Raw genomic sequence first — 57,671 nt, 5'->3', positions numbered from 1 at the left:
GGTGATGGACGCACGCGAACGCGGCCTCAACGTCAGCGCTGATGTGGCGATCCACCACCTGCTGTTGACCGATGAGAACGTCAACGGCTTCAACAGCGACTTCCACCTGATCCCGCCCCTGCGCAGTCAGCTGGACCGCGCGGGTCTGCGCCAGGCGTTGATTGCTGACGGCATTCAGGCACTGTGCTCCGACCACCAGCCCCACGAAGCAGCGGCGAAGGATGCACCGTTTGCGGCCACCGAACCGGGCATGACCGGTCTGGAAACCCTGCTGCCACTGTCCCTGATGCTGGTTGATCAAGGCCTGCTGGAACTGCCACAGTTGCTGGAAAAACTGACCAGCCAGCCGGCGAAAATTTTGGGTCTGGACAACGGTACCCTGCAGCCGGGTACGGTGGCGGATGTGTGTATCTTTGATCCTGAGTCCAAGTGGACTCTGACCGAAGACACCAGCTTCTCCAAGGGCAAGAACACCCCGTTTATGGACTTTGAGCTGAAGGGTCAGGTGACCCACACACTGGTTAACGGCACACTGGTGTACAGCCGCGACTAAGCCCGAACCAGACACAAAAAAGGCCGCGTTCTGCGGCCTTTTTTATTTCTCCGGCGAAGCCTGTGGCTTAACCGGCGTCAGGGTTTCTTGCCTACATTTGGCATGATCGGATTACCACCCAGATCGTCGATGTAGTCGTCTTCGCCCTGCAGGGAGAATTCCGCTTCGTCGATCTTCTCCAGCTCCGGATTGGTCTTCGCATCCAGCTTAATCATCAGACGTAGGTCATTGGCGGAGTCCGCATGGGTCAGAGCCACGTCGTAGTCGATTACACCCTCTTTGTAGAGATTAAACAGCGCCTGATCGAAGGTCTGCATACCGAGGTTGGTGGACTTCTTCATCACCTCTTTGATCTCGTGGACGTTGCCCTTGCGGATCAGGTCCTGGATCAGTGGTGTATTGATCAGTACTTCAATCGCCGCACGACGCCCCTTACCGTCTTTGGTTGGCAGCAGCTGCTGCGCCACAATCGCCTTCAGGTTAAGGGAGAGATCCATCCACAACTGGTCATGGTGCTCCGGTGGGAAGAAGCTGATGATGCGGTCCAGCGCCTGGTTGGCGTTGTTGGCGTGCAAGGTCGCCAGACAAAGGTGACCGGTTTCGGCAAAGGTCAGGCCGTATTGCATGGTTTCCTTGGTACGGATCTCACCCATCAGGATCACGTCCGGTGCCTGACGCAGGGTATTCTTCAGCGCCACCTCGAAGGAGTCGGTATCGATCCCCACTTCACGCTGAGTGACGATGCACTGCTTGTGCGGGTGCATGAACTCGATCGGGTCTTCAATGGTGATGATATGGCCGCGGCTGTTGCTGTTGCGGTAATCGATCATCGATGCCAGGGAGGTGGATTTACCGGTGGAGGTACCGCCGACAAACAGGATCAAACCACGCTTGGTCATCGACAGGGTTTTCAGCACTTCCGGCAGGTTCAGCTCGTCAAAGCTTGGGATGTAGTCGTTGATACGACGCAACACCATGCCCGGCACGTCACGCTGATAAAACGCGGACACACGAAAACGCCCCATGGTCGGGATGGAGATGGCGAAGTTGCACTCGCGGGTGCCTTCGAACTCCGACAGCTGCTTGTCGTTCATGGTGCTGAGCACCAGCGCACGCGACTGTTCGCCACTGATCGGCTCACGTGTCAGCGGTTTCAGTGTGCCATCCACCTTGATGGTAGGACGGGCATCGGCGGTTACAAAGAGGTCAGACGCGTCCCTGTCGACCATCACTTTAAGTAGCTGAGTAAAATCCACAGCTTGCTCCTTACAGCATCATTAGAACGCAGTTGGATTCTGCGCTTTCTCTCGAGCAGCTTCACGGCCGATCAGGCCTTTCTGCAACAGTTCACCCAGGCTCTGGTCCAGCGTTTTCATCCCGAACGAGGCACCAGTCTGGATTGCGGAATACATCTGCGCCACCTTGTCTTCCCTGATCAGGTTACGGATCGCAGGCGTGCCGATCATGATCTCATGAGCCGCTACACGACCGCCACCACTCTTCTTCAGCAGCGTCTGGGCGATAACGCCCTGCAGGGATTCCGATAGCATGGAGCGTACCATCGCTTTCTCTGCCGCTGGGAATACGTCGATAATACGGTCGATGGTTTTGGCCGCCGAGGTGGTGTGCAGGGTACCAAACACCAGGTGACCGGTTTCCGCCGCGGTCAGCGCCAGACGGATAGTTTCCAGGTCACGCATCTCACCCACCAGGATGATATCCGGGTCTTCACGCAGGGCCGAGCGCAGGGCGTTGGCAAAGCCGTGGGTGTCGCGGTGCACTTCACGCTGGTTGATCAGCGATTTTTTGCTCTCGTGTACGAATTCGATCGGGTCCTCGATGGTGAGGATATGGTCGGCGCGGGTTTCGTTGATGTAATCGATCATCGCCGCCAGGGTGGTACTTTTACCGGAACCGGTGGGACCGGTCACCAACACCAGGCCGCGGTTCTTTTCGGACAGGTCTCGGAACACCCCCCCCATACCCAGCTCTTCCATGCTCAGCACTTTACTTGGGATGGTACGGAATACCGCAGCGGCACCGCGGTTCTGGTTAAAGGCGTTGACACGGAATCGTGCCAAGCCCGGCACCTCGAAGGAAAAATCCACTTCCAGGTTCTCTTCGTACTCTTTTCGCTGCTTGTCGTTCATAATTTCATAAACAAGCGAGTGCACCTCTTTGTGGTCCATCGCAGGCAGCTTGATGCGGCGAACATCGCCGTCAACACGGATCAGTGGCGGCATCCCAGCCGTCACATGAAGGTCGGATGCATTCTGCTGTACAGCAAAAGCCAAAAGTTCAGTAATATCCATCGTGTGTTGTGTTCCAATACCACTTCAACGTAGTGGTTAGTTCTAGCAGAATAGGCGCTGCAATCCAATCGGATAGGTTATTTACCCCATGCCCTGTATCAACGATAACCTGAATAAGGTTCAGCAGCAGATAGATGAAGCTGCAAAATCGTCCGGCCGTGCAACATCGGACATCACCCTGCTGGCGGTCAGCAAGACCCGCAGTGCGGATGAGTTGCGTCTGGCCTACGACTGCGGTCAACGCCATTTTGGCGAAAACTATCTGCAGGAGAGTCTAGAAAAGATAGACGTTTTATCGGCATTAGACGAACTTTGTTGGCACTTTATTGGCCCGATCCAATCCAACAAAACCCGTCCCATCGCAGAGAGTTTTCACTGGGTGCACAGTGTCGATCGCCTGAAGATTGCCCGCCGTCTTTCGGAACAACGCCCGGAGCATTTGCCACCACTGAACATCTGCCTGCAGGTCAACATCAGCCGCGAAGAGAGCAAGGCAGGTTGCCTGCCGGAAGAGACCGCGGCCCTGGTGGATGAGATCGCAGCGCTGCCCCGTATCCAGCTGCGTGGCTTGATGGCGATCCCAAAGGCCACCGACGATCCGGAAGAGCAACGCGACGCGTTCCACCGCATGCAGCAACTATTCAGCGATCTGCAGCAGAAACATCCATCTCTGGACACCCTGTCGATGGGGATGTCCGGCGACATGGCAATGGCCATCGCCGAAGGCGCCACCATCGTGCGTATCGGTACCGCTATTTTCGGCCCGCGCGATTACAGCAATAAGAATTGAGGACAGAATTTTGAGTAAGCAACCTACCCTGGCATTTATCGGTGCCGGAAACATGGCCCGCGCAATCATTGGCGGCCTGATCAACAACGGCTACCCGGCAGAGCAGATTTGGGCCACCGAACCCAATGAAGCCGCACTGGCGGATCTGGCGATGCAGGGTCTGAAAACCACCAGCGACAACAATGCAGCGGTTAGCCAGGCGGATATCGTGATCCTGGCGGTGAAACCTCAGATCCTGAAAACCGTGTGCGAAGGCATTGTTGATGCCGTGCAGGCACAACAGCCAATGATTGTCTCTATCGCAGCAGGCATCATGTCTCCGACGCTGGACCACTGGTTAGGCACCAACAACGCGATCGTTCGCTGTATGCCGAATACCCCTGCCCTGGTACAGACTGGCGCCAGCGGCTTGTTCGCCAACGGTTTTGTCAGCGACGAACAGCGCCAGCAGGCCGAAGAGATCCTGGCTGCAATTGGTATCGCGGTTTGGGTTGAAGAGGAAACCCAACTGGATGCGGTTACCGCGGTGTCCGGTTCAGGCCCGGCGTATTACTTCCTGATGATGGAAAGCATGATTGAAGCGGGCAAGAAACTGGGGCTGAGCGAAGAGGTCGCTACCCAGCTGACCCTGCAGACCGCGCTGGGCGCCGCTAAAATGGCCAGCAGCAGCGACGTGGACCCGGCTGAACTACGCCGCCGTGTAACCTCACCAAACGGCACCACCGAGCAGGCGATCAAGCGCTTTATCGAAGGCGGCCTGCCGGAGCTGGTCGATACCGCACTGCAGGCATGCAACGACCGCTCTGTCGAGTTGGCAAAAGAGCTGGATCAGTAAAAAACGGGACAGGAAACGCCTTACGCAGCAAGGATAAGAGGAACCGTTGGTTCAACATACCCGCGTAAGGCTCTATACTTCCAGCAATTATGCGTTTAAACCCCATGCAGTAACTGCACTATTGCCGAAACAGGAAAAGAGATGGGACAGGATCCGATAACGCTCATAATCGCCACCGTGGGTGGGCTCTACTTCTTCATCGTGCTGCTGCGCTTCATGCTGCAACTGGCACGAGCCGACTATTACAACCCCATTTCCCAGGCGGTTGTAAAACTGACCAACAAGCCACTGGCACCGTTGCAGAAAGCGATACCACGGGCGGGGCGTTTTGACCTGTCTGCACTGCTGCTGGCCTTTATCGTCAAGCTGGCCACCATCGCTCTGATCATCAATGTGAGCGGCGGTAACCTGCCTATTCCAATGATGCTGATCGTCTCCGCCGTGTCCGTACTGGACAGCATTCTGGCGATCTACTTTTGGGGGGTACTGGCGTCTGTCATCATCAGCTGGATCGCACCAGGCAGCTATCATCCAGGCCCTCAGCTGATCCAGCAGCTGGTTGAGCCGATCATGGAACTGGCACGTAAGGTGATTCCGCCGATTGGTGGCCTCGACCTATCGCCAATCCTGATCTTCCTGATCATTCAGATCATACGGGCACAGCTGGCACCGTTTGCCATGTAATGCACTACCACTGGCAAGGGAAGGATCTACTCCTGAGCTGTCATCTGCAACCCAAGGCGACGAAAGACGAAATCGTTGGCCTGCACGGTGACAGCCTGAAGATCCGCATAATGGCACCCCCTATCGATGGGCGAGCCAATGCCCATCTGATCAAGTTTCTGGCCAAAACCTTTGGTGTCACCAAGCGTGAGATAACCATTCTCAGCGGTGAACTGGGCCGCCAGAAGTGGATCAAAGTAGAACAACCAACAAAGTTTCCGGATATTCTGCAGATAGATCCCGAATCACGCCCTTAACACCGGCATTCGGCTTCCTGCCCTATACTTGATGTAACACGCCCAACATTCACTGCGCACGTTTCACGATATCTGAAGGGCGCTGTAAGAGATGGAAGGTCTAATTCATGGAGTGTGTGGTAGTGAATAGTCAGCTGCACCACGGCAGGATTTTCCAGCGGTGGTAGGGAAGGGGCGGAACCGCAATCTATCGCATACCCCGATATGAGGCTAAGCAGGTTATGAAAACAGGTTACACACTTTTTACTCGCCTACTGAGTACCGCGCTGTTCAGCGTTATGTTCTTTGCACTGCCAGCACAAGCTGCCCAGTTCATCTCTTACGGTGATTACGAAATTCACTACAACGCCTTCAACAGCAGTTTTGTTGAACCCGATGTAGCTAAGACCTATGGCCTGCAACGTGGTAAACGCCGCGCCATGGTAAACATCTCTGTTCTGAAGAAAGGGGAAGATGGTACTAAAAAGCCGATCTCGGCCCTGATCTCCGGTTCTGCCGCCAACCTGCTGCAGCAGACCCAGAACCTGGATTTTAAGAAGATCGATGAAGGTAACGCGGTGTATTACATCGGTCAGTTTGGTTTCAGCGACGATATGCTGATGCGTATCTCCGTCAGTGTGCAGCCGGATCCGAACAAACCCTCTTATGACCTGCAGTTCGAGCAACGTTTCTACGCCGACTGACAGACACACCCCAGTTAACACCATGCGCGCCTACCCTCGCGGTAAGCGCGCATTTTATTTGTAGGACCTTTGCAGATGATCAACAAAATAGTGCTCGCCAGCGGTAACAAAGGCAAACTGCGCGAATTCAACCAGGTACTGGGCGAAATGGATGTGGAGGTGGTTCCGCAGTCCGACTTCAACGTCTGCGACGCTGACGAAACCGGCCTGAGTTTTGTAGAGAACGCCATCATCAAAGCGCGCCACGCAGCCCAGGTCACCGGATTGCCTGCTCTGGCAGATGATTCCGGCCTGGAGGTGGACGCCCTGCAAGGCGCACCGGGTATCTACTCTGCGCGTTTTGCAGGCCCAGGCGCCGAAGACACAGACAACAATGCCAAGCTGCTGGACCTGCTCAAAGACCTGCCGGAAGAGAAGCGTACCGCACGCTTCCGCTGCCTGTTGGTGTTTATGCGTCACGCCGAAGACCCCACCCCACTAATCTGCCAGGGTACCTGGGAAGGCCGCATCCTGCTGGAAGCACGTGGTGACAACGGCTTTGGTTACGACCCGCTGTTCCTGGTGCCAGAGCTGGACAAGGCTTCTGCGGAGCTACCACCGGAGCAGAAAAACAAGCTAAGCCACCGCGGTCAGGCCGTTGCCGAGCTGATCGAACGCATTAAACCTTACCTGCAGGTATAACTCACAGTGACACCCATCGCGCAGCCCCCCCTAAGCCTCTATATCCACATCCCCTGGTGCGTACGTAAGTGCCCGTACTGCGACTTCAACTCGCATGCCGTGCGCGAGGAGATCCCGGAAGAAGCTTATGTGGCCGCGTTGCTGGCCGACCTGGAGCAGGAGATGTCGGGCATTGAGCCACGACCGCTGCAGAGCATCTTTATCGGCGGTGGTACCCCCAGCCTGTTTTCAGCGAGCATGATCAACACCCTGCTGGCTGAGGTGGAGAAGCGGATCAGCTTTGCACCGGCTATCGAGATCACCATGGAAGCCAACCCGGGCACTTTCGAGCAGGAGAAGTTCCGGGGCTACCGCGATGCAGGGGTAAACCGACTCTCTTTGGGTATTCAAAGCTTTGCCGACGAGCAACTCAAAGCGCTGGGACGTATTCATAGCGGCGAGGAGGCGGTGAAAGCGGCTGGTCTAGCACGGAAACTGTTCGACAACATGAATCTGGACCTGATGCACGGCCTGCCGGGTCAGAGCACTGCACAAGCACTGGACGATCTGCGCATCGCAGCCGATCTGAAGCCGGACCATATCTCCTGGTACCAGCTCACCATCGAACCCAACACCGAGTTCCACTCCCGCCCACCATCGCTGCCGGTGGATGAAACCCTGTGGGAGATTCAGGAACAGGGCCAGCAGTTCCTGGCTGAGGCCGGATTCCAGCAATACGAGATCTCCGCCTACGCCCAGCCTGGCAAGCGTGCCCGCCATAACCTCAACTACTGGCAGTTTGGCGACTACATCGGCATCGGCGCGGGCGCCCACGGCAAAATCACGCTGGCAGACGGCACTATCCTGCGCCGCTGGAAGCAGAAGCAGCCCAAGGCCTACATGAACCCAGAAAAACGCCTGGGGGGCAGTGAAGCGATCGAGAAAGACGCGCTGCCGTTCGAATTTATGCTCAATGCACTGCGCCTGACCGATGGGGTCGAAAGCCGTTTGTTTACCGAGCGTACCGGCCTGAACCTAGACGTGATCCAGTCACAGCTGGAGAGGGCACAAAAGATGGGGCTGCTGGACACAGACCCTGAAAAACTGGCACCCACTCAGCAGGGGCGCCTGTTCCTCAACAACCTGTTGGAGATGTTCCTGGAGGAGTAATCCTGAAAGGATTTAGATGGTGGTGCGGTGCTTCGCCAGTTCGGCGATCTCCGCTATCGCAGATGGAATGTCACTGAGGCAGGTCACCATGCGGGTCGCCGCAACCTGCTCGGTTTTCCCTTCCAGATTCACCCAGATCGACCAGATACCCACGTTGTTGGCGCCTTCAACGTCGTGCGCCGGGTTATCACCAATGTGGATAACCTGCTCCGGACGCAGGCCGACATGGTGCAGCATCTGCTCAAACATCAGTGGGTGCGGTTTTTCCTGACCCACCTTGTCGGCGCTGAACTGGAAGTCGAACAGTTCTCCCAGGCCAACTCGCTGGATATCGGCGTTACCGTTACTCAACGCCCCCAGCTTGTAGCCTTGGTTGTGCAGCTCCTTCAGCATGCCCATGGCATGTTCAAAGAACGTTACCTGCTGACGGGCTTCCAGGAACACCTCAAACGCTTTCAGCGCCAGCGCTTCGGTCTCCGCCTCGCTATATCCCGCCGCCTGCAAGCCATGTTCCAGCTGCTTAATACGGATCTGGGTAACGCTGTGTGAGATTTCCGGGTGCTTGGCCAGTACTTCACTGCGCAGGCGAGGGAAATCACGAACGGTATACAGCTGGGTAAACGCTTCCGCGTTCTGCTGCAGCCACTCGTAAAGGGTGTGATTGGCCTGATCCACCACCGGGTTTACGGCCCAGAGGGTATCGTCCAGATCGAAGGTTATGCACTTAATCATCTTTTTTATGGGCTCTGGGATGTGCCTTTTCATACACATCCATCAAATGCTGAAAGTCTAAATGAGTATAGATCTGGGTGGTGGAGATGTCTGAATGCCCCAGCAACTCCTGAACCGCCCGCAGGTCACCGCTGGATTCCAGCATATGACTGGCAAAACTATGACGCAAACGGTGCGGGTACACTTGCCCCTCAACGCCAAGTCGTTTGCCCCAGTACTCCATCCGCTGCTCGACACTGCGTACGCTGATGCGGTTACCCCGGTTACTGACAAATAACGCTGACTCAGTGTAGGGTGCCATCTGGTCACGGTATCGCAGCCAGCGATCAAGTGCTTCCAGCGCTTTACCACCAATCGGCAGCATGCGGCTTTTATTGCCCTTACCGGTCACCACCAGAGAAGCATCATGATAATCCAGATCACTCAGATCGAGACTGACCAGTTCGGAGACACGCAAGCCTGAGGAGTAGATCAACTCCATCATCGCTTTATCCCGGGCCGAGATCGGATCGGTGACCGGAATCTCCAGCAAACCGTCGATCTGATCCACATCCAGGGTTTGCGGCAACTTACGCGGCGACTTGGGCGCCTGTACGCCCAAGGCGGGATTATGTTCCACGCGCTGTTCGCGAGAAAGGAATTTGAAGAAGGAGCGGATGGCGGACAGTGCCCGCTGAATGCTGGCGCCTGACTGCCCCTTGCGGTGCTGGCGCGCGGCAAACTGGCGTACCGCGGCGGCGTCCAATGCACTCCAGGCATGAATATGGCTTTCGGCCATAAACGCCTGCAGGGCATCGAGATCGCGCTGATAGTTTTTTTGGGTATGAACGGAGAGCTGGCGCTCGGTAGCCAGGTAGCGGAAAAAATCTTCCAGCCAGTGGCTTTCAATGTGATTCATCCGCGCTCTCCGTTAGAGACAGGCGTTAAGGCTCGAGGTGGTGCAACACTCGGGACAAAACCCGACTCAAGACCTCACCCACATAGCTCAGGAATACGGTGCCCTGGCCACTGTGAAAGTAACCCGCTTCAAAACTGCCAATGGCCAGCAACCCCAGCGCTTCACCTTTCACCAGCGGTACCACGGCAGCGGACTGCACACGGATCGCCATCTCATCAAAGATGAACGCATTCTGCTCGCGGGTCAGCTGACCACAGCTTGGCAGGTTGCTGTCTACCAGCGGCGTGATCGGACCCAACTGACGTGGGTCGATTACGCGCAGGTTGTTGGTATCCACCGGCTGCTGACTGAACAACAGCAACGCCGTGGTGTCACCGTGGAAGTCATCACACAGGCTTTCTTTGATCGCAATGGCGATCTCGTCCAGTGTCATGCAATCCAATAGTGACAGCACCATACGTTTGGTCTTCTCAAACTGCAGGTCATTGTAACGTGCAGCTTCGATCAGATCAGACAGGTGCTCATTCAGGCGCTCGTTCTTTTCGCGCAGCAGTGAAGTCTGGCGTTCCACCAGCGAGATCGCACGCCCACTTTCGTGGGGTACGTTCAGCTTCGCCAGCAGATTGCTGTGGCGACAGAAAAAGTCCGGGTTATGCGCCAGAAATTCGGCTACATCCGCTTCGCTGAGGGTGTTGCTCATCTCGACTACCGCCTCATCACTCATAGAAAGATCTGACCTTCAAATACGGTGGTGGCAGGACCCGTCATAATGACCGGCGCATCACCACCCGCCCAGTGGATCTCAAGATCGCCACCCGGCAGCCCTACTTTTACCGTATCATTCAGCACACCACGCAGGATACCGGCTACCACCGCTGCACAGGCACCGGTACCGCAGGCTTTGGTTTCACCCGCACCACGTTCGTAGACACGGAGACGCACCTCATCGCGGGAGACAACCTGCATAAAACCGATATTGGCTTTCTGCGGGAAACGCGCGTGAGGCTCCAATTTAGGCCCCAGGGTTTCTACCGGTGCGGTATCCACGTCATCCACCAGCAGTACACCGTGCGGATTACCCATGGACACTGCTGAGATCTGGTACTCATCGCCGTCCACAACGATCGGATAAGTGGCGGCTTGCGTATCCGCTTCGAACGGCACATCCGCCGGATTCAGACGCGGCGCGCCCATATCCACTTCAACCTGGCGATCTTCACGGATTTTCAGTACGGCGCGACCATTGGCAGTCTCGACGGCGATCTCATCTTTACCAGTCAGACGCTTGTCACGCACAAACTTGGCAAAACAACGTGCGCCGTTACCGCAGTTCTCCACTTCAGAGCCGTCTGAATTGTAGATACGGTAGCGGAAATCCACATCCGGTGAACCCGGCGGTTCAACGATCAGCAGCTGATCGAAGCCCACGCCAAAATTACGGTCACCCAGTTTTTTAACGATCTTTGGGGTTAGCTTCACGCGCTGGGTCACCAGATCCAGCACCATGAAATCGTTGCCCAGACCGTGCATTTTGGTAAAACGAACCAACATGACGGTCTCCTCAGCGATGATCGCGTGGAATCAGCTTCTCACCGTGCATCAGGTCCGCCAGGTTTTCGCGCTTGCGGATCACGTGGAACTGATTGTCATCCACCATCACTTCAGCCGCACGTGGACGGCTGTTGTAGTTGGAGGCCATGGTGAAACCATAAGCACCGGCAGAACATACCGCCAGCAGGTCACCCGCTTCGATGTTCAGTTCGCGGTCCTTACCCAGGAAGTCGCCGGTTTCGCACACCGGACCGACGAGATCCCACAATTTCGCTTCACCGTCTTCACGTACCTCAACCGGGATGATCTCCTGGTAGGCGCTGTACAGGGATGGACGGATCAGATCGTTCATCGCCGCATCAATGATGGCAAAGTTCTTGTTCTCGGTTGGTTTCAGGAACTCGACCTCGGTCACCAGGATACCGGCGTTAGCCGCAATAGAGCGGCCCGGTTCGAAGATCAGGCCCAGCTCACGGTCACCCAGACGCTCCAGGATCGCAGCGATGTATTCCTGTGGCTGTGGTGGCTGCTCGTCGGTGTAGCACACACCCAAACCACCACCCAGATCCAGGTGTTTGATCTGAATGCCTTCTTCCGCCAGACGATCCACCTGGACCAGCAGACGGTCCAGCGCATCCAGGAACGGATCGATCTCGGTCAACTGGCTACCGATGTGGCAGTCCATACCAATCACGTGGAGGTTTTCCATAGCATTGGCTTTTTTGTAGATACGCACAGCTTCGTCGATATCTACGCCAAACTTGTTCTCTTTCAGACCAGTGGAGATGTACGGGTGCGTGCCTGCATCCACGTCCGGGTTCACACGCAGGGAGATCGGCGCTACTTTGCCCATCTCAGCCGCAACGGCGTTGATACGATCCAGCTCCGGCTCAGATTCCACGTTGAAGCAGTGAATACCCACTTCCAGTGCACGCTCGATCTCTTCTGGCTTTTTGCCTACACCAGAGAACACGATTTTGCTTGGCTCGCCACCGGCTTTCAGTGCACGCTCCAGTTCACCAATCGATACGATGTCAAAACCGGCACCTGAACGGGCCAGTACATTCAACACACCGATATTGGAGTTGGCTTTTACGGCGTAACACACCAGCGCGTCACGGCCTTCCAGCGCCTGCGCGTAGTCCTGGTATGAACGCTCCAATGCGTCGCGGGAATAGATATAAACCGGAGTACCCAGTTCTTCGGCAATACGGCCTACCTGTACTTCTTCACAGTGCAGGCGACCGTTACGGTATTCAAAGCTGTCCATCTACTGTCTCGTTAATTCTGCTGTGTCTGTTGTGAACCTTCTTCCGGCAGGTACAGAGGGCCTTTCTGCCCACAGCCCGCCAGCAACATCACGCTTACGAAGAATGCAAATCCAATCTTTTTCACGGTTATTTCCACAGCCAGGTCGGCACTCTGTCCGGAATTGTGCAGATATCTGCTTGAAACAGGGCACCATGGTTAGTTAATCGGTCGATTATACCCTTCCACAGGAATGATGAGTACAGGCGTGAAGTCGGATATACTGCGCCGACACCTATCCGGATAACCTGTGGAGTTCACCTGTGACCGAAAGCGAATTTAATGACAAGGTTGATGCGACGCTGGAAGCGATCGAAGAGATGCTGGACGAGGCGGAAACCGATCTGGACTATGTCACCAGTGGCGGTGTCTTGACCGTGATCTGCGAAAACCACACCCAGATCATCTTTACCCGCCAGGCGCCGGTCAAACAACTTTGGGTTGCAACCCGTAGTGGCGGCTTCCACTTTGACTTTGATGAGACTCAGGATACCTGGGTGCTGGACAGCGACCAGACCCCGCTCTCCATCTTCCTGAATCAGGCGTTTGCAGAGCAGGCAGGCGAAACGTTTGAGTTCCAACTCTAATTAAGTCACACAATATTCCTGACACCAGCAATTTTTTACCAGCTAATTCGTCCATGAGCAAGAAATCGGATCTTCCCCTGTATCATCCTCGTTTGTGGCCAACATGGCTCACATTGGCTTTGCTTTGGTGCTGTAGCCAGCTTCCCTTCGACTCGCAACTGTCGATCGGTAAAACACTGGGCTTAGCTCTGACCAAATTAGCAAAGCGCCGGCACAAGATTGCTAAACGCAACCTAGAGCTTTGTTTCCCTAATATGAGTCATGCTGACCGTGAGGAGTTGTTGAAGGAGGTTTTCATTCAGCAGGGCATGGGACTGATCGAAATGGCACAGGTATGGTGGCCACGTCCCAAAGCACTACTGAATCGTTATCATATAGAAGGTCTAGAGCACTATCATCGAGCTAAACAGGCCCATCAGGGCGTATTATTGCTGGGCGGTCATTATTCGGTGCTGGAGCTGGGGGCTTTATTCCTTTCCAACGAAATGACACTGGATGGAATGTATAGAGCAAACAACAACCCGGTGCTCGACCAAATAGGACGTAAAGGAAGGGCTCGCTTCTTTGAGACAGCAATAGAACGCCGTGATATACGTCAGCTTATCAAGAGACTGAAACAGGGAAAGACTGTTTGGTACGCTCCTGATCAGGATTTCGGACGCAAGAATACCGTTTTTGCACCATTTTTCGGCATTTCCGCTGCGACATTGACCGCAACATCTCGCATCGTAAAAATGACCGGAGTTCCTGTTCTATTTATTTCTCAACATCGCAATCCAGACAATACCTACACTATCCGAATAGCACCACCACTTACCGACTTTCCATCCGGGAACGACGCTCAGGATGCTACCCGGCTGAATCTGGAGCTTGAAAAGATCGTCCGTACCAATCCGTCCCAATACATGTGGGTTCACCGGCGTTTCAAAACACAACCTGATGGTAAAAATCTATATCAGTAATCAAATCGGTTTTTAGCCGTCAGACTGATACAGTATTTTATCTCTACTTAGACGAGTTAATTCTCTTTAGGGACGTTACATGTCATACATCGATACACTTCAACGGCACCAATCCCTCTTTGCCAATCTAGGGGAACTGGAAAAGGATGTGACCCTACTCGCCGAGCACATCGAAAACTGCATAAAGTCCGGCGGCAAAATCCTTTTTATGGGCAACGGAGGCAGCGCAGCTGATTGTCAGCATCTGGCGGCAGAGTTTGTGGTGCGCTATAAAGCTGAGAGACAACCGATTGCCGCCATGGCACTGACAGTCGATAGTTCGATATTAACGGCACATGCCAACGACTACGACTTCTCTTCTGTATTCACAAGGCAAGTACAAGCTTTTTGCCAACCAAAAGATCTGGTAATTGGCATCTCCACCTCGGGGAGCAGTGCCAACGTTATTGATGCGATACGGGAAGCGCGCCAGATCGGCGCATGTTGCTGGTCATGGACAGGTGTAAAAAAAGGTCAACTGGACGATCTTTCTGATCATGTGATAAAGGTGCCTTGCGACGAGACCGCGCGGATTCAGGAAGCTCACATTTTCATCGGACACTGGCTTTGCGAAGAAATCGATCGCAGGATTACTGAGTCATGAAACTCGTAATACTCGACCGAGATGGCGTCATCAACGAAGATTCCGACGCATATGTTAAAAGCGTTGATGAATGGATTCCACTACCGGGTAGTGCCGATGCCATCGCCAAGCTGACGCAATCTGGATATACCGTCGCCGTTGCGACAAATCAATCTGGCCTCGCAAGGGGATACTTCTCTCAACACGACTTGGACGCTATGCATGAAAAAATGCTAGCACTGATAAAAGAGAAGGGAGGCAAGATCGCCCACATTGCCTGGTGCCCACACGGCCCGGATGATAACTGCAATTGCCGTAAACCGTTGCCGGGAATGATCAACGAAATCCGCGACACACTGTCTGTACCGGATGATACTATCTGCTGGATGATAGGTGATAGCCTACGCGATCTTCAAGCCGGTGCTGTAGCGAACTGCAGGACCATCCTCGTAAAAACAGGCAAAGGAATGCGAACGCTGGAAGATACCAGCAATGCACTGCCTGTTGGCAGTCATATCTGCATGGACCTGGCTGACGCTGTGAAACTGATTTTAGCGACAGACTAAAGCCATCGATCTACAGTTTTGTACAAACGCTCCAAAGCACCTTTGTTTTCTTCTACAAAGGTGCGCCCCTTTTGTCCCATATCCCTTCGACATTGCTCCTCCTCCAGCAGCTTTTTAATCGTTGCTGCCATAGCGTCTTTGTCCTGAACGATTGAGAGACCTCCCCTTTTTTGCAGGCGTTCGCAGATTTCCTCGAAATTAAAAACATGCGGCCCCATTATCACTGGCTTACCCAGAAATGCGGGCTCCAGCGGATTATGCCCCCCCCTTTCAATCAGAGAACCACCGACCACTGCGATATCTGACGCTGCATACAGTAGCACCAACTCTCCCATGGTATCGCCAAGATATACCTGAGTCGCTGATGTCGGCTCCGTTCCGCTACTGCGACGACAATACTCGAAGTCCGCCGCTTCGATAACGGCTGCTACTTCATCAAAGCGATCTGGATGACGAGGTACAATTACGAGCACAAGGTCTTCACAGGTCTGCAGCAATAATCTGAAAACCTGGAGCAACTGTTCTTCTTCAGGATCGTGTGTGCTGGCAGCTATCAGTACCGGGCGACACTCTCCCCATTGATGTCTCAGATGCCTAGATTCTTCTTCTAAGCCCTGAGGTACTGCCACATCAAATTTAATACTGCCATTTACGAACAAGTTATCCTCAGGCAAACCTAGCGCCACAAATCGATCAGCCCCGGGCTGGTCTTGCGCTACCACGTAACTAAGTTGCTGCAGCATCGGTCTGGTGACACCGGAAAAACGTCTATAACCTCTTGCTGAACGCTCTGACAACCTCGCATTTACCAGTAAAGACGGTACTTTATGTCCATCACAACAGTTAATCAGGTTTGGCCATAGTTCGGTTTCAACGACCATACATACGCGGGGATCAATGCGCTTCAAAAATCGATTCACCGCCCAAGGTACATCATACGGGCAATAGAAATGTTGTACGTCATTCCCAAACGCTGCCCGCACCCGCTCCGCCCCTGTAGGGGTCATCGTCGTCATAATGATCGGGATGTCGGGATGTCGTTGTAACAAAAGTTTAACCAGCGGAACAATGGCCAGGGTCTCGCCAACGGACACAGCATGTATCCATATCGGTTGCGGTCCACTCTGCTCTGGTACGCAACCTAGCCTTTGCCACCACCGCTCACGATAAGCAGGTTGTTTTCTGCCACGCCACCAGAGACGCAGCAGAACCAGGGGCATCATGATATAGAACAAAAAGGTGTACAGCTGCCTCATACAACTTCGACCAGATTCAGACACGGCAACAGCTCCGCCATCTGCACCAGCACCTCATCCACCTGAATTTCATTAATCGGTACACATTTTATGTACCGTTTCTGATTACAGATGGCTCCTACCTCATGATCATCCCCTGTAGAAAACAGCGTTACCAAAGGAACACCTAATGCGCCTGCAATGTGAGCAGGCCCAGTATCATTGCTGACGATCAGATCACAGCAACTGATTGCACCACAAAGCTGCGGTAAGGTAACCGAGCGAACGAGGTGTCCTTTATCAACAAAGGAAGACAAATACTGCTCTTCTGCCGGCCCAGCAAAAATTACCACCTCGGCTTGACCGGATAAACGTTTCGCCAGCTCCGCAAAACGTTCATGATGCCAACGTCGGCTTTCCTGTGTTGAACCTATATTGAGCCCCACAACAGGCAGGTCACGGCTTAGGCCTTGCTTCCATGAAGCGGCATATTTACGCCCGTTTTCAGAGAGACACAACTTCGGCGGATAAATTTGGCGTTCTAACTGGGCAATACGCGCGAATTGCTCAATCCGATGCCCATCGGTTCTGACAGGCACTACAACATCGTAGGGTTTGGCATATTTGTGTTTTTTGGGTGCTCCGATCTTTTTTGCCGCATGCGCCATCCGTGTGATGAATCCGGTTTCACCAAAGTTCTGAAAATCCAAAACCATATCATACTGCTGCTCCCTAACTGCCCTCAACACACGAAAAGCCTCTTTCAAAGCGGGCAATAACCGTCGCTGGCGGAAAGGTTTACGGTTTAGAGTAATCACCTCATCGATTAGACCAGATGTTTCGCTCGCAATCCCCGCATTCACCACATCTGCCAATAACGTAATTCGGCAGCCCGGGTAACGCTGCTTGAGCGCCCCAAATATGCCAGTCAGCATCACAATATCCCCCAAGCCACTGAAGCGGATAGCGAGAATCTGCATCATCCTTGGGCACTCCTGATTATGCTGTGTATCCGAATCGATCGTAGAGAGCACGAATCTCCGGAATATACTGAGAAATACCCTGTTCCAGTGTCAATGAGGGTTTATATCCCAGCACATCAGTACTTAATGAGATATCTGCCTCAGTATGCATTTGGTAGCCAGCATAAGGGTTTGGGAAATAATCGACTGGAAGATCAGTACCCAAGAGTGGCTGAAGCACATCCACAATATCCTTGAAACTACGACACAGCCCTGTGCCAACATTAAAGACACCACTCTGGTCGGACGCCATGGACAGCAGGTTTGCTTCTACCACATCCTGCACATGAATAAAGTCACGACGAATATTGTCAGACCCTTCGAAAAGGCGGGGGGTACGGCCATCCAGCAGTTGCAGTCCCAACTGTAAAACCATCGATGCTGTCTTGCCTTTAAAGTACTCTCCAGGTCCATATACGTTGAAGAAACGCAGGCCTGCGGTTTGCTGTAGCGGATACTGTTTACGGTAAGAGGCTGCCAGATGATCCATCGCCAGCTTGCTGTAGCCATATACATTATCCGGCGACTCAATACCGATCGTCTGCGGCGCTGGCTGAGGGCCATAAGTTGCCGCGCTTGAGGCATAAACCATTCGTGCGCCATCCACACGTGCCAGATCCAACAGATCCCGGAAGGCATTTACATTGGTGCGGACCACCAGATTCTGGTCATCAGCGCGAGTATCGGATATCGCAGCTTGGTGAACGATATAATCGAAACCGTATCCTCGCAAACGGTTCAAATCATCGGCGCTGTTTATATCTCCGCAAATCACCTCTCCGGTGAATTGAAGCAGATTTTCCCAATGTCCCAAACTGATCAGATTGCCGTTTCCAAAGCGGCGGCCATCCTGGAAACGATCAAACACAACTATTTCAGCAAGAGGCCAACGCTCCTGAATTGTAAGAGCCAGGTTACTGCCAATGAAACCGGCACCACCCGTAATCAGAATTTTTTTGCCATTCAAGTCCAGACTCATCTTTACTAACCCTGTTCGGCATCCGCCTTTATCTTGTCAACGATTAACGTAGTGGAACATGCATCAAGAAACGGCATAAGTTCTACACGACCACCATAACTTTGCACGAACTCCGCACCAACCACTGTTTCAACCGTATAGTCACCACCTTTTACCAGTACATCAGGCTTTACTGCCCGAATAATACGTTCAGGCGTATCCTCGTCAAATGGGATCACCCAGTCTACTGCCGCAAGCCCTGCCAATACGGCCATACGTCGTTCAACAGGATTTATCGGACGACCGTCACCTTTAAGGCGCCTGACCGAATCATCGCTGTTCACCGCCAGCACCAAACGATCTCCTTTCGATCGCGCTTCCTCCAGGTAACCAACATGTCCAGCGTGCAGAATATCGAAACAACCGTTAGTGAAAACAATACTCTCACCTTCCGTACGGGCTTCTTCCAGCGCAATCATGAGCTGATCTTCAGCAACCACACCTTGTTCAGCACCTTGCTCAGCCATGACCTTGCGCCTCAATTCAGGCGCACTGATAGCGGCGGTACCCAGTTTTGCAACAACAATACCGGCAGCGATGTTAGCTAAAGCCACCGAAGTTGCCATCGTCTCTCCCGAAGCCAATGCTGCAGCAAGGGTGGAAATAACCGTGTCTCCCGCACCGGTAACGTCATAAACTTCACGTGCGCGCGCAGGATAATGAATCTCTTCCAAACCAGGCCTGATCAGCGTCATACCTTGCTCACTGCGAGTGACCAATAACGCTTCCAGTTGAAGTTTTTCAATCAATGCTTGCCCGCGCTTTACTAGCTCTCGTTCGCAACTGCAGTGACCCACGACAGCTTCAAACTCGCTCAGATTGGGTGTCAACAGTGTCGCACCGGCATAGCGCTGAAAGTCAGTGCCTTTGGGATCGACTAACACCACCTTGCCCGCATTACGCGCTGTGTTGATTAGCTGTTCAACACTGCTCAGAGTACCTTTCGCATAATCCGAGATGATAACCACATCAGTGTGGTTGATCAGATTACTCATTCTCTGAGCAATCGCCTGACTGTGATCACGATGAAAGGCTTCCTCAAAGTCCAAACGGATTAACTGTTGGTGACGACTCAAGACCCTTAGCTTTGTGACGGTTGGCTCATCTTCAGTCACCGCAAAGTCACAGTAAATACCCGCAGAAGACAACTGTTTTTCCAACGCACGCCCTGCATCATCAGCTCCGACCAACCCTATAAGCGATGCTGGCGCCCCTAAAGCCCTGACGTTCAGAGCAACGTTAGCTGCCCCCCCAGGGCGATCTTCCTGGCTTCCGACTTTAACAACCGGGACTGGTGCTTCAGGCGATATACGCGATGTATCACCATGCCAATAACGGTCCAGCATAAGGTCGCCAATAACAAGTACTCGTCCCTGATCAAACCGCGGCATACTCACATTCATTCAGCTCTGCTCCCCGATCCTACTTCTTCATCGGTATCTTTCTGATTAAACTGCATACGATGCAGGGAGGCATAAGCCCCACCGCGTTTCAGTAACTCTTGATGACTTCCACTCTCCACGATTCGGCCATTATCCATGACCAAAATGCGATCCACGTTTTCGATAGTGGAAAGACGGTGAGCGATTACCAGTGTTGTGCGTCCCCGCATTACATTTTCCATCGCAGCTTGGATATGCCTCTCCGATTCGGTATCCAAGGCAGAAGTTGCCTCATCCAAAATCAGAATTGGAGCGTCCTTCAACAGAGCACGGGCGATGGCAATACGTTGACGCTGCCCCCCTGAGAGCATCAGGCCATTTTCACCGATTACCGTGTCCAGCCCGTCAGGCATGCGGACAGCAAACTCCAACACATGAGCAGCCTGGGCAGCAGCTTCAATTTTCTCCCGGCTACTTCCTGCCAGTGCACCATATGCTATATTTTCCGCAATGGTTCCTTCAAATAGCACCACATGCTGGTTAACAAGTGCTATCTGGCTACGCAAGCTGTCCAGCTCGATATCTTCAACAGAAACTCCATCAAGAAGCAATTGCCCCTGACTTAGCTCATAAAAGCGGGGAAGCAGGCTTACTAGTGTTGATTTACCACTACCTGAACGCCCGACCAGCGCAACGGATTCTCCGGGTTGAATGTGCAGATCAATGTTCTTTAAAACTGGCTCTGCATTACAGCTGTAAGCAAAGCTGAGAGCTTTCAATTCGATATCACCCGTCGCTTTAAGTTTATAGCGCCCGGTATCACGTTCACCGTCAGTATCAGTAAACTCAAAAACACTCTCCGCAGCTGCAATCCCACGCTGGATAATGCTATTCACCTCTGTCACTTGCCTCATAGGCTTGGCAATCATACCCGCGGCCGTAATGAACGCAATAAACTCACCCGCGCTCATCTGTGCCATTAAACTGGGATGCATCGCTGTGTACATCAATATTGCAAGCGCACAAGCAACAATCAGTTGCACCAGTGGCGTATTGACCGACTGAGTAACCACCAATTTCATGAATTGCTGACGATTGCGCTCACTTGCTTCCAGAAAACGTGATCGCTCTCGGTCTTTACCGCCAAAAATACGAACAACCTCTATTCCCTTAATCGACTCCGAAGCCACGTGCGCAACATCGCCTACCGAGTCCTGAATTTCGGTACTCAAACGGCGCAACCTTTTAGAAGCGTAACGTACCACAAATGCAATAAGGGGGACTGCGGCAAGAAAAATCAACGTCAACTTCCAGTTGAGGTAAATCAGATATCCAAGTAAGCCAATTATGGTAAGCCCTTCACGCAGAACCACGCGTATCGCGTCAGTTGCGGCTCCCGTCACTTGCTCAACGTTGAAGGTCAGACGAGAAAGAATCTGCCCAGAGCTTTGTGTATCAAAAAAGCCACGAGGCAGATTTAAAAGTTTTTCAAATAAGTCCTGACGAAGTTTATTAATCACTCGGCGAGCTATATATGCCAAGGCATAACTAGCCAGAAAGGTCCCCATTCCGCGTACAAAGAACAATCCAATAACAGAAAGGGCTAGAGCGCCACGCCACTCAAACTCTCCTTTACCAACCGTATCCACAACATACTCAAGCCATTTCGCGAAACCTGTTTGCGTAATGGCATATAATACAAACCCTAGAAACGCTGCCGTAAATACATGCCAATATGGCTTAACATACGCTAGTAAGCGCCGGTATAACATCCAGCCTGATGGTCTGGCTGTTTCAGTGATTGATTTTTGCATCTAGAGGATCGATTCGTTGAGGAAGAATATTGCGGTATGTCAGTAAGATTATAACAGATTCCAATGACCACCTAATGATTCAGGCCAATCGCACAGTACTAGCAGTCAGTTCAGCTCTGCAAGTACCGTACACGCCACCTCTTCCGGGGCAAGTTTCGCCATACATTGCTCGGAAAAATGGTCAACAAAGCACTCAGGGTCAATCTGAAACCAACGTACATGATTACCTAATGGCTTAACTCTCTCGGCACGAGTAGGTCCACAAATCACCCAAATGGGAGTACTTGCCGCAGCCGCAACATGGGCAACCCCCGTATCATTGGAAATGATAGCCTTTGCAGCATCTGCCAGAAGCGGAATTACACACAGCGATGTTTGATTGCATAGGTTAATAGCCTTATCACCGATACCCTCAGTGACCGCACTACACACATTTTGCTCATCACCACTACCAACGATAACGATCTTTTCAACGCCTCCATCCAACAGCTTCTTCCCTAGCTGAATGTAATTTTCCGTCCCCCATCTCTTATCCTTGCCAGCCGCACTGCTACCAGGAACAAGAACAACGTAGTCCTTCTGTACTAGGCAGTTTCTCTCCAAAATTTCTTTCGCCTCATCTGAAGCTTGAGTTGGTAGATAAAATACTGGCCGATCGCTTTTAAGTCCTACTCCAAGCCCCTCCAGGGGCGCTTGATAGCAATTGAAGGCATAGATAAACGGATCAACATACCCACACGGCAGGTTATAAGGAAAGCTAGACTTCATCCCTACACGATACTTGGGAGCAATACCCAAGAAGACTGCCAACGTCAAATACAAACGGCTACGATCATTACTTTGTAAATCAATCACCAGATCATAGCGCTCTTCGCGCAACATTCGCAGCCATGTGCTCGCAGACTCGAGCCTCGCAACCTTTCGCACCCGTTGCACAAACAGTTTCTCAAATCGCGGGTCATTCTCAAACAACTGACACCAGGGCGGCTCTACATTTAGATGTAGTTCTGCATCGGGGTAGTGCCTGTGAATATCTTCAAATAAAGCGCTACACAAGGCTACATCTCCCAGCCCCCCCCAACGCACCAAAAGAATTTTCCTGAAACGTTTATCCGACATTACTCTTTCGACCACCCCATCATGTGTTTAGCTTGCGTTCAAGCTCTGCTTTTGCTTCTAGCACCTCGTCAACGGATATCCCTGTCATACATACATTGTTGACACACTCACTCCTGAAACAAAAGCTGCAAGGCAACACCCGTTCAAGCACAACACTACTAGCAGCTGGCGGATGCCACTTATCGCTAAGATCACGCGTACTAAATAATGACACTAAGGGTGTATGGACCGCGTAGGCTAAGTGCATAGCGCCAGTATCCTGACTGATTGCCAAATCCATCTTCGATAAAATTGCCGCTGTCTCTAGAATACTTGTTTTACCGCATAAATTCCGGACCCCTGAATTAGTACCAGAAATCAAATTACTTTCCTCAACTTCATCAGGGCCACCTATGAGATATACCTCAGCTTCGGTTTGCAAGGCGCGAGATAATTCTTTCCAACGCTCCAGAGGCCATTTTTTAGCCTGAAGCTTTCCACCAATCAGCAATGCTATCCGTTTTTTTTCTGTTGGTGGAATCAGAGCTAGTGCTTTCTGCTTGTGCTTGTTCTTAATTGCCAACGGATATTCACTTTGCCCTTCTATTCCTTCCTTTCGCAAAGCATCCAAAAACCGATCAACTTCACGAGGTACTCTCATGCTTCTCTTCTGAATAGGCAGAAATCGTTTAATTCGCCCTGCATCCCACCCAAAAGCAGAAGGAATACCAGCAACAAAACGAACATAAAGCATATTGCGAACGGATTTTATGAGGTTTAGATTTTGTGGTATTTCAACATACAGGTCATAACCTCCTTCTCGAATGAGTTTCAATGCTTTGTGGCGATCACCTTTAGCGAATATGTAAATATTGTCTACCACATCTCCGCCATCAATCAGGTCACGTATCGTAATTCCGACTGCCTGGGTAGACACGAGGTCAATTCGAGCATTATGAAAAAACCGTCTCAACAGCATGATCGCAGGCAACGCAACAACAGAATCTCCGAAAGCGCCAACACGATGAATAACTATTTTTCGAGGTGAATCCACTTTCCTAAACAGCAAAGACTTTAAGCAAGCAATCACTGCTCGGCGATAACCGTAGGCTGCTTTGAGATAGAAAACTTTCAATATTTCCAACGCCTATCCTCTCTCTGACACTTTGCCAAAACTTTCAGAACACCCACCACTCAATTGTGTGCTCCACAAATAAAAGAGTCCCATTACATAAAAGAGGTAAAAGCGCCCAAAAACGGAATGCATTGCTTTATCAAGAAACAATACAACTACAACCGAGACAAATACGGCTCCCAGTGTAGCTAAAACATGTAAATTTTCGCCTGACACCATGCGATAGCGATTACCAGCCAACACTCCCAAATGCCCAAGCATAAGCAGGAATATAACACCTCCTATGGGGCCTACTTCGAACCACAACTCTAAGAAAGCATTATGAAAATGCCTAACTTTAGGAATAAATTCTGCTCCAACACTGCTGTATACGCCGCTCCCCAGCCAGCTAATGTCTGGAGAATGCTCAACAACCTGATTCCAAATTGCTAATCTCTGACTACTCAAACGATTCAATAATTCGTATGTAGACCCCCCTTCCAAAGCTCTCCCGCTGATAATTGCATCCACGCTAATTGCAAACAGCAACGCCAACGGAAGACTTATTAAAAGCAAGCCTATTCTGCGCTCACGTACTGCAAAATACACCGCAACTGCGGCAAGCACAGATAACACCTCTGTACGGCTATCAGACACCAATAACAATCCGAATATCCCGCTAAGCACCCACCACTTGTATTTAAAACTCGACAACAGCAGCCAAGGTAGTAGAACAGCAGCAACCATGCCATTGACATCATGAGCTGGGGAGAACCCGTCACCCTTCTCAATGGCAGTTGCTATGAATTGCACTACAAAAACCCCACCAGCCGACAAGCCAATCCATCCTGCATTTTGTAAAGTGCGGGCATTGATTGTTAACCTATATACTTGAAGTTGCAGAAGCACTGAACTAGCCAAAACATACGCTATCAAGTACTTAAAATTTTGGTCGCCTGTTGGAGATAGCAGCGTCGAACCTAAAAAAACAGCGATAAACGCAAGATACAAAAAAGAAAGAAGGCGACATCGATGTATCACGACTGAAACACGAGGAAGGAATACCAAGAGCCCTACCAATGCAAACAACCCCAGCAGTGTATTGCCAACTCCGCGCCCCACTTGATATCCACACACCACCAGCACGGGGAACCAAACAATGTGTTTTGCCAACCAATCCCTACTCAGTAAAGTCATTTACTAATTCCCCATACACCGCCAAGGTCTTATCCAACATGGTCGTTTTAAGGAACTCAGGATTACCGTGCGGCCGCACACCCGATTCCAGCACCTCACTCACGGTTTTCACCAACTGATCAGCGTCGTTCAATGGCGTTTTACCCAGAGGATAGAGCGCAGTAAGAATCTCACCAACCCCACCATGATCGTACCCAACAACCGGCACCCCCTGACCAATCGCTTCTGCCACCGTGCGACCAAAAGACTCCGGCTTAGTGGACAAGGACAGCACCAGGTCCGAAACGGAGTAGATATCACGGATATCCGAACGCGCACCGGTAAACGTAATGTGCTCGCTTAAGCCTTCGTCATTCACCCGGCTGTACAGTTCTTCTGCGTACGCTTTGCGTTTCGCATCTTCACCACCTACGATCAGAGCGTGTACCGGCATTCCTTGGGCAACCAGCACCTTTATCATATCGATCAGATCGTTATGGCCTTTGAGGCGGGTCAGTCGACCTGCCAATGTGATGACCTTTTTACCTTCAAGCTGTGGAAAGTCCGATCGCCACTTTTCCAGCCATTCCTCCGACGGCTGATAGCCCAGAGGGAATTCCTGCGGATCAATGCCACGGTACACTAAACGCACATTACCCATATCCGTTTCGGGATAGTTATTGCGAATGTAAGCTTCAACGGTTTTAGAAACGGCAATCACCCGCTCCCCTTTGCACATGACACCGCTGTATTTCGATACTGAGTACAACCCATGCACTGTGGTTACTAAACGCGGACGCTCATTAGGATTCATCCCTTTCCAGGCAAACCATGCGATCCAGGCAGGCAAGCGGGAGCGCACATGCAGGATGTCCGGCTTTTCCTGTTTCAGCCAACGCCTCAACGCCCAGACATGTCGAAAGGTCCAGAATGATTTGGTACCCAAGTCCCAGGTAACATGGCGCGAGCCTTCGGCTTCAAGCTGTTTCACCATGCGGCCTCCCGCCGAGATCACAATCGATTCGTGGCCACGCTTCACCAGCTCTTCAGCAACTTCCAGCGTGCCACGTTCAACGCCGCCGCCATCCAGATCCGGCAATAACTGTACAACCTTCATGACAACAACCTCTTGCGGACCAGTTCTGCGCAGCGCTCTGCTTCGTTAAATGGCGTTTCGGGCAATGGCAGCAAACGGCTCTCCTGCCAACGACTAAACGGGGTGACCTTATGATTATCAATCAACAGCTGCAAGCCGCGGGTAATACGATTGCTCGCCTGCGGTGGAAGTTCCAAGATTCCTACGGCAGATCCAGCGGTGAGCGACTCAAACACCATCGATACGCTGTCGCCACTCACCCAACACTGTTCTGCCTGCGGCAGATGCTTACCCAGCCAGCCAGGACCGGTCTGTTCAAAGGGCACGATCTCCAGATTCGGTAATTCTGCCTGCTGTACCAGTGGCAAAAAGCTCTCCGGTGTACGGCGTGATGTGGTCAACAACCAGGGTATTGAGCCATCCACAATCGCTTTGAGTTGATCAACCAGAAGCTGGTCATCCCAGCCAAAATGCTTGGACAGCCCACCGATCAGGATCATCCCTTTGCTATCTGGCTCACGCTCAGCCATTGACTGCATCCGGTTCAGAGCCCCATCTGTCAGCACCACATTTGTACGCTCACCCGGCTCGTCATGCTTCGGAATCAAACAGAGATCAAACCAACCCATCGGCAAAGACGGTTTCATCATCAACACAGCAGGCGCACAGGTTGCGCGCTTATAAGCCAGCAGACTCAGATGGGTGCGATGCCCTGCACCGATCAGCAGATCTGGCTTTCCATCCGCTCCGCCCAGGCACAGCAATTTCAGTGCAGCGGTTCGGGTTAACGCGGGTTTGGTTTCGATATGCACATCGGGGATCTGACGCTGCAGCGCCTCCGCCAGTCCGAGACTCTGGTTCAGATGTCCCGGTTTTCCATCACTGATAATCCAGATCTGTGTCAAAGCGGACCTGCTTGGCAAATAGTGGGGCTGGGATTGGTTACAGCGGCGCTGTGACCGTTTTCAATGCGGCAATGATACTAAAATCCCCACAAAACACCCAGTAATCGCGCTGGACGTAACGATTTTCTGCATCTGGGAATTCCATTTTTTGCCAAGATGCTTAAAATCAACAGGCTTGGGCGAGAACCGCTAAGTTTCTCCCGTTCCGATTCATCTGGAACGTTTTCACCTAACCCGCTTTTAGTAGGACGCTTCACATGACAGCATTTGGTTCCGTGTTTATGCCAGAAATGGCAATTTCCTGGTTTGATGGCTCTAACTGGAGCGAGACCGAAGTCGTCTCCAGCGACAGCATCCAGTTGCACCCGGGCGCCCATGTGTTGCACTACTCCAGTACCTGCTTTGAAGGCCTGAAAGCGTTCCGCCACAAGGATGGCTCCATCAAGATCTTCCGCATGGACAAAAACGTCGACCGTTTTGCCCAGAGTTCAGCACTGCTGGGTCTGCCGGAGATCAACAAAGACGTCACCGCCATGATGATCCGCGATATCGTGGCGCGTTTTGCGGACGAAGTACCGGAAGCACCTGGCTCCATGTACATCCGTCCGACCCACTTCGGTACTGAGCCTGCGATCGGTAAAGCCGCGGTTCCGTCCCTGACCTCCTGTCAGTACGTATTGCTGTCTCCGGTAGGCGACTACTTTGCCGGTGGGGACAAGGCTCTGCGCCTGCTGATCGAAGATCAGAACATGCGCTGCCCACCGCACATGGGCATGGTGAAGAGTGGTGGTAACTACGCCGCGGCCCTGCAGCCGATCATGCACGCCCGTGCAGAAGTACAGGCCGACCAGGTTCTGTTCTGCCCGAACGGCGACGTACAGGAAACCGGCGCAGCGAACTTCCTTTTGATCGACGGTAACGAACTGATCACTAAAGCACTGGATGCAAGCTTCCTGCACGGAGTGACCCGTGACTCCATACTGACCATCGCCCGCGACATGGGTATGGACGTACAAGAGCGTGAACTGAGCGTAGACGAGCTGTTGGAGCGCGCGAAGAAGCCAGGCTGTGAAGCAGCACTCTCCGGTACCGCAGCTGTACTGGCACCAGTTGGAACCCTGATCCACCACGGCCAGGAGATCGACGTAGGTAACGGCGGCATCGGTGAAACCACCGTGAAACTGCGTACCGCACTAAACGCAATCCAGTGGGGTGAAGCGGAAGACACCCACGGCTGGTTGACCAGCGTTTAATCACGACACTCTACAGAGTAAGATCTGGGTTTAAGTACTCAGATGTAAAAAAGCCAGACATAACGTCTGGCTTTTTTGTTCTTGGATCAGGACTGCTGATCAGCCCAGCAGCTTATCCCAGCTGGCAGCCACAAACTCGCGACTGTCGCGCAGCTCATCATCGCTAATCTCGTTGGATCGCTCCTGCAAGGTCAGGCTGTGCCCTACAGAGCGGAATTCGATGTACGCTTCGCGCAGCCTTTGCGCTTCCTCCGCAGGCATCAAACCACAGGCCTCTGCACCTTCGAGGATACGGATATTGTCGGTGAATTCGGTGAGGGATGCGTATTCGTGCGCATTCGCCAGCACGCAGTACTGGGTCATGAACTCGATATCCACAATGCCGCCGCGATCCTGCTTGAGGTGGAACACTGGGTTCTCAGTATTTTCGGTGTTCTTGCTACCCAGGTGGTCACGCATCTTTTGACGCATCTCCACCACCTCTTTCTTCAGCTCGGTCTTATCGCGCTCTGCCGAAAGAATCTCAGCACGTACCGCTTCAAACGCCTGCTGCAGTTTAGGATCACCCGCGACCACACGGGCACGCACCAGTGCTTGGTGTTCCCAGGTCCAGGCCTCTTTTTGCTGATAGTCGGTGAATGCCTTCAGCGAACTTACCAGCAAGCCGGAGTTACCGGACGGACGCAGACGCATATCCACCTCGTACAGCTGACCAGACGGGGTAAAGGTGTTGAGGATATGGATAATGCGCTGCCCCAGACGGGTGAAGAACACTGAGTTAGCGATCTGCTTCTCACCGTCGGTAAACAGGTTCGGATCGGCGTTGTGGATAAACACCAGATCCAGATCAGAGCCGTAAGAGAGTTCGATACCGCCTACTTTACCGTAACCGATAATGATGAAGTTCGGATCGCACGGTACACCCTGCGACTGCATCGGCACGCCATGCTTCTCAGACAGGTTACGCCAGGCGATCTCCAACACCACATTCAAGATAGCTTCGGCGGTCCAGGTGAGGTAATCACTCACTTTCATCAGCGGCAACGCACCAGTGATCTCAGATGCGGCCACACGCAGGGTAACTGCATTCTTGAAGTAACGCAGCGCTTCCATCAACTGCTCGGTATCCTCCTCCGGGATACGCAGCAGTTGCTGGCGCAGCTCGTTACGGATCTGCTCCTTATCCGGTGGGGTGTACAAAGTACGCTGATCAATCAGCTCATCCAGCAGGATCGGCTGTTTCGCCAGCTGCTCGGAGAACCAGGCACTGGCCGAGCAGAGACGTACCAGCTGCTTCAGAGCCCCCGGATTTTCCGCCAACAACACCAGATACGCGGAGCGGCGCAACACGGCGCTTACCAACTTCAATACACGGGCGAGGGTTTCAGAAGCGTTATCGGTGTGCGAGACCTGCTCCAGCAACGCCGGCAGTACGGCCCGCAGACGTTCCAGACCGATCTGCTGCAACATCACTACAGTACGGGATTCACGCAGGTCCACCAGCTGTTTGTAGGCGGCGCCTGCGTCGTCAAATCCAGCCTCACCCAGGTATGTCAGCGCATGCTCATCCTCCAGCGTGCCATCCCAAAGCTCCAGCCACTCGGCGGAGTGGTCGTCCTCCTTCTCTTCGTCCTGCTCAGCCGGGGCAATAACGTCGGCGAAGTGGCGCCGCACATCAGCACGATGCGCTTCCAGCTGATTGTAGAAACTGTCCCAATCCTCGAAACCCATGCTGAACGCCAGTCGTAACTGCTCCGCTTCATCCATTGGCAGTTCCTGGGTCTGACGATCCGCCACCGCCTGGATCGCATGTTCAGCGTTACGCAGGAATTCGTATGCTTTCATCAGATCGTCAACGGCTTCCTCCGGCATACCTACGGAATCGGGTAACACCGGCAGAATATTGCACAGCTCTCGCTGCTGCAGGCGGTTATCGCGACCACCGCGGATCAACTGGAACGCCTGGGCAATAAACTCAACCTCACGGATACCACCCGAGCCGAGTTTCACGTTCTGCTCACGGCCCTTGCGGCGCACTTCCCGGTTGATCATCTCCTTCATATCACGCAGGGACTCAAAGGCACTGAAGTCGATGTATTTGCGGTACACAAACGGACGCAGGCGGGCCATCAGGTCGGCACCGGCCTCTTTATCGCCGGCCACCACACGCGCCTTGATCATAGCGTAACGTTCCCAGTCGCGGCCCTGCTCCTGGTAGTACAGCTCCATCGCGTCGAAGCTGGCCGCCAGCGGAGACGCGGAACCAAATGGACGCAGGCGCATATCCACCCTGAACACAAAACCGTCTACCGTCATGTTATCCAGTGCCTGGATCAGCTTTTTACCCAGACGAATAAAGAAGTCCTGGTTTTCCAGGCACTTTTTCTCGCCGTCGGTCTGGCCGTTTTCCGGGAAGCAGAAGATCAGGTCGATATCGGAGCTGAGGTTGAGCTCGTACGCGCCCAGCTTACCCATCCCCAACACCACCAGGCGCTGCTGTTCGCGTTCGCCACTGGCACCGATACCGTGCGGTGTACCAAAGCGCTCACAAGCCGAGACATAAAGCCAGTTCAATGCACCATCGATACAGGCGTCGGCCATATTGGAGAGGTCGCGGGTGGTTTCGCGCATCTCTGCGCGGCGGGTCAGGTCACGCCAGATGATGCGCACCTGTTCACGGTTACGGAACTGACGCAGTACGCGGTGCAGGGCATTCTCATCCTCCACCGCTGCCAAACGGTTATTCAGTTCCGTGTGGTAGTAATCTTCATCATAACGGCGCAGCAGGTCTTCACCGCTGAGCAGATCCTGCAGCAATACCGGAGAGCGCCCCAACTGGTCGGCAACAAAATCACTGCCAACGACCACGCGGGTCAGATCGGCCAGCAATTCCGGGGAGATCCCTTCAACGTCATTTAATTTGTCTTCGATTCGCTGCCAGTTCTGTTGCAACAGCGGGTGGAGGGGCTCGATAACCAGGTCGGTATTGGGTGTGTACATGTTCCGTGTGCTCTCCAGTATGGGCTCTATCAGGTCAACGCCCGGTGTCATCTGCATATCCGGTGTATTACGTGAATGCTCTGAACACACCGGATATGCTCCCAGCCTACCAGAGTTCGGCAAGCCGGGTCATGAGCTTCGTCACGCTCAATTTAATGGCTGTTGCGCCCGTGCCTGATGCTCGTCGCTCCAGCGCTCACGCCAGCTCAGAGAGACCAACTGATGGGCGATTTTTAGTGCGATCTGTCCCAAGCCGACCGTTTGCAGCAGCACCAACATCCGGTCTTCAGCACGTTTTTGCGCCTCCGCCTGCCACGCTTTACCGTTTCCGTTCATCAAGCTGGCAGTACGGTGCCAAGCATCGACATCACGCAGTTGGCGAATCAACTTGGTGAGGAGTTGGTCCAGGTCCCCTTCCGGATCAGCCGGGATGATGTCACTGAAGCTCTCGTACAAACCGCCGATGTTGCGCAAGGATTCCAGCGCCGCAGTCACATATCTCCAGTCACGGGTGAACTGCCAGGCTTCCAAGTACTGAGGCCACAGCATCAGCTCACGCTGCAACATCTGGCAGAACGCCAGCTCCATCGTCGCCTCATCCATAAAGCTGATCTCAGGTTCACGCACCTGATAGCCATCCGGATTGCAAAGGCGATAACCACGCTGTGCTTTGCTGATATCGGAACTCAACAGTGGGATCTGTTTACCCAGCTCCAACGCCACCTCAAACAGGTGTGCCGGATTACCGTCCATCAGTTCAAGCTCAAGCTCGCAGATATCATCGTGTCTGCGTTCATCGCCCTGCCCCACCCAAGCCTGGCCCTGATCCAGCGCGATCTCAATCAACAAGCGCTCACCGGCCGCATCTACGCTGTCGTAGATCCAGGTATTACGTACAAAATCGGTGGCAAATACCGGTTTAATTTTCGCTTGCAACTCAGGAGTGTTCAGGTGTTCCGGCCATTCGGCCTGCTGGAGCAGTTCAAAATTCAGCTCTGGGGTGTCCACATACCATTCCCACTCACCGCGCTGATGCAGACCACCTTCGGCCACACCGCTGGTTTTCAAGGTCTGGATGTAACGCCCCTCTTTCTCGCGAATGCGCAACGCGACCCGTGCCTGGGTCAGGTCCTGTTCTGGCGTATCAAAATAGATGTTCGTTAACGCCTTAGCGCCCTGATCGACCACCTGTGGAGATTTGAACAGCGGTTGCTGCTTCAGGGATTCAATGTGGTGTCGGCTGACACTCAGTTTCAACTCAATTTCTTTCGCCATAACACTGCAGTTTCCTTCTACTTCAGCCCACAGTCTAACCCAGCTTCAGTGGAAGGTGTGAATAAGCCCTATAGCATCCTGCTGGCACTTGAACCTGTGTGTGTCTGACAGATTTTGTAGTTATCGGGCGTTGTTTTTTAACAAAACTGTAACATTAATATGCATGCTCAAGGCCTTGCCCCCGGCCAAACTCGATTTATGTCAGTTTAATGTCTGATTGATGAATTTTTCGTGTATATACATTTACAATCTTGTGACAGCCCCCCTTATACTGCGCGCAAATTTTGACCCACACAGGTTTACTCATATGGTAACCAACAACCCTATCCTGCAGATGTTTGCGCGTTCTCCGTTTAAGCCGATGCAGGAACACATTGCAAAAGCACAGGAGTGTGCTTCCGAACTGATCCCGTTCTTTGAAGCCGTGAACAATTCCGACTGGGAAGAAGCGGAAAAGGTACAGCGCCGCATCGCGGTTCTGGAAGGCGAAGCAGATGCGATGAAAAAGGACGTGCGTCAACATCTGCCAAACAGCATCTTCCTGCCGGTACCACGTACTGACCTGCTGGAACTGCTGCGCATGCAGGACAAAATTGCTAACCGCGCCAAGGACATCGCGGGCCTGATGCTGGGCCGCAAAATGGAGATCCCGGCTCAGATCCAGACCCAGATGAATGACTTCGTTCGTGGTGCACTGAGCACCTCCGAGCAGGCACTGGTTGCCCTGAACGAACTGGACGAATTGCTGACAAGCGGTTTCAGCGGTCACGAGGTTGATCTGGTCGAGAAGATGATCGGTGAACTGGATGACCTGGAACACCACACCGACGAACTGCAGCGCAACATCCGATTCGAGCTGTTCCAGATCGAAAAAGATCTGCCACCGATCGACGCGATGTTCCTGTATCAGATTATTTACTGGATCGGCGATCTGGCCGATCGTGCCCAGCAGGTAGGCAGCCGACTGCAGCTGCTCATGGCTCGCTAATTCTTAAAATTATCGGAAGTAGTCCTCATGGAAATTCTCGCTCAGTACGGTGACACCATTGTCATCCTTGCGTGTATTTTTGGTTTCTTTATGGCCTGGGGTGTAGGTGCGAACGACGTCGCCAACGCCATGGGTACTTCGGTTGGCTCCAAAGCGCTGACCCTGAAGCAGGCGATCATCATCGCTATCATCTTCGAATTTGCCGGTGCTTACCTGGCCGGTGGTGCGGTAACCGCCACCATCCGTAAAGGCATCATCGATCCGGCACTGCTCTCTGGCACACCGGAACTGCTGGTGTTCGGCATGATGGCGGCGCTGCTGGCGGCAGGTACGTGGCTGCTGATCGCAACTCACTTCGGCTGGCCGGTATCTACCACCCACTCTATCGTGGGTGCCATCGTAGGTTTTGCCGCAGTAGGCATCTCTGCAGACGCTGTAAACTGGGGCAAGGTTTCCAAGATCGTTGCCAGCTGGGTGGTGTCACCCGTCACGGCCGGGGTCATAGCCTTCTTCCTGTTCCGTAGTGTGCAGAAGCTGATTCTGGATACGGAAGATCCGTTTAAGAACGCTAAGAAATACATCCCGTACTACATCTTTATGGTGGGCTTCATCATTGCCATGGTGACCTTCACCAAGGGTCTGAAGCACGTGGGGCTGGACCTGAGCTGGGGCCAGAGTGCGGCGATCTCCGTAGTGATCGGTTTTATCACTATGTTCATCGGCATCGCGATGCAGAAGAAGGTTAAGCCAAATCCGGATGCGGATCGCGACTACCACTTCTCCAGCGTGGAAAAATTGTTCGGTATTCTGATGATGTTTACCGCCTGTGCGATGGCATTTGCTCACGGCTCCAATGACGTTGCAAACGCGGTAGGCCCGCTGGCTGCTATTGTTGGTGTTGTTGCTGCCGGTGGTGAAGTTGTACAGAAAACAGCGATGCCGGCCTGGATTCTGCTGCTGGGTGGCGGTGGTATCGTGCTTGGTCTGGTAACTTATGGCCACAAGGTAATCGCGACCGTAGGTAACAACATTACCGAACTGACCCCAAGCCGTGGTTTCGCTGCAACCCTGGCGGCAGCAACTACCGTAGTAGTTGCATCCGGTACCGGCCTGCCGATCTCCACCACGCACACTCTGGTAGGTGCGGTTCTGGGTGTAGGTATCGCCCGTGGTATGGCTGCACTGAACCTGCGTGTTGTAGGTACGATCTTCGTATCTTGGGTAGTAACCCTGCCTGCAGGTGCGGGTCTGGCGATCATGTTCTTCTTTATGTTTAAGGGCATGTTCGGCTAAGACTCTGCCGATCTCCACGAGGGGTGCCATGCGCCCCTCGTCGCTTTCCCCACCAACTTGCCCCTCCTTCTTCTTTTCCTTTTTGTCAGTGCTGCTTCCAGCCCTACAACTTTCCGTGGCTTGGCATAGACCCTTGTCGTCATTGGTAGCACAATAGAAAGAACATGCCGTGTGTGCTGTCGCGGTCCCGGTCATATAACAAGAAGAACGGAGACTCTATGACCTCCCCTACCTGCCCTGATATCGTCACCATGCTGGCCGAACTGATCGCTTCACCATCTGTCAGCTGCACCAATCCCAGCCTCGACCAGAGCAACCTGGACGTAATCGAAAAGCTGGAAAACTGGCTCTCCGACCTGGGCTTCAAAACGGAAGTCATGCCGATCCCAGGCGCAGAAAATAAAGCCAACCTGATCGCTACATTGGGCAGTGGCCCGGGTGGTCTGGTGCTATCGGGCCACACCGACACCGTGCCCTACAACGACGAGCTCTGGGCGAGCAACCCGTTCCGCCTGACCGAGAGGGACAACCGTTTTTACGGCCTCGGCACCTGCGACATGAAAGGTTTCTTCCCACTGGCGATTGCCGCAGCGAAAAAGTTTATCGACCAGCCCCTGCAGCAGCCGCTGATCATCCTGGCGACAGCCGATGAAGAGAGTTCCATGAATGGCGCCCGCGCCCTGGCTGAAGCAGGCAAACCGAAGGCCCGTTATGCCGTGATTGGAGAGCCAACCGGTCTGCGCCCTATCTATATGCACAAAGGGATGATGATGGAGTCGGTGCGTATCACCGGCAGTTCCGGCCACTCCTCCGATCCCTCATTGGGTAATAACGCCTTGGAAGCGATGCACTCGGTGCTGGGCACCCTGATCGACTTCCGCAAGGAATTGCAATCCACTTACCAGAACAGCGACTTCGCCGTGAGCGTGCCCACCCTCAATCTGGGTTGCATTCACGGCGGCGACAACCCAAACCGCATCTGCGGCCAGTGTGAGCTGGAGTACGATCTACGACCACTGCCCGGCATGAATATCGACAACCTGCGCGAATCCATCGCCCAGCGGGTTAAACCGCTGGAGGAACAGTTTGGCGTGCAGATCAGTGCCGAATCCCTGTTCCCTGGAATTCCACCGTTCCAGAACGATGCCAGCTCGGAGCTGGTACAAACCGCCGAAAAGCTCACCGGTTACACCGCCCAGAGTGTTGCATTTGGTACCGAAGCCCCGTTCCTGCAGGGCTTGGGCATGGACACCATCGTCATGGGGCCGGGCTCCATCGATCAGGCGCACCAGCCGGACGAGTATTTGGCTTTTGACCAGATTAAGCCTACAGTAGCGATATTAGAGCAAATGATTGCCAAGTACTGCCTGTGATAAACGATATAAAACAATACGTTAACTGGTTCCGTCACTCCTCTCCCTACATCAATGCGCACCGTGGAAAAGTGTTCGTGCTGATGTTGGGCGGTGAAGCGGTTGCCGATCCCAATTTTGACCACATTGTGCACGACATCGCCCTGCTCAACAGCCTGGGCGTACGCATGGTGCTGGTGCATGGCTCCCGACCACAGATCGAAGCCCGTTTATCCCAGCAGAACCTGAAACCCCGCCTGCATCATCACCGCCGTGTGACCGATGAGGAAACTCTGCGCTGCGTGATCGAGGCGGCGGCATCCGTGCGCACCGAGATCGAAGCCAAGCTGTCGATGGGCCTGTCCAATACCCCGATGCACGGCGCCCAGATCCGTGTCGTCTCCGGCAACTTTATGACGGCGCGCCCGGTAGGCGTGCACGACGGTGTGGATCTGCGGCATACCGGCGAAGTGCGCCGCATAGACGCCGAAGCGATCAATCACCACCTCAACAGTGGCAACATCGTGCTGCTCTCCCATCTGGGTTACTCACCCACCGGAGAGATCTTCAACCTGGCCACCGAAGATGTTGCCACCCGAGCAGCGACTTCCCTGAACGCGGACAAGCTGCTGCTGTTTGGTGCCGACCAAGGTGTGTTTGATAGCAAGAATGAACTGCGCAGCGAGCTGCTGACCCGCACCGCCGAGCGCCTGGTGAGCAACTACCTGGCCGGTCTCGACCAGACCGACGAACCCCATACTGAGTTGTCCCGTCACCTGCATGCTGCCGTTCAGGCTTGCCGCGGTGGCGTCAACCGCTGCCACCTGATCAGCTACCAGGAGGACGGAGCCCTGCTCACCGAACTGTTCACCCGCGAGGGTTCCGGCACCATGGTGCTGCAGGAATCCTACGAACAGATCCGTCAGGCCACCATCGAAGATGTGGGTGGTTTGCTGGAGATGATCCAGCCGCTGGAGGAACAGGGCGTACTGGTGCGTCGCTCCCGCGAACTGCTGGAAAGTGAGATCAGCCGCTTTACCCTGATTGAGCGCGACGGCGCCATCATAGGCTGCGCCGCCCTCTACCCGTTCAAGCAGGACAAGGTGGGCGAATTGGCCTGTGTGGTGATCGACCCGCAATACCGCGGTGGTGATCGTGGCGATATGTTGCTGCAGGCGGTGGAAGCACAGGCCCGTCAGATCGGGCTGGAGCGGCTGTTTGTACTCACCACCCGCACCGCCCACTGGTTCGTCGAACGCGGCTTTAAAGAGCAGGCCGTTGATGCCCTGCCAACCGAGAAAAAATCGCTCTATAACCTGCAGCGAAACTCCAAGGTGTTCGCCAAGCCACTATAATAATTTGGCGTGCCCGCTGTGGCACGCCCTTCCATGGCCGCAGGAAGTGGCCTAAAACCAAGTTCAAGGATCCCAATACATGAACGAGCCCGTTGATACCCACGCCACTCCAGCCCCGGCGGCTGAGCCCAAACTCAACCCGGTCGATTTCCAGTTTCACGGCAAGGCCGGTGAGTTTTTTCGCATCTGGATCGTTAACGTCTGCCTGACCATCATCACCCTGGGTATCTACTCCGCCTGGGCCAAGGTGCGTACCAACCAGTATTTCTACGGGCACACCTCACTGGGGGATTCCCGCTTCGAATACACCGCCCAGCCGATGCAGATTCTCAAGGGCCGCCTGATCGCCTTTGGTGCCTTTATGCTCTATCAGCTTATTGTAAGCATCATGCCGATACTGGGATTACCAATTCTGCTGATCTTTGCCCTGGTGATGCCATGGATCATCGTACGTTCCATGATGTTTCGCCATTTCAACACCCGCTACCGCAACATCCGTCTTGGTTTTACCGGCAACTACGTGGATGCATTGATCGCCTATGTAGCCTTGCCCGTTGGCAGCGCCCTGACCTTGGGTTTACTTTACCCTTATGCCGCCTGTCGTCAGCAGCGCTGGCTGGTGAACAACAGCCGCTTTGGTAAAACTCCATTTTCAGCACAGCTAAAAGCTGGGGCGTTCTATTCGATCTATCTGGCGGCCATTTTCCTGGCTATCTCCACCGGTATCCTGTTTTTTATGGTGGAGATCTCAGTACCAACCATGCTGCCGCTGCTACCGCTGTTTCTTTTGCCGTTCTACTACCTGGTGTATGCCTACATCAAGGTGCATGTGACCAACTACACGGTGAACAATGCCCAGCTGGGTGAGCACCAGTTTGAAAGTCGCATGAAAACCCTGCCCTACCTCTGGATTTTCTTCAGCAATATGATTGTGATGGTGCTGACTCTGGGGCTGGCAACACCCTGGGCGATGATCCGTGTCGCGCGATACCGCGCTGATTGCACCACGGCTCAGGTTGCCGGTGATCTGGACCAGTTCGTTCAGGTGCAACAGGATCAGCAGAACGCCCTGGGTGAAGAGTTGGGTGAAGTACTGGATCTGGAGTTTGGTGTCTGATGCAGCTGGAAGCGTACTTCTACGACGGCCAGACCTCCAAGCGCACCCAGTGTGTTTTGGAGATCGATGCGGCAGGACGCTTTGTCCTGCCCAATGACCTGAGCTGGAGCTGGCAGCAGGTGGAGGTCAGCGCCCGGATCGGTGACACCGTACGCTTTCTCGATCTGCCGGACGGTTCCCGTCTGGAATCCAGCCAGAACGACCTGATCGATCAGCTGTGCCGCCAATTCCATCCCCAACCCCGCTCCCACGGGGTGCTCCACATACTGGAAAGCCGCCTGCGCTACGTGGCAGCTGCCGTGGTGATTACGGTACTGGCTATCTGGTGGTTTCTCGCCGAAGGCGTCCCTGCGTTATCCAACCAGGTGGCCCAACGCTTGCCCGCTGAGATCACCCAGGAGCTGGGTGAGGAAACCCTCACCTTCTTCGAAAAAGCCCGCATCTTTGGCCCCAGCCAGCTACCGGACGAACAGCAAGCCGCGATCCGTACCCGCTTCAGGGCACTGGTGGCGGAGCAGTCTTCCGACTTTATATACAAGCTGCACTTCCGTGACGCAGGGCATACCATCGGCGCCAATGCCCTGGCACTGCCCTCGGGGGATATTCTGATTACCGATCAGTTGATCGAGCTGGCCGAGCATCCAGACGCAATTCTGGGGGTACTGGCCCATGAAGTGGGACATGTGGAACACCGCCACAGCCTACGGATGATTCTGCAGAGCAGCACCTACCCGCTGATCGTCACAGCGGTGACCGGGGATACCAGCCTGGCCACTACTGTGCTGGCCGCATTACCAACCATGATGATCGAAGCACACTATTCGCGGGATTTTGAGGAAGAGGCAGACCGTTTTGCCAAGGACTACATGATCCGCCACGGTATCGACAGTGCACATCTGGGGCGTCTGCTCGCCGCGATGGAATCCGCTGCAGGCGGCAACGGTCAGGCAGGCTGGCTCAGCTCCCACCCGGCCACCGACGACCGGGTAAAACTGCTGGAGCAAACTGAAGAATAAAGGCCTTTTGACAGGTCTCGATAAGTTACGCGACGCTGCCACCCGGCAGCGTCACCTTAAACAACGCCCCACCCAGATTAGACTCGGCCACTTCGAGCTTTCCGTCGTAGGAGCTGATGATATCCACAGCCACCGACAAACCTATACCCTGCCCCTGAATCGAGGTATCCAGTCGCGCACCGCGCTCCAGAATCACCTGCCGTGCTTCCGGGCTTACGCCGGGGCCATCGTCGGCTATCAGGAGCTGCAGACTGTCACCGTTCAATGTCGCGTCGACGGACACCTGAGAATCCCCGTATTTGTAGGCGTTCTCTAGCAGATTGCCCAACACCTCCATCAGGTCACGTTCGTCACCAGCAAAGCCCAAGTCCGCATTGACCATCGCCTCAGAATGAACACCTTTATCGCGATACACTTTATCCAGCGCGGTGAGCATGCGATCCACCAGCGGTTTTACCACCACCGCCTGGGCTAGCACACGCCCCTGTGATTTCACAGCGCGGGAGAGCTGGTACTGCACGATCTGATCCATACGTGCGACCTGTTCGTCGACCACATCACCGTACTGCTCCAGTGCCAGCTGCTCTTCACGGGCGCCACGCATCACCGCCAACGGTGTTTTCAGACTGTGGGCCAGATCACCCAGGGTGTTTCGGTAGCGCTCGCGCTGCTGACGTTCGCTTTCGATCAGGCGATTGAGGTTATCGGTCACCGCCTGCACCTCGTTCGGGTACCGACCGGTGAGGATTTCCGCTTCACCCTGCTCGATCTGTTTCAGGTCACGGGCCAACCCTTTCAGCGGCTGGATGCCCCAACGCATGATCAGCACTTGCGCTACCAACGCGATCATCAGTACCGCCATCAGCCACATGGCCAACTGGGTCGAATACGCCGCCAGCGCTTTTTTTACCGCCTGGTCGGACTCCATCACGGTAAAGGTCATCGCCTGCTCGCGACCGTTCTGCTCCCAGATCACACTGAAGCTGTAACGGTACAACCCCGCATCCGCTTGATGTGAAAACTGCGAGGCACCCGGCGTAAATATGCTGGGTAACGAAGTTTCGTAACGTAGCTGATTTTCGGGTAACAGACGGGAGGAGGCGGAACGCCAGAGCAGCTTGCCGTTAGCACTGTGGATAACACCGTACAGGCCGGAGCCGATCTGTGCATAACGCGGTTCCTGCAACGACTGGGGCAGTACGGCGAGCTGATCGCCCAACTCGATACTGCCCAGCAACAGGTACACCTGCAGCTGCAAGCGCTCATTCACGGCGACTTCCTGACTGCTGTGGTAGGCATTTTTCAGGGCGATGCCAGCCAGCAGCATCACCACTGGCAGTACCAATGCTGAGGCGAACAGCAGTCGCCCCTGGATTGAGCGGAACAGTTTGGAACGCAGTGACCGGAGTGCGATCATCCCTCTTTCTGTTCCGGCTTCAGATCAAAGCGGTAACCCATGCCACGCACTGTAGTGATCGGTTGCAGATCCTGATCCGGGTCCAGCTTCTGACGCAAGCGACGGATGAAAACCTCCAGCACATTGCTGTCGCGGTCGTAGTCCTGGTGGTAGAGGTGCTCGGTCAGCTCGGTCTTGGAAACCGTTTTGCCTGCATGCAGCACCAGGTATTCAAAGGTTTTGTACTCGTAGCTGGTCAGGGAGACAGGCTCGTCGTGGCGATACACTACGCGGCCGCTGGTATCGATGCGTAACGGACCAAACTCAAACACCGGCTTGGCGTGTCCGGCCGCGCGGCGCAGCAGTGCGTTCAGGCGTGCCGCCAGCTCTTCCATATGGAAGGGTTTAACCACGTAATCGTCGGCACCGGCTTCCAATCCTTCCACCTTGTCCTGCCAGTCACCACGGGCAGTAAGGATAATGATTGGAAACTTCTTCTCCTCGGCGCGCCAGCGTTTGATCACTTCCACGCCGGACAACTTCGGTAGACCCAGATCCACAATCGCCAGATCGTAGGGGTACTCCCGTCCCAGATAGAGTGCCTCTTCACCGTCTTCACAATCTTCGACCGTGTAGCCACGCCCCTCCATCGCCCGTACCAGTTGGCGACGCAGATCCGGTTCATCCTCAACAATCAGCAGTTTCATATCGTGTCCTCAATCAGGCCATTCAGGGACGCATCAGCTTGCCGCTGTTGGCGTCCACCAGAAACTCACGGATTCGTCCGTCGTTCATCATACGAATCCGATAGCCCGCTTTTCCTTTTATGCTGACGGGCTCTGCTTTTAATACCCGTCCGCCATACTGTTTTTTCACCCGTGCGACCGCCTGCTGCAGGCTGATCGAACTGGCGGCTAACTCAATGGGTGCAACAGGGTTGGCTGCGGGCTGTGCGGATACCGCCGGACTGACCGCCAATACTGCGCTCAAACCCAACACTCCCAGCGCAGTTGCCGCTGAAAAACCAAACTGTCTGAACATTGCCAACCCCTTAAACTGAAACTCAGTGAACGGGTGTTACGTCCACCCGTACTTTAATCCGTTTTCCCGGATGTCTGTGTGTCCGGGTCTGGTACTCCTGACCGTGGTAGCGATAGGTCACGTGGTATCCTGAAACCTGCTCATGATACTCCACATCATGGGTGACCGCGCAACGCTGCTCATCGCGGTAGCTTACATTGTAGCCGCCGCCACGGGGACGGTTAATATCGTGTGCGATCGAAGCACCAATCGCCGCACCAATTACCGCCTGTACCTTCTTGTTAGTCTTATTGTGGCCAACCGCGTTCCCTATTGCACCGCCAATCAGCCCGCCGATAAGTTCATCGGTGTATGAGTCGTTGCGATAGCGGTGCGGCTGCTCGTAGGCAACCCGCTCGGTCCAACAGCTTTCGCGTGGAATGCTGCGTTCGACACGCTGGTAGATCGGTTCGACATGCACAACGCGGGCGTAATCGTAATCCTTGTGATGTTTATGATGTCCGTTTCCACGATGACCGGCCTCGGCCTGAGTCACAATCAGCCCTGCGCTGAGCAGGGTGGTCAGTATCAGCTTTTTCATAACGTCACTCCTCCTGCTAAGCAGGCCCCTTCGGGATCGTTTTAAGAATGACCTCAGGGTAAGGGGCGGCGTCTGAATCTTTACTGAATCGAAAAAAAACGCCGCACGAACTGTGCAGCGTTTTTTAATATTAGGCGGGAATCTGTTCGCGGGTCAGCTTTCGCAGCGCTTGCAGGTGCTCACACCCAACACCTTGTACAGCGGGCACCAGCCAAAAAAAGCGATCAGAATAACCGGTACACCAATCCAGCCCCAGGCAGTCTGTGGACCAACAAAAACCAGTGCGATCAGGACCAGTCCAACCAGGACACGGATAATTTTGTCGAGGTTACCAATGTTCTTTTCCATGACGATCTCCTAACGTAATCAGCGAAATATCTGCTTGTTGGGATCAGTATCCCGCGACCGTCAGGCCTGTTCTGTGACTTTGGTTACATAAGGTCAACCTCAGGCGGAAAAGTTTTTTAGTCCCTCGGTATCCAGCAAAATCACCTTACCCCGACCCAGCTCCAGTAGCCCTTGCTGAGCCAGCATCTGAAGCTTGCGGCTCACCACTTCACGTGCGGTACCCAATTCATCGGCGATCAGTTGGTGCGACTCTTTTACAACGCCGCTGTCATCAGCACGTTGTAGCAAGTGGCCGATAATTCGCTGCTCCACGCTTTCAAAGGAGACCGCCTGCACCAAGTGGATCAAACCGGCCAGGCGTGCGGCATAGGAATCAAAGATAAAGGCACGTAGGGCCGAGGACTGGTCCAGCGCCTGTTGAAAAACACTGCGTGGCAGAAGGTAGGCAACCACGTCCGTTTCGGCGATCCCTTCCGCAGGATAGTGTTCGTTGCCCAAAAGACAGGATGTAGTCAGCACACAGGTGCCCTGATGGTTAATGCGGTAGAGCAGGAGCTCACGACCTGCTGGCGACCGAGCTACCACTTTGACGTGACCGGAAACGAGCATGACAAAGTGATCACAGCGATCACCGTGTCGAAAGATCACCGTACCCGCCGGCAGCTCTACCCGATGGGCCTGCACCAGCAGCGCCTTTCCCGCATCGTCCAGACCGGACAGTTCCGGGTAGCTAGAGGTCAGCTCCTGATCGCTCATTTGTCGTCTTTTTTCTGCTGCTCTTTCAGCTGCCGGACGGAGAGCATGACAAAACGGACGTTATAGATCAGGCCCAGGACCAGTGCGATGGAGGCGGTCACGATGAATACCTGACCCAAGGCAGGCTCTTTCAGCCACCAGCCAAGCCATAGGCTGAGGATCGCCACGATAGCCACCGGAATACCGGTTTTCATCAGGCGCTGGATCCAGATATCGGAACGGATTTTTTTCTTATCAATCGAGGACATGGTGCTCTCCCAAGTTCAGAGCCCCATAGCCTCCCTGATCGACGGGTCGCAATCAAGCCTTGTGATTACGGAGGATCTTCTCCATTGGTATGAGAGGCAATCCGAATGCTTCTGCAACACCCTGGCAGGCTACCTGTCCTCTGTGGATATTCAGTCCATTTGCCAGGTGCGGATCTTCCCCCATCGCACCCATCCAGCCCTTCGACGCCAATGCTTGGGCATATGGCAAGGTCACGTTTTCCAGCGCCTGAGCCGAAGTTTTCGCAACCGCCCCGGGCATATTGGCGACACAATAGTGCACCACATGGTCCACCTCGTAGATCGGGTCCTGATGGGTGGTTGGGCGGCTGGTCTCAAAGCAGCCCCCTTGGTCGATCGCCACGTCCACCATCACCGTGCCGGGTTTCATCTGCGCCACCATGTCGCGGGTTACCAACTTAGGCGCGGCGGCACCTGGTATTAATACTGCACCTACAATCAGATCAGCAGACAGAACTGCCGCTTCAATATTGTCCTGCGTGGAATAGAGTGTCTGCAGACGGCCATCAAACTGGGCATCCAGCTGTTTCAGGCGCGGTACGGAACGATCGATGATGGTGACCTGGGCACCGAGCCCCAGCGCCATGCGGGCAGCATTCTCGCCCACGACACCGCCACCGATCACCACCACTTTTGCCGGCGGCACACCGGGCACACCGCCCAGCAACACCCCTTTGCCACTCTGTGCTTTCTCCAGACAGTGCGCGCCGGCCTGGATCGACATGCGCCCCGCCACTTCACTCATTGGTGCCAACAACGGCAAACCACCGCCGGGGCTGGTGACTGTTTCAAAAGCGATGGCGGTGCAACCCGACTGCATCAACGCCTCGGTCAGCTGCCGGCCGGCGGCCAGGTGGAGATAGGCAAAAAGAGTTTGTCCCTCGGAGAGCAGGTTGCACTCACGTGGCTGCGGTTCCTTCACTTTGATGATCATCTCGGAGTTGAGGTAGAGCTCCTCGGCAGAGCCGATGATCGATGCACCCGCTTTGGCGTAGTCTTCATCGAGATAACCGATGCCCATACCGGCAAAGGACTCAACCAGCACCTGATGCCCCTGGTTGACTAATTCATGCACGCCCATGGGGGTCAGTCCCACCCGGTATTCATGCACTTTGATCTCTTTCGGGATACCAATCAGCATAACCAACCTCCACTCCATGAAATTAAGTCATCAGGGATACAGTCTTACAGTGTAGAACACTCTGGGAGATCAGATATTCAACAGTTCTGGTATACTGATCGCCTCAATGACACAAGAAACAGCCTGAAGGATCTTTTCATGCCTCAATATCGCTCCAAGACCTCTACCGCAGGTCGCAACATGGCGGGTGCCCGCGCGCTGTGGCGTGCTACCGGTATGAAGGACGATGACTTCCACAAGCCGATCATCGCCGTTGCCAACTCTTTCACCCAGTTCGTTCCAGGTCACGTGCACTTGAAAGACATGGGTCAGTTGGTCGCTCGTGAAATCGAGAAAGCTGGCGGTGTGGCAAAAGAATTCAACACCATTGCGGTCGATGATGGCATCGCAATGGGTCACGACGGCATGCTTTACTCCTTGCCTTCCCGTGACATCATCGCGGACTCCGTTGAGTACATGGTAAATGCCCATTGTGCCGACGCGCTGGTCTGCATCTCCAACTGTGACAAAATCACACCGGGGATGCTGATGGCGGCGATGCGCCTCAATATTCCTGTTATCTTCGTTTCCGGCGGTCCGATGGAAGCGGGTAAAACCAAGCTGTCCGAGCACAAGCTGGATCTGGTAGATGCCATGGTACTGGCAGCCGATCCGAACGCATCCGACGAGCTGGTTGACGAAGTTGAACGTTCTGCATGCCCAACCTGTGGTTCCTGCTCCGGTATGTTTACCGCGAACTCCATGAACTGCCTGGCCGAAGCACTGGGTCTGGCCCTGCCGGGTAACGGCACCGTGGTGGCGACTCACGCCGACCGCGAACAGCTGTTCCTGCGCGCCGGTCGCTCCATCGTTGAGATGGCGAAGAAGTACTACGAAGAGGAAGACGAGCGCGTACTGCCACGCTCCGTAGGCTTCAAGGCGTTCGAAAACGCCATCACCCTGGATATCGCCATGGGCGGATCCACCAACACCATTCTGCACCTGCTGGCGATTGCCCAGGAAGCTGAGATCGAATTCACCATGGACGACATCGACCGTATGTCCCGCGTGGTTCCTCAGCTGTGTAAAGTGGCACCAAACACCCCGAAATACCACATCGAAGACGTACACCGTGCCGGTGGCATCATGGGTATCCTGGGCGAGCTGGACCGTGCCGGTAAACTGCACACCGACGTACCAACTGTACACGCGCCAACCATGAAAGACGCGCTGGACGAGTGGGACATCATGCGCAACCCATCCGAAGCCGTGATGGAGTTCTACAAAGCAGGTCCTGCCGGTATCCCAACTCAGGTAGCCTTCAGCCAGGCAACACGCTGGCCGACCCTGGACGGCGACCGTGAAAACGGCTGCATCCGCTCCCTGGAACACGCCTTCTCTCTGGAAGGTGGTCTGGCGGTACTGCGCGGTAACATCGCGCTGGACGGTTGTGTGGTTAAGTCTGCCGGTGTGGACGAGTCCATCCTGGTGTTCGAAGGCCCTGCGCACATCACCGAATCCCAGGACGAGGCAGTTGCCAACATCCTGGACGACAAGGTGAAAGCAGGCGACGTGGTGATCGTACGTTACGAAGGCCCACGTGGTGGCCCGGGTATGCAGGAGATGCTGTACCCTACCTCTTACATCAAGTCCAAAGGCCTGGGTAAAGAGTGTGCCCTGCTGACCGACGGCCGTTTCTCCGGCGGTACCTCCGGTCTGTCGATTGGTCACGTGTCTCCGGAAGCGGCGGCAGGTGGTGCAATCGGTCTGGTTCGCAACGGCGACATGATCCGCATCGACATCCCGAACCGCACCATCGACGTACTGCTGTCCGACGAAGAGCTGGCGGCACGCCGCGCAGAGCAGGACAAGCTGGGCTGGAAACCGGTTGAAGATCGCCCACGTAAGGTCTCGGCCGCACTGAAAGCCTACGCCAAGCTGGCAACCTCTGCCGACAAAGGTGCCGTACGCGACCTGAGCCAGCTGGACTGATCCAGCCCTTAGGGTTTACGCGTTCCCCATAAAAACACCGTGTTACGACCATGTTTCATTACATTTTCGTGACACGGTGTTTTTTGTCTTTGCATTCTTAATCGATACGCTATGATCTTTAAGAAAAACAGTCAGTTAGCGCTTGAGGAGTTTCACCTATGACTGAATTAGATAGTCTGAATGTTTTGTTTATCTGCCGTCATAACGGAGTACGCTCGCAGCTGGCTGAAGTCCTGGCAACCAAACTGGGCCAGGGTAAAGTGGCCGCCAGCAGTGCCGGTCCTGAACCGACCTCTGTGCCAAACGTGATCCAGAGTTGGGCTAACGACCTGATGGGTAAGGACTACCCATTGGAATGCACGCCGTTGCGTGAAAAGGAAGGTAAGAGTTTCGACCTGGTAGTAACCCTGTGTGACAAATCCCACGCCTTCCCGGCGTCTCTGACCAGCGACTCGGAACACATCCGCTGGGACTTCCCACAGGTGACCAGCATCGATGATCTGCCGCATCTGGAAACAGAGATCGCTGACCGTGTCCGCCTGTTGCTGCTCAGCAAACACCTGATCTGATCCAACCGGATCTTATCCCAGATAGGCGCTGCCCGCCTGCCACAGCAGCCGCAGCGCCATCACACTCACCACCAGCCTGAACAGGCGCTTGAACTGCTTGCCGGACACCTTGTGCAGTGCTTTCAGCCCCAACCAGGTACCCACCGCACCGCTGGCGACCATCAACAGCACCAGCGGCAACCACTGCCAGAAGGCAAAGCCCACGGCACTGAACACCAGCATTTTCAACACATGCTGAAACGTCATACAGCTGGCAAACGTCGCTGTGAGCTGGAGCTTGTCGTAATCCTGTCTGTGCACAAAACCCGCGACTAGCGGGCCGGTCGCCCCTACAAACATTGAGACCAGTGTGGTCACCCCACCGGCCAGCATACGTCCGCGCCGAGACAATTGTCGCTTAGACGGTTTAGGTCCCCAGACCAGGTAGAGAATAAACAGGGCCACACTGAACTGAATGACCTGCAGTGGCAGTTGCACCACCACAAAGGACGCCACGATTGCCCCCAGTAGTGCGCCAACTGCGAAGTACCGGAACATACGCCCATCCAGATGCTGGCGGGTCATCCAGGCCCGGTTGCCGTTGGAACCGACCTGCACCAGGCCATGCACCGGAATCAATGCCGCCACCGGCAGGACCGAGGCTAGGATCGCCAGCAGCAACACACCGCCGCCAATCCCCACCGCTGCGGTCAGGAAAGAGGTGAAACCCGCTGCCAATGTCAGCAGCAGCACAGTAACAGGATCCAGAATCCCCGCGCCTAACAACTCGATCACAGGCTACGCTTCCTCACTCAGCAGTATCGGTTGCACATTCCACCGGTGCAGGTAGCAGCGCTTTGAACTGATCCAGAGGCAATGGCCGACTGAACAGGTAACCCTGGCCGTATTCGCAGTTGTGCTCCTCCAGGAACACCCGCTGGACTTCGGTTTCAATCCCCTCGGCAACCACACTCAAATTGAGGCGGTGTGCCATTGAGATGATCGCCGCAGTAATCTCCATATCATCCAGGTGATCGGGTATGTCTTTGATGAATTCGCGGTCCACCTTGAGCACGTTGATCGGCAGGGTTTTCAGATAGTTAAAGGAAGAGTAACCGATACCAAAGTCATCGATCGCCACGGTGATACCCAACGCCTGCAACTGCTCCAGTGTGGCAATGGCTTGCTTCACGTCATGCATCAGCAGGGTTTCGGTGATCTCGATCTCCAACAGATCCGGAGAGATCCCCTCATCCGCCAGGATCTGGCTGATCATGCTGATCAGTTCCGGATCACGGAACTGACGCGCCGACAGGTTCACCGAGATCCGCATATGGCCCTGCCCGGCGGCTTTCAGCTCACGCAGTGCCTTACACGCCTCAGCCACCACCCAACGTCCCAGTGGAATGATAAAGCCGGTCTCCTCCGCCACGGAGATAAAGGCCGGCGGCGGTACCAAGCCCAGCTCGGGATGCTGCCAGCGGATCAGCGCCTCAGCGCCAATAATCTCACCGGATTTCAGGTCCACCTGCGGCTGGTAGTTCAGCAGGAATTCGCCGTTCTCCAGCGCAACCGGCATCTCACGGGTAAAGCGCATGTAGGTCTGCAGCTGCTCATGCAGGGATTCGGTGAAGAAGCGGCACTGGTTGCGCCCCATCTCCTTCGCCTGATACATCGCCAGGTCGGCATGCTTGAGCAGAGAATCCGGTTCGGTGCCGTCCTTCGGCACCAGTGCAATCCCAAGACTGGTGGTAACCTGCAGCTCCGCATCGTCCAGGTTAAACGGGCGGGTAACCGCCGCCAGGATGCGTTCGGCGATACTGAGCACCTGCTCTTCGTTTTCAACCGGGCTGATCAGCAGGGCAAACTCATCACCCCCCAGACGCGCCGCCACATCTTCTTCATGCAGCGCATGACGCAAACGGCGGGCCACCGCTTTCAACAGCTCATCCCCTATATGGTGGCCGCGGGTGTCGTTGATGGTCTTGAAGTAGTCCAGGTCGAGCAGCATCACCGCACCGGTTTTACCCTTTGCTTTCTGCGCAGGCTCATCCAGTTTATCCAGCAGGTTACCCAGCTTGCTGTAGAACAGGCGGCGGTTGGCCAGGCCGGTCAGTTCGTCGTAGAGCGCCAGTTGTTCCATCTTGGCGTGGGCCTGTTTCAGCTCGGACACGTCTTCCAGCACGATGACAAAATGGGTCAACTCACCGAATTCATTCTTGATCGGCGAGATCGATACCAGCGACCAGAACGTGGTGCCGTCGCGGCGCAGACTCTGCAGTTCACCACGCCAGTTCTTACCTGCCAGGATCGACTGCCACAGGGTTTCGTACTTACCGGCCGACATCCACTGCCGGCTCAGAATCTCCGGCTGTTGCCCCAGCAACTCACCCAGTTGGTAGCCAGTGGCTTCGGTGTATTTCGGGTTAACGTATTCGATGGTGCCGATGATGTCAGTGATCATCACCGACGAGCCGCTGTAGGTGATGGCACTGGAAAGTTTGCGCAGAGAGGACTCGATATCCTTACGTTCGGAAACATCCTGACAGGTGCCAAAACTGCGGTCGCTGTTGTCATCGTGTTGACCGATCATGTGCACAAACTTCAGGCCGTTCGCCGTATTCACGCGAAACTCCACATCAAAGGAGCCACCCGCTTCGGCAATACGGTCAAAGTTAGCTTTTACGCTGCCCACATCTGCCGGATGGATATTGGCAAAGAAGCCTTTGTAGTCCGCCAGGGTTCGCTCCGGCAGGTGCATGATCGGGTACATACTCTCGGAACACCAAAAGCTGTTATCCTCGGCATGCCACTCCCAGCACCCCAACAGGGCCACACGTTGGGAATCGTTCAGGCGCCGCTCGGCATTTTTACGTTCGGTGATCTGCTGACTCAGCTCTTCATGTTTTTCCGCGATAGAATCGCGCATCACCCGAAAAGCATGAAAGAAGTCGTCCAGGCCACTGCGTGGTGGATGCACCGGAATCGGTGAATAGAAATCTCCCTTGGCAATCTGCCGTGCGGTACCCGAGATACGTTCGATTGGTTTCAGCACCAGCTGTCGTTGCAACCAGGCGATGAGCAATACCGCTGCCAGCGCCACCGCCAAAAGAATCAGCTCCAGCATACGTAAACGGTCGCGCTCGGCTTCCAGATAGGGTGTCAGATTGATCGACAGGGCAAGTTGCGCCAGCAGCTGATCCTGAAAGCGTACGTCGGTTTTCAGTGTATGGGATACGTCTAGCGCTTCGTTGGGTATCGAAAGAGGGTAAAGTAACAGGCCGTCTTCGCGGGTCAGGGTCAGGTTCTGCCAGTGGGAACGTTCAACGGTGAGCTGATCAAGCAAATCATAAACGGCGGCCAGATCACCGGTTATGATCGGTGTCCGCAGTACCTTGCTCAGCAGTTCCAGCGAGCTACGATCCTCCGTGAGGCGTGTTTCAACTTCCTGTTGCTGCCAACTCGGTAGCCAGTAAAACTCCACAAAAGCCCCGATCAGGACTACCAGCAGCACCAGCGGCAACACGAGTTTTGTCTGAAAACTGCGCATCAACGTTGTTCCTCGTAGTAGGCTTCCAATCCTAACTGCTGCAGCGGCTCATAGTCGCTGAAGGATACCGGACCCAGTTGATAAACCGGCACTTTCCTTAAGAGTGCCTGGAACTCCTCATTCTGTGCCAACTTCAGCATCACATCAACCAGCGCTTGCCGTGCGTCCTGTGAAACCCGCGGGTGCACCACCACCGGATGGGAGGGCACCTCTTCCGTACGGTGGAGTACCTGCAACTGGTCCCGAATGTGTTGCGGTTGCTGCTCCAAAGTTTTCTGCACACCGCCACCTGCGGCGGTCACCCCCAGCGCAACGTTGAGATATACAGAGGAGTGGCTTTTTACATAACGTGGATGAACAGAAAGCTGGAAGGCTTCACTCAGGTCACGACGCAGCATCATCGACGCGCCCAAAGAATTGGGCGACGGAAACGCTACCGACTGATTATCGAGCTGACTTAGATTGGCGATTCCGCCTTCACGCCGTGTCACCAGCACACCGCTGATACGACCGGAGCGATCGCTCAGCAGGGGTTCGTATCCCCGATTTCGGTTTAACCACAACAGGTGGTAAGGATTCACAAAAGCGAAGTCGAATTGACCGTCTTCGCAGAGCTCTTCAAATGAGGAGATATCAGGCGCGGTCTCCAACGCCAGACGAAAGGGCAGCACGTCATTGAGGTGACGAATAATAGGCTGCCACACGCGGAAGGTATCGCCCGCACTGTATTGCGGAACGATTGCAAAGCTGTAGATCTCTTTTGCCGCCCCATGGGTGGGGACCAGCAATAAAAAACACAGGACTCCCCATAGCCAACGGAGGCTACAGTACTTCATGGTCTGCTCAGGTTTTATCATTTCGCTACAACATCAGTGGATTACCGATACGCCGGAAAACCTGCACCACAGCCAAAGAGCACACTGATCACTGTGCAGGCACCTATCTACGCATCATAACAATGAGACCGTAAACAGTTAAGATAGACCTGCCTCAGACAACATTCAAACGAGCGTTTACACCTATGCTTTGTAAGGTTTTGTGCAGTTTCAGTGGCTTTGTATAAAGCTGCACCAGAGGACGCAAGCGCCCGTGATTACTGGCCTGGTGCCGCCTATCACAACCCTGTACACACGCTTATACACAGAATTTGTGAATAAACTATTTATCCACTTTTTCAAAAGAACCCGACGAAACCTTAGCGACACCCTTATTCACTTTTTTCCCCGGCGCTTTGGTCACCAGGAAGATACCCAACGCCACCAATGCCAGCGCCACGATGAAGAGCGGGGTGATCACCTCATCCAGAATCAGGAAACTAAACATCACACCAAACAGCGGCGTACAGAAGCCGAATGATGCGATCTGGGACGCGGGATAGTGGTGGATCATCCAGAACCAGGTCAGATAGGAGGCAAAGGCCACGATCAGGGTCTGAAACAGCATCGACAGCACCACCGGTGTGGTCAACGCGGTCACACCGGCTTCGCCAAATCCCAGCGACAGGATCGGCAACACCAACGCCGACAACGCCAGTTGATACAGCAGCACCCGTTCGGCGCGCAATGTCCGTTGCGGTGACGCCTTGATCACCACCGTTGTTGCCCCCCAGAACAACGCCGCCAGAAGCGCCATCATATCGCCCAGCCAGGTATCAGCGTCGGTACTGTTGTCACCAAAAGCGAGCACGATACCGCCAAACGCACACAGCAACCCAATTACCTGCAGCAGACGCAGCTTTTCACCCGGCACAAACAGGTGCACACCCAACGCCACAATAAACGGCGAGGTATACAGGAACACCGTACCACGCGCGGTGGTGGTGTGCTCCAGCGCCCAGTAGATAAACAGAAACTCGGCGGTAAACAGCAAACCAGCCAGGATGCCCCACCACTCGGTACCGTCTCGTTCAAAAACCCGGATCCCTTTCCAGCGCATCCACAGGCACAGCAGGATGGTTGCTCCAACAGAGCGCAACCCGGCCTGCATCATTGGCGAAATCCCCTCCAGGGCAAACTTGATCGCGACCTGCTGCAAACCCCAGATCATGCACAATCCCAGCAACAACCCCATCGCCAGTTTATCTAACGTTTTGTTTCCCATACCGCTCCAACAAAAAACTTACCAAGCTCTATCACGCCTTCACATTTCAGGTGACGGAAATGACTAAGATGACACAAATCGGCGGGGATACTAATGAAATTTGTTACGTTTGTATAAAACAAAGACATATTTCACAGACGTGCGTAATCCGCGGGCTGCAGAGTGATGCCCCAAAGGACTCCACAGAGTTATACACAGATTCGCTGGATAAGATGAGTTATGCAGCCCTGTCCTTTGCACCGTGCATAGGGCGGCTGCGTCAACAACCTAAGCTATACAAAACTCCCACCGTGCCTCAGCAATTTGAGGATGAGTCTAGCACTCCATGCTCACCTCTAAGCTGCAGTAATACCGGGATTTTTCAGTTTGTATGCGTTTCCAGCAGTCCCTCGAAATCACACTCAAATTCAACCCTTGAACGCATAAATTGGCTGACGCCGGTTTCAGTGGATAACCGGTGTCCCGCCACACCCGCCTGAATTCAGGCGCTGCAGCGGCGGCGATTTTTATCCAACAAGCACACAACAGTTTATCCACACCCTTTTACACAGCTCCACCCTTAGTGAATCTAAGGACCACCTCAAGCAGTGACCTACGCCTTGATACAGGGGAGATCCGGGCTAACAAAGAAATATGACAGCTTTATGTCGCGATCTCCCTTCAGATCCCTGTCAACAAAAATCTCATATCAAATCCCCCTGCCAGCCCAGAAGCTAAGGCCACCATAAGAATTTCTAAGGATTCTGCAAAGAAATGCTCCCTTTTTCTAATACCTGATGCCCACCAGAATGACCGTCATCCGATCAACTGATTCAGACGACTTACGGGTACACACACCATGTCTGTGACTTCGCAAAACCACGCTTCCGATGCGCTCTCTCCAGAGCAGGCTTCGCGCAAGCGCTGGATCGGCATCCTGGCCAAAGCAGAACTGAAAGATCTGCAGCAGCACTGGCAAGCGCTGGAGCTGCCAGCGGCACCTGAATACCAATTTATCCGCAAGCCGGAAACCGGCCTCACCATGCTTCGCGGCCGCATCGGCGGCAGCGGTCAGCCGTTCAACATGGGCGAGATGACCGTGACTCGCTGCGCCCTGCGCCTGGCCAGCGGCACGCTGGGCCTGAGCTACATTGCCGGTCGCAGCAAAGAGCATGCGATCACCGCGGCACTGGCGGATGCCCTGCTGCAGGAAGCGGGCACTGCCGAGCTACTGGAAAGCATGCTGATTAATCCACTGGCAGCAATTCAGCAAGCAGCGCAGGCGGAACGTATGCGCGAAGCGAGCAGCACCAAAGTGGACTTTTTCACCATGGTTCGGGGGGAAGACTGATGGCCGTACTTACGCCTACTGTGAATAGCAATGCCCTGATCGCCGGTTTTGACGATCCGGTCCAGCACGGCCAGCAGGTGTTCCGCGCGCTGCTGAAAGCGATGAGCGAGCCGGGCACCCTGATCGACCTGAAACTGGACCTGACCACACCGGGCCAGTTGAACAACAGCACCTGGCAAACCCTACTAAGCCTGATCGACGCGGATACCAAGCTGTGGCTGAGCCCACATCTGAACAGCGACGAGAGTGTGACCAGCAACCTGCGTTTCCACTGCCAAAGCCCGATCATCGACGGCAGCAAAACGGCGGATTTCGCCGTGGCACTGGCCGATGAACTGCCAGTCCTGAGCGACCTGGCCTGGGGCACGGCGGAATACCCGGATCGTTCCACCACCCTGATTGTGCAGGTACCGGCACTGAGCGACGAACCACACTGGGAACTGACCGGCCCGGGTATCGAATCCCGCAAGACCGCGCGTATTGCAGGCTTAAGCGAGGCGTTCCGCCAGGCGCTGATCAGCAGCCGCAAACGCTTCCCACTGGGTGTGGACTGCATCTTCTGCTGCGGCAGCAAGCTACTGGCCCTGCCACGCTCCACCCAGATTCGTGAAATGCGTCCTGAAGAGGGAGAGGCCTGATATATGTACGTTGCTGTTAAAGGTGGCGAGAAGGCCATCGACAATGCCCACGCACTGATGCGCAAAACCCGTCGCGGCGACGAAAGCATCACCGAGCTGACGGTTGAACAGATCCGCGAACAGCTGCCGCTGGCGGTGGACCGAGTGATGAACGAAGGCTCCGTGTACGACCCGGAACTGGCAGCCCTGGCACTGAAACAGGCCAGCGGTGACGCGGTAGAAGCGATCTTCCTGCTGCGTGCCTACCGCACCACGCTGCCACGTATAGGTTATAGCGAACCGCTGGATACCGAAGCGATGCAGATTGAGCGCCGTATCTCCGGCACCTTTAAAGACCTGCCGGGCGGCCAGGTGCTGGGGTCTACGTACGACTACACCCACCGTCTACTGGACTTCACCCTGCTGGCGGAAGGCGAAGCACCAACTAGTCCGGAAGGGGATGAAGAGACGCTGGAAGCGTGCCCTCGTGTACTGGAACTGCTGAACAAAGAAGGTCTGATCGAGCAGAGCCGCGAAGCGGACGAAGCCGATCGCACCCCGCTCGACCTGACCCGTGAACCGGTCAACTACCCGGCCGAGCGCGCCGTGCGCCTGCAGAACCTGGTGCGTGGCGACGAAGGTTTCCTGCTCTCCCTGAGCTACGCCTCCATGCGTGGTTACGGCGACAGCCACCCATTTGCCGGTGAGCTGCGCAGCGGCCGCGTCAACGTCGAGCTGGTACCGGAAGAGCTGGGTTTTGCCATCGAGGTCGGCGAGGTGTTCCTGACCGAGTGCGAGATGGTCAACCAGTTCCACGGCAACAAAAACCAGCCGCCGCAGTTCACCCGCGGTTACGGTGTGGCTTTTGGCCGCTCCGAGCGCAAGGCGATGAGCGTGGCCCTGGTGGAGCGTTCCCTGCGCGCCGACGAGCTGGGCGAAGAGGTGCTCTACCCGAACCAGGACCAGGAGTTTGTGCTGTCCCACAGCGACTGTGTCTCTGCCAACGGTTTTGTATCGCACCTGAAACTGCCGCACTACGTGGACTTCCAGTCCGAGCTGGAGATGATCCGTCGCCTGCGCCGAGAGATCGCCGCCGCCAAAGACGAGGAGACCCTGTCATGAGTACTACAGGTATGAGTACAGCAACCGGCTATAACTTTGCCTACCTGGACGAGCAGTCCAAGCGCATGATCCGCCGCGCGATCCTCAAGGCCGTGGCAATCCCAGGTTACCAGGTACCGTTTGGTGGCCGTGAAATGCCACTGCCCCACGGCTGGGGTACCGGCGGTATGCAGGTGACCGCCAGTGTAATCGGCGAAGCCGACCGCCTGAAAGTGATCGACCAGGGTGCCGACGACACCACCAACGCAGTCAGCATCCGCCGTTTCTTCGCCCGCACCGCAGGCGTTGAGACCACAGAGTCCACCGCCGAGGCGAGCCTGATCCAGACCCGTCACCGTATTCCGGAAACGCCGCTACAGGAAGACCAGATCCTGATCTATCAGGTGCCAATTCCGGAGCCACTGCGCTTTATCGAGCCGCGCGAAACCGAGACCCGCAAGATGCACGCCCTGAGCGAATACGGCGCGATGCAGGTGAAGCTGTACGAAGACGTAGCCCGCTTTGGCCATATCGCCACCAGCTACGACTACCCGGTGATGGTCAACAACCGCTACATGATGGACCCATCGCCGATCCCGAAATTCGACAACCCGAAGATGAACCGCATGCCAGCCCTGCAGCTGTTTGGTGCGGGTTTTGAAAAACGGATCTATGCGGTACCGCCCTACACCGAAGTGAAGAGTCTCGATTTCGACGACTACCCGTTCGAGGTACAGCAGTGGGACGAGAACTGTGCGATTTGCGGATCCGACCACAGCTTCCTGGATGAAGTGATCATCGACGACGCGGGCAGCAAGATGTTTGTCTGCTCCGACACCGACTATTGCCGCAGCCGTCAGGCCGCTGCAGGCGAGGAGGCCACGTCATGAATGTAAAAAGCATGAACGTAAAAAGCATGAATAACACGGTCATGAGCGACGCCAGCATGATGAAGACCAGCGCATGGCAAGACCTGGCGCCGCTGCTGAGTGTACGCGACGTCAACAAATACTACGCACCGGGCAAAGGCTGCGGTCCGATCAACTTCGACCTCTACCCGGGCGAAGTGCTGGGCATCGTGGGTGAATCCGGCTCCGGTAAATCCACTTTGCTGAGCTGCTTGTCGGCACGCCAGACACCGGATAGCGGCCAGATCATCTACAACAGCGAACAGGTCGGTGAGATGG

At 54.4% G+C, this 57,671-nt stretch carries 58 protein-coding genes (1 of these 58 running past the window's edge); 26 read left to right on the top strand and 32 right to left on the bottom strand.

Going from position 1 to position 57,671, the window contains the following annotated elements; translation table 11 throughout:
- Positions 1-553, top strand: partial view of a dihydroorotase gene (locus ACEQ15_RS00745; protein ID WP_370277044.1) — the 3' end only. Its footprint begins 725 nt before the window's first position; the window shows 553 of its 1,278 coding nt (coding positions 726-1,278); the start codon falls outside the window, past its left edge; it ends in the stop codon at positions 551-553.
- Positions 554-630: 77 nt separating this feature from the next.
- Here ACEQ15_RS00745 and ACEQ15_RS00740 read toward each other — a convergent pair whose 3' ends face one another.
- Positions 631-1,809: a PilT/PilU family type 4a pilus ATPase gene (locus tag ACEQ15_RS00740; RefSeq protein ID WP_370277043.1), complete on the bottom strand. Its 1,179-nt coding sequence runs from the start codon at positions 1,807-1,809 to the stop codon at positions 631-633.
- A gap of 21 nt (positions 1,810-1,830) precedes the next feature.
- Positions 1,831-2,865, bottom strand: coding sequence for a type IV pilus twitching motility protein PilT (locus tag ACEQ15_RS00735; RefSeq protein WP_370277042.1), 1,035 nt, complete (start codon positions 2,863-2,865; stop codon positions 1,831-1,833).
- 88 nt (positions 2,866-2,953) lie between these two features.
- Between ACEQ15_RS00735 and ACEQ15_RS00730 the strand changes: the two genes are divergently transcribed.
- The 7 genes from ACEQ15_RS00730 (at position 2,954) to hemW (ending at position 7,983) form a co-directional block, all read left to right on the top strand.
- The gene (locus ACEQ15_RS00730; RefSeq protein ID WP_370277041.1) at positions 2,954-3,655 is read left to right on the top strand and encodes a YggS family pyridoxal phosphate-dependent enzyme; all 702 of its coding nucleotides are present in this window, start codon (positions 2,954-2,956) and stop codon (positions 3,653-3,655) included.
- Between the two features lie 10 nt (positions 3,656-3,665).
- Complete coding sequence (gene proC / locus ACEQ15_RS00725; protein WP_370277040.1) at positions 3,666-4,490, top strand: pyrroline-5-carboxylate reductase; 825 nt, start codon at positions 3,666-3,668, stop codon at positions 4,488-4,490.
- Between the two features lie 141 nt (positions 4,491-4,631).
- On the top strand, positions 4,632-5,174 hold the full coding sequence (locus tag ACEQ15_RS00720; RefSeq protein ID WP_370277039.1) for a YggT family protein: 543 nt from the start codon (positions 4,632-4,634) through the stop codon (positions 5,172-5,174).
- Positions 5,174-5,470: a DUF167 family protein gene (locus ACEQ15_RS00715; RefSeq protein ID WP_370277037.1), complete on the top strand. Its 297-nt coding sequence runs from the start codon at positions 5,174-5,176 to the stop codon at positions 5,468-5,470. The genes ACEQ15_RS00720 and ACEQ15_RS00715 overlap by 1 nt, the downstream gene beginning before the upstream one ends.
- Positions 5,471-5,691: 221 nt before the next feature.
- Positions 5,692-6,153 carry a DUF4426 domain-containing protein gene (locus tag ACEQ15_RS00710; RefSeq protein WP_370277036.1) on the top strand — a complete coding sequence of 154 codons (462 nt, stop codon included), beginning with the start codon at positions 5,692-5,694 and terminating at the stop codon, positions 6,151-6,153.
- A gap of 75 nt (positions 6,154-6,228) precedes the next feature.
- Positions 6,229-6,834, top strand: coding sequence for an XTP/dITP diphosphatase (locus ACEQ15_RS00705; protein ID WP_370277035.1), 606 nt, complete (start codon positions 6,229-6,231; stop codon positions 6,832-6,834).
- Positions 6,835-6,840: 6 nt separating this feature from the next.
- Complete coding sequence (gene hemW / locus ACEQ15_RS00700; protein ID WP_370277034.1) at positions 6,841-7,983, top strand: radical SAM family heme chaperone HemW; 1,143 nt, start codon at positions 6,841-6,843, stop codon at positions 7,981-7,983.
- Between the two features lie 12 nt (positions 7,984-7,995).
- On the opposite strand, the gene ACEQ15_RS00695 is transcribed toward hemW, so the two are convergent.
- From ACEQ15_RS00695 to ACEQ15_RS00670, 6 genes are read right to left on the bottom strand one after another with little or no spacing between them, the layout of a single operon-like run.
- On the bottom strand, positions 7,996-8,715 hold the full coding sequence (locus ACEQ15_RS00695) for an HAD family hydrolase (RefSeq protein ID WP_370277033.1): 720 nt from the start codon (positions 8,713-8,715) through the stop codon (positions 7,996-7,998).
- Positions 8,708-9,613, bottom strand: coding sequence for a tyrosine recombinase XerC (gene xerC / locus ACEQ15_RS00690; RefSeq protein WP_370277032.1), 906 nt, complete (start codon positions 9,611-9,613; stop codon positions 8,708-8,710). Before xerC ends, ACEQ15_RS00695 begins: the two co-directional genes overlap by 8 nt.
- 25 nt (positions 9,614-9,638) lie before the next feature.
- On the bottom strand, positions 9,639-10,337 hold the full coding sequence (locus ACEQ15_RS00685; protein ID WP_370277031.1) for a DUF484 family protein: 699 nt from the start codon (positions 10,335-10,337) through the stop codon (positions 9,639-9,641).
- Positions 10,334-11,164 (bottom strand): diaminopimelate epimerase, encoded by an 831-nt coding sequence (gene dapF / locus ACEQ15_RS00680; protein WP_370277030.1) that lies wholly within the window; start codon positions 11,162-11,164, stop codon positions 10,334-10,336. The genes ACEQ15_RS00685 and dapF overlap by 4 nt, the downstream gene beginning before the upstream one ends.
- 10 nt (positions 11,165-11,174) lie before the next feature.
- Positions 11,175-12,434, bottom strand: coding sequence for a diaminopimelate decarboxylase (lysA, locus tag ACEQ15_RS00675; protein WP_370277029.1), 1,260 nt, complete (start codon positions 12,432-12,434; stop codon positions 11,175-11,177).
- A gap of 11 nt (positions 12,435-12,445) precedes the next feature.
- Complete coding sequence (locus tag ACEQ15_RS00670; RefSeq protein WP_370277028.1) at positions 12,446-12,559, bottom strand: lipoprotein; 114 nt, start codon at positions 12,557-12,559, stop codon at positions 12,446-12,448.
- Positions 12,560-12,735: 176 nt separating this feature from the next.
- Between ACEQ15_RS00670 and cyaY the strand changes: the two genes are divergently transcribed.
- From cyaY to gmhB, 4 genes are all read left to right on the top strand, one after another.
- Entirely contained in the window at positions 12,736-13,059 is a 324-nt protein-coding gene (gene cyaY / locus ACEQ15_RS00665; RefSeq protein WP_370277026.1) for an iron donor protein CyaY, read from the top strand.
- A gap of 53 nt (positions 13,060-13,112) precedes the next feature.
- Entirely contained in the window at positions 13,113-14,021 is a 909-nt protein-coding gene (gene lpxL / locus ACEQ15_RS00660) for an LpxL/LpxP family Kdo(2)-lipid IV(A) lauroyl/palmitoleoyl acyltransferase (RefSeq protein WP_370277025.1), read from the top strand.
- A 79-nt stretch (positions 14,022-14,100) separates the two neighbouring features.
- The gene (locus tag ACEQ15_RS00655; protein ID WP_370277023.1) at positions 14,101-14,664 is read left to right on the top strand and encodes an SIS domain-containing protein; all 564 of its coding nucleotides are present in this window, start codon (positions 14,101-14,103) and stop codon (positions 14,662-14,664) included.
- Entirely contained in the window at positions 14,661-15,209 is a 549-nt protein-coding gene (gene gmhB / locus ACEQ15_RS00650) for a D-glycero-beta-D-manno-heptose 1,7-bisphosphate 7-phosphatase (RefSeq protein ID WP_370277021.1), read from the top strand. The genes ACEQ15_RS00655 and gmhB overlap by 4 nt, the downstream gene beginning before the upstream one ends.
- Here gmhB and waaA read toward each other — a convergent pair.
- The 10 genes from waaA to ACEQ15_RS00600 all read right to left on the bottom strand — a co-directional run bounded on the left by waaA (position 15,206) and on the right by ACEQ15_RS00600 (position 27,069).
- Complete coding sequence (waaA, locus tag ACEQ15_RS00645) at positions 15,206-16,429, bottom strand: lipid IV(A) 3-deoxy-D-manno-octulosonic acid transferase (protein WP_370277063.1); 1,224 nt, start codon at positions 16,427-16,429, stop codon at positions 15,206-15,208. The genes gmhB and waaA overlap by 4 nt on opposite strands.
- A 32-nt stretch (positions 16,430-16,461) precedes the next feature.
- Positions 16,462-17,427, bottom strand: a complete 966-nt coding sequence (locus tag ACEQ15_RS00640; protein ID WP_370277019.1) for a glycosyltransferase family 9 protein — start codon at positions 17,425-17,427, stop codon at positions 16,462-16,464.
- Between the two features lie 16 nt (positions 17,428-17,443).
- Positions 17,444-18,445, bottom strand: coding sequence for an ADP-glyceromanno-heptose 6-epimerase (rfaD, locus tag ACEQ15_RS00635; RefSeq protein ID WP_370277016.1), 1,002 nt, complete (start codon positions 18,443-18,445; stop codon positions 17,444-17,446).
- 5 nt (positions 18,446-18,450) lie between these two features.
- Complete coding sequence (hldE, locus tag ACEQ15_RS00630) at positions 18,451-19,887, bottom strand: bifunctional D-glycero-beta-D-manno-heptose-7-phosphate kinase/D-glycero-beta-D-manno-heptose 1-phosphate adenylyltransferase HldE (protein WP_370277015.1); 1,437 nt, start codon at positions 19,885-19,887, stop codon at positions 18,451-18,453.
- A complete protein-coding gene (gene msbA / locus ACEQ15_RS00625) occupies positions 19,884-21,680 on the bottom strand; it encodes a lipid A export permease/ATP-binding protein MsbA (protein WP_370277014.1) in 1,797 nt (598 codons plus the stop codon). Before msbA ends, hldE begins: the two co-directional genes overlap by 4 nt.
- Before the next feature lie 105 nt (positions 21,681-21,785).
- The gene (locus tag ACEQ15_RS00620) at positions 21,786-22,799 is read right to left on the bottom strand and encodes a glycosyltransferase family 9 protein (RefSeq protein ID WP_370277012.1); all 1,014 of its coding nucleotides are present in this window, start codon (positions 22,797-22,799) and stop codon (positions 21,786-21,788) included.
- 19 nt (positions 22,800-22,818) lie between these two features.
- The gene (locus ACEQ15_RS00615) at positions 22,819-23,922 is read right to left on the bottom strand and encodes a glycosyltransferase family 9 protein (protein ID WP_370277011.1); all 1,104 of its coding nucleotides are present in this window, start codon (positions 23,920-23,922) and stop codon (positions 22,819-22,821) included.
- Positions 23,923-23,925: 3 nt separating this feature from the next.
- Positions 23,926-25,089, bottom strand: coding sequence for an O-antigen ligase family protein (locus ACEQ15_RS00610; protein ID WP_370277010.1), 1,164 nt, complete (start codon positions 25,087-25,089; stop codon positions 23,926-23,928).
- A complete protein-coding gene (locus ACEQ15_RS00605; RefSeq protein ID WP_370277009.1) occupies positions 25,073-26,185 on the bottom strand; it encodes a glycosyltransferase family 4 protein in 1,113 nt (370 codons plus the stop codon). Before ACEQ15_RS00605 ends, ACEQ15_RS00610 begins: the two co-directional genes overlap by 17 nt.
- Complete coding sequence (locus ACEQ15_RS00600; RefSeq protein WP_370277007.1) at positions 26,182-27,069, bottom strand: mitochondrial fission ELM1 family protein; 888 nt, start codon at positions 27,067-27,069, stop codon at positions 26,182-26,184. Before ACEQ15_RS00600 ends, ACEQ15_RS00605 begins: the two co-directional genes overlap by 4 nt.
- A gap of 257 nt (positions 27,070-27,326) precedes the next feature.
- Here ACEQ15_RS00600 and ACEQ15_RS00595 point away from each other — a divergent pair, with 257 nt between their 5' ends.
- Positions 27,327-28,322 carry a branched-chain amino acid aminotransferase gene (locus ACEQ15_RS00595; RefSeq protein ID WP_370277006.1) on the top strand — a complete coding sequence of 332 codons (996 nt, stop codon included), beginning with the start codon at positions 27,327-27,329 and terminating at the stop codon, positions 28,320-28,322.
- A 99-nt stretch (positions 28,323-28,421) separates the two neighbouring features.
- Here ACEQ15_RS00595 and glnE read toward each other — a convergent pair whose 3' ends face one another.
- Positions 28,422-31,322 (bottom strand): bifunctional [glutamate--ammonia ligase]-adenylyl-L-tyrosine phosphorylase/[glutamate--ammonia-ligase] adenylyltransferase, encoded by a 2,901-nt coding sequence (glnE, locus tag ACEQ15_RS00590; protein WP_370277062.1) that lies wholly within the window; start codon positions 31,320-31,322, stop codon positions 28,422-28,424.
- Positions 31,323-31,469: 147 nt separating this feature from the next.
- A complete protein-coding gene (locus ACEQ15_RS00585; protein ID WP_370277004.1) occupies positions 31,470-32,597 on the bottom strand; it encodes an inorganic triphosphatase in 1,128 nt (375 codons plus the stop codon).
- 307 nt (positions 32,598-32,904) lie between these two features.
- On the opposite strand from ACEQ15_RS00585, the gene ACEQ15_RS00580 reads away from it, so the two are divergent.
- From ACEQ15_RS00580 to ACEQ15_RS00555, 6 genes are all read left to right on the top strand, one after another.
- The gene (locus tag ACEQ15_RS00580) at positions 32,905-33,585 is read left to right on the top strand and encodes a TIGR00153 family protein (protein ID WP_370277003.1); all 681 of its coding nucleotides are present in this window, start codon (positions 32,905-32,907) and stop codon (positions 33,583-33,585) included.
- Between the two features lie 27 nt (positions 33,586-33,612).
- The gene (locus tag ACEQ15_RS00575) at positions 33,613-34,878 is read left to right on the top strand and encodes an inorganic phosphate transporter (protein WP_370277001.1); all 1,266 of its coding nucleotides are present in this window, start codon (positions 33,613-33,615) and stop codon (positions 34,876-34,878) included.
- A 218-nt stretch (positions 34,879-35,096) separates the two neighbouring features.
- Positions 35,097-36,251 (top strand): acetylornithine deacetylase, encoded by a 1,155-nt coding sequence (gene argE, locus ACEQ15_RS00570; protein WP_370277000.1) that lies wholly within the window; start codon positions 35,097-35,099, stop codon positions 36,249-36,251.
- Positions 36,248-37,585 (top strand): amino-acid N-acetyltransferase, encoded by a 1,338-nt coding sequence (gene argA / locus ACEQ15_RS00565; protein WP_370276999.1) that lies wholly within the window; start codon positions 36,248-36,250, stop codon positions 37,583-37,585. The genes argE and argA overlap by 4 nt, the downstream gene beginning before the upstream one ends.
- Positions 37,586-37,664: 79 nt before the next feature.
- A complete protein-coding gene (locus tag ACEQ15_RS00560) occupies positions 37,665-38,702 on the top strand; it encodes a YjgN family protein (protein ID WP_370276998.1) in 1,038 nt (345 codons plus the stop codon).
- The gene (locus tag ACEQ15_RS00555; protein ID WP_370276997.1) at positions 38,702-39,718 is read left to right on the top strand and encodes a M48 family metallopeptidase; all 1,017 of its coding nucleotides are present in this window, start codon (positions 38,702-38,704) and stop codon (positions 39,716-39,718) included. The genes ACEQ15_RS00560 and ACEQ15_RS00555 overlap by 1 nt, the downstream gene beginning before the upstream one ends.
- Before the next feature lie 25 nt (positions 39,719-39,743).
- Here ACEQ15_RS00555 and ACEQ15_RS00550 read toward each other — a convergent pair whose 3' ends face one another.
- From ACEQ15_RS00550 to ald, 8 genes are all read right to left on the bottom strand, one after another.
- The gene (locus ACEQ15_RS00550; RefSeq protein ID WP_370276996.1) at positions 39,744-41,135 is read right to left on the bottom strand and encodes an ATP-binding protein; all 1,392 of its coding nucleotides are present in this window, start codon (positions 41,133-41,135) and stop codon (positions 39,744-39,746) included.
- Complete coding sequence (locus tag ACEQ15_RS00545; RefSeq protein WP_282352619.1) at positions 41,132-41,821, bottom strand: response regulator transcription factor; 690 nt, start codon at positions 41,819-41,821, stop codon at positions 41,132-41,134. The genes ACEQ15_RS00550 and ACEQ15_RS00545 overlap by 4 nt, the downstream gene beginning before the upstream one ends.
- Before the next feature lie 22 nt (positions 41,822-41,843).
- Positions 41,844-42,155: a PepSY domain-containing protein gene (locus ACEQ15_RS00540; RefSeq protein ID WP_370276995.1), complete on the bottom strand. Its 312-nt coding sequence runs from the start codon at positions 42,153-42,155 to the stop codon at positions 41,844-41,846.
- A 22-nt stretch (positions 42,156-42,177) separates the two neighbouring features.
- Positions 42,178-42,735 carry a glycine zipper 2TM domain-containing protein gene (locus ACEQ15_RS00535; RefSeq protein ID WP_370276993.1) on the bottom strand — a complete coding sequence of 186 codons (558 nt, stop codon included), beginning with the start codon at positions 42,733-42,735 and terminating at the stop codon, positions 42,178-42,180.
- Positions 42,736-42,888: 153 nt separating this feature from the next.
- Positions 42,889-43,083, bottom strand: a complete 195-nt coding sequence (locus ACEQ15_RS00530) for a DUF2892 domain-containing protein (protein WP_370276992.1) — start codon at positions 43,081-43,083, stop codon at positions 42,889-42,891.
- A gap of 99 nt (positions 43,084-43,182) precedes the next feature.
- Positions 43,183-43,839 carry a Crp/Fnr family transcriptional regulator gene (locus ACEQ15_RS00525; RefSeq protein ID WP_370276991.1) on the bottom strand — a complete coding sequence of 219 codons (657 nt, stop codon included), beginning with the start codon at positions 43,837-43,839 and terminating at the stop codon, positions 43,183-43,185.
- On the bottom strand, positions 43,836-44,087 hold the full coding sequence (locus ACEQ15_RS00520; RefSeq protein WP_370276990.1) for a hypothetical protein: 252 nt from the start codon (positions 44,085-44,087) through the stop codon (positions 43,836-43,838). Before ACEQ15_RS00520 ends, ACEQ15_RS00525 begins: the two co-directional genes overlap by 4 nt.
- A gap of 52 nt (positions 44,088-44,139) precedes the next feature.
- On the bottom strand, positions 44,140-45,267 hold the full coding sequence (ald, locus tag ACEQ15_RS00515) for an alanine dehydrogenase (RefSeq protein WP_370276989.1): 1,128 nt from the start codon (positions 45,265-45,267) through the stop codon (positions 44,140-44,142).
- A 138-nt stretch (positions 45,268-45,405) separates the two neighbouring features.
- On the opposite strand from ald, the gene ilvD reads away from it, so the two are divergent.
- Positions 45,406-47,238, top strand: coding sequence for a dihydroxy-acid dehydratase (ilvD, locus tag ACEQ15_RS00510; RefSeq protein WP_370276988.1), 1,833 nt, complete (start codon positions 45,406-45,408; stop codon positions 47,236-47,238).
- A 158-nt stretch (positions 47,239-47,396) separates the two neighbouring features.
- Positions 47,397-47,807, top strand: a complete 411-nt coding sequence (locus ACEQ15_RS00505) for a hypothetical protein (protein WP_370276987.1) — start codon at positions 47,397-47,399, stop codon at positions 47,805-47,807.
- Positions 47,808-47,819: 12 nt separating this feature from the next.
- On the opposite strand, the gene ACEQ15_RS00500 is transcribed toward ACEQ15_RS00505, so the two are convergent.
- The 4 genes from ACEQ15_RS00500 to ACEQ15_RS00485 all read right to left on the bottom strand — a co-directional run bounded on the left by ACEQ15_RS00500 (position 47,820) and on the right by ACEQ15_RS00485 (position 53,436).
- Entirely contained in the window at positions 47,820-48,581 is a 762-nt protein-coding gene (locus ACEQ15_RS00500; protein ID WP_370276985.1) for a sulfite exporter TauE/SafE family protein, read from the bottom strand.
- 13 nt (positions 48,582-48,594) lie between these two features.
- Positions 48,595-51,336, bottom strand: a complete 2,742-nt coding sequence (locus ACEQ15_RS00495) for an EAL domain-containing protein (protein ID WP_370276984.1) — start codon at positions 51,334-51,336, stop codon at positions 48,595-48,597.
- On the bottom strand, positions 51,336-52,124 hold the full coding sequence (locus tag ACEQ15_RS00490; RefSeq protein WP_372530375.1) for a phosphate/phosphite/phosphonate ABC transporter substrate-binding protein: 789 nt from the start codon (positions 52,122-52,124) through the stop codon (positions 51,336-51,338). The genes ACEQ15_RS00495 and ACEQ15_RS00490 overlap by 1 nt, the downstream gene beginning before the upstream one ends.
- A 370-nt stretch (positions 52,125-52,494) precedes the next feature.
- Entirely contained in the window at positions 52,495-53,436 is a 942-nt protein-coding gene (locus ACEQ15_RS00485) for a DMT family transporter (RefSeq protein ID WP_370276982.1), read from the bottom strand.
- Positions 53,437-54,274: 838 nt separating this feature from the next.
- Here ACEQ15_RS00485 and phnG point away from each other — a divergent pair.
- The 5 genes from phnG to ACEQ15_RS00460 form a co-directional block, all read left to right on the top strand.
- The gene (phnG, locus tag ACEQ15_RS00480; RefSeq protein WP_370276979.1) at positions 54,275-54,766 is read left to right on the top strand and encodes a phosphonate C-P lyase system protein PhnG; all 492 of its coding nucleotides are present in this window, start codon (positions 54,275-54,277) and stop codon (positions 54,764-54,766) included.
- Positions 54,766-55,404: a phosphonate C-P lyase system protein PhnH gene (phnH, locus tag ACEQ15_RS00475; RefSeq protein WP_370276977.1), complete on the top strand. Its 639-nt coding sequence runs from the start codon at positions 54,766-54,768 to the stop codon at positions 55,402-55,404. The genes phnG and phnH overlap by 1 nt, the downstream gene beginning before the upstream one ends.
- A 3-nt stretch (positions 55,405-55,407) precedes the next feature.
- Positions 55,408-56,505 carry a carbon-phosphorus lyase complex subunit PhnI gene (locus ACEQ15_RS00470; RefSeq protein WP_370276976.1) on the top strand — a complete coding sequence of 366 codons (1,098 nt, stop codon included), beginning with the start codon at positions 55,408-55,410 and terminating at the stop codon, positions 56,503-56,505.
- A complete protein-coding gene (locus tag ACEQ15_RS00465) occupies positions 56,502-57,374 on the top strand; it encodes an alpha-D-ribose 1-methylphosphonate 5-phosphate C-P-lyase PhnJ (protein ID WP_370276975.1) in 873 nt (290 codons plus the stop codon). The genes ACEQ15_RS00470 and ACEQ15_RS00465 overlap by 4 nt, the downstream gene beginning before the upstream one ends.
- The coding region (locus ACEQ15_RS00460; RefSeq protein ID WP_370276974.1) for an ATP-binding cassette domain-containing protein at positions 57,371-57,671 on the top strand (301 nt) is incomplete at its 3' end. The genes ACEQ15_RS00465 and ACEQ15_RS00460, both read left to right, overlap by 4 nt.

The organism is Pontibacterium sp. (assembly GCF_964228735.1).
Lineage (GTDB): Bacteria > Pseudomonadota > Gammaproteobacteria > Pseudomonadales > Balneatricaceae > Pontibacterium.
Note: the sequence above shows the minus strand (reverse complement) of the source record. Positions and strands in the feature narration are given on the sequence as shown.

Coding starts and splice junctions, on each gene's coding strand:
- ACEQ15_RS00735 (WP_370277042.1), bottom strand. CDS start 2,865: ATGGATATTACTGAACTTTTGGCTTTTGCTGTACAGCAGAATGCATCC.
- ACEQ15_RS00730 (WP_370277041.1), top strand. CDS start 2,954: ATGCCCTGTATCAACGATAACCTGAATAAGGTTCAGCAGCAGATAGAT.
- ACEQ15_RS00720 (WP_370277039.1), top strand. CDS start 4,632: ATGGGACAGGATCCGATAACGCTCATAATCGCCACCGTGGGTGGGCTC.
- ACEQ15_RS00715 (WP_370277037.1), top strand. CDS start 5,174: ATGCACTACCACTGGCAAGGGAAGGATCTACTCCTGAGCTGTCATCTG.
- ACEQ15_RS00710 (WP_370277036.1), top strand. CDS start 5,692: ATGAAAACAGGTTACACACTTTTTACTCGCCTACTGAGTACCGCGCTG.
- ACEQ15_RS00705 (WP_370277035.1), top strand. CDS start 6,229: ATGATCAACAAAATAGTGCTCGCCAGCGGTAACAAAGGCAAACTGCGC.
- ACEQ15_RS00695 (WP_370277033.1), bottom strand. CDS start 8,715: ATGATTAAGTGCATAACCTTCGATCTGGACGATACCCTCTGGGCCGTA.
- xerC (WP_370277032.1), bottom strand. CDS start 9,613: ATGAATCACATTGAAAGCCACTGGCTGGAAGATTTTTTCCGCTACCTG.
- ACEQ15_RS00685 (WP_370277031.1), bottom strand. CDS start 10,337: ATGAGTGATGAGGCGGTAGTCGAGATGAGCAACACCCTCAGCGAAGCG.
- dapF (WP_370277030.1), bottom strand. CDS start 11,164: ATGTTGGTTCGTTTTACCAAAATGCACGGTCTGGGCAACGATTTCATG.
- lysA (WP_370277029.1), bottom strand. CDS start 12,434: ATGGACAGCTTTGAATACCGTAACGGTCGCCTGCACTGTGAAGAAGTA.
- lpxL (WP_370277025.1), top strand. CDS start 13,113: ATGAGCAAGAAATCGGATCTTCCCCTGTATCATCCTCGTTTGTGGCCA.
- ACEQ15_RS00655 (WP_370277023.1), top strand. CDS start 14,101: ATGTCATACATCGATACACTTCAACGGCACCAATCCCTCTTTGCCAAT.
- gmhB (WP_370277021.1), top strand. CDS start 14,661: ATGAAACTCGTAATACTCGACCGAGATGGCGTCATCAACGAAGATTCC.
- waaA (WP_370277063.1), bottom strand. CDS start 16,429: ATGCCCCTGGTTCTGCTGCGTCTCTGGTGGCGTGGCAGAAAACAACCT.
- ACEQ15_RS00640 (WP_370277019.1), bottom strand. CDS start 17,427: ATGATGCAGATTCTCGCTATCCGCTTCAGTGGCTTGGGGGATATTGTG.
- rfaD (WP_370277016.1), bottom strand. CDS start 18,445: ATGAGTCTGGACTTGAATGGCAAAAAAATTCTGATTACGGGTGGTGCC.
- hldE (WP_370277015.1), bottom strand. CDS start 19,887: ATGAATGTGAGTATGCCGCGGTTTGATCAGGGACGAGTACTTGTTATT.
- msbA (WP_370277014.1), bottom strand. CDS start 21,680: ATGCAAAAATCAATCACTGAAACAGCCAGACCATCAGGCTGGATGTTA.
- ACEQ15_RS00620 (WP_370277012.1), bottom strand. CDS start 22,799: ATGTCGGATAAACGTTTCAGGAAAATTCTTTTGGTGCGTTGGGGGGGG.
- ACEQ15_RS00610 (WP_370277010.1), bottom strand. CDS start 25,089: ATGACTTTACTGAGTAGGGATTGGTTGGCAAAACACATTGTTTGGTTC.
- ACEQ15_RS00605 (WP_370277009.1), bottom strand. CDS start 26,185: ATGAAGGTTGTACAGTTATTGCCGGATCTGGATGGCGGCGGCGTTGAA.
- ACEQ15_RS00595 (WP_370277006.1), top strand. CDS start 27,327: ATGACAGCATTTGGTTCCGTGTTTATGCCAGAAATGGCAATTTCCTGG.
- glnE (WP_370277062.1), bottom strand. CDS start 31,322: ATGTACACACCCAATACCGACCTGGTTATCGAGCCCCTCCACCCGCTG.
- ACEQ15_RS00585 (WP_370277004.1), bottom strand. CDS start 32,597: ATGGCGAAAGAAATTGAGTTGAAACTGAGTGTCAGCCGACACCACATT.
- ACEQ15_RS00580 (WP_370277003.1), top strand. CDS start 32,905: ATGGTAACCAACAACCCTATCCTGCAGATGTTTGCGCGTTCTCCGTTT.
- ACEQ15_RS00575 (WP_370277001.1), top strand. CDS start 33,613: ATGGAAATTCTCGCTCAGTACGGTGACACCATTGTCATCCTTGCGTGT.
- argE (WP_370277000.1), top strand. CDS start 35,097: ATGACCTCCCCTACCTGCCCTGATATCGTCACCATGCTGGCCGAACTG.
- ACEQ15_RS00560 (WP_370276998.1), top strand. CDS start 37,665: ATGAACGAGCCCGTTGATACCCACGCCACTCCAGCCCCGGCGGCTGAG.
- ACEQ15_RS00555 (WP_370276997.1), top strand. CDS start 38,702: ATGCAGCTGGAAGCGTACTTCTACGACGGCCAGACCTCCAAGCGCACC.
- ACEQ15_RS00550 (WP_370276996.1), bottom strand. CDS start 41,135: ATGATCGCACTCCGGTCACTGCGTTCCAAACTGTTCCGCTCAATCCAG.
- ACEQ15_RS00545 (WP_282352619.1), bottom strand. CDS start 41,821: ATGAAACTGCTGATTGTTGAGGATGAACCGGATCTGCGTCGCCAACTG.
- ACEQ15_RS00540 (WP_370276995.1), bottom strand. CDS start 42,155: ATGTTCAGACAGTTTGGTTTTTCAGCGGCAACTGCGCTGGGAGTGTTG.
- ACEQ15_RS00535 (WP_370276993.1), bottom strand. CDS start 42,735: ATGAAAAAGCTGATACTGACCACCCTGCTCAGCGCAGGGCTGATTGTG.
- ACEQ15_RS00530 (WP_370276992.1), bottom strand. CDS start 43,083: ATGGAAAAGAACATTGGTAACCTCGACAAAATTATCCGTGTCCTGGTT.
- ACEQ15_RS00525 (WP_370276991.1), bottom strand. CDS start 43,839: ATGAGCGATCAGGAGCTGACCTCTAGCTACCCGGAACTGTCCGGTCTG.
- ACEQ15_RS00520 (WP_370276990.1), bottom strand. CDS start 44,087: ATGTCCTCGATTGATAAGAAAAAAATCCGTTCCGATATCTGGATCCAG.
- ald (WP_370276989.1), bottom strand. CDS start 45,267: ATGCTGATTGGTATCCCGAAAGAGATCAAAGTGCATGAATACCGGGTG.
- ilvD (WP_370276988.1), top strand. CDS start 45,406: ATGCCTCAATATCGCTCCAAGACCTCTACCGCAGGTCGCAACATGGCG.
- ACEQ15_RS00505 (WP_370276987.1), top strand. CDS start 47,397: ATGACTGAATTAGATAGTCTGAATGTTTTGTTTATCTGCCGTCATAAC.
- ACEQ15_RS00495 (WP_370276984.1), bottom strand. CDS start 51,336: ATGCGCAGTTTTCAGACAAAACTCGTGTTGCCGCTGGTGCTGCTGGTA.
- ACEQ15_RS00485 (WP_370276982.1), bottom strand. CDS start 53,436: ATGGGAAACAAAACGTTAGATAAACTGGCGATGGGGTTGTTGCTGGGA.
- phnG (WP_370276979.1), top strand. CDS start 54,275: ATGTCTGTGACTTCGCAAAACCACGCTTCCGATGCGCTCTCTCCAGAG.
- phnH (WP_370276977.1), top strand. CDS start 54,766: ATGGCCGTACTTACGCCTACTGTGAATAGCAATGCCCTGATCGCCGGT.
- ACEQ15_RS00470 (WP_370276976.1), top strand. CDS start 55,408: ATGTACGTTGCTGTTAAAGGTGGCGAGAAGGCCATCGACAATGCCCAC.
- ACEQ15_RS00465 (WP_370276975.1), top strand. CDS start 56,502: ATGAGTACTACAGGTATGAGTACAGCAACCGGCTATAACTTTGCCTAC.